58 protein-coding genes (2 of these 58 running past the window's edge) are annotated in these 54,316 nt (G+C 64.5%); 25 read left to right on the top strand and 33 right to left on the bottom strand.

From position 1 onward, the window contains the following. Both E1809_RS05965 and E1809_RS05960 read right to left on the bottom strand, forming a co-directional pair. Positions 1 to 531 carry the 5' portion of a flavin reductase family protein gene (locus E1809_RS05965; RefSeq protein WP_133203298.1) on the bottom strand. Its footprint begins 36 nt before the window's first position, so 531 of the gene's 567 nt are visible here — the first part of the coding sequence; it begins with the start codon at positions 529 to 531; the stop codon falls past the left edge of the window. A gap of 9 nt (positions 532 to 540) precedes the next feature. Beyond that, on the bottom strand, positions 541 to 1,923 hold the full coding sequence (locus tag E1809_RS05960) for an LLM class flavin-dependent oxidoreductase (protein WP_133203297.1): 1,383 nt from the start codon (positions 1,921 to 1,923) through the stop codon (positions 541 to 543). Between the two features lie 205 nt (positions 1,924 to 2,128). On the opposite strand from E1809_RS05960, the gene E1809_RS05955 reads away from it, so the two are divergent. The 3 genes from E1809_RS05955 to E1809_RS05945 all read left to right on the top strand — a co-directional run bounded on the left by E1809_RS05955 (position 2,129) and on the right by E1809_RS05945 (position 3,534). After that, entirely contained in the window at positions 2,129 to 2,950 is an 822-nt protein-coding gene (locus E1809_RS05955; protein WP_165962219.1) for an HpcH/HpaI aldolase family protein, read from the top strand. Between the two features lie 108 nt (positions 2,951 to 3,058). Next, positions 3,059 to 3,256 carry a hypothetical protein gene (locus E1809_RS05950; protein WP_133203295.1) on the top strand — a complete coding sequence of 66 codons (198 nt, stop codon included), beginning with the start codon at positions 3,059 to 3,061 and terminating at the stop codon, positions 3,254 to 3,256. A 23-nt stretch (positions 3,257 to 3,279) separates the two neighbouring features. Continuing rightward, the gene (locus E1809_RS05945; protein WP_133203294.1) at positions 3,280 to 3,534 is read left to right on the top strand and encodes a divalent metal cation transporter; all 255 of its coding nucleotides are present in this window, start codon (positions 3,280 to 3,282) and stop codon (positions 3,532 to 3,534) included. A gap of 4 nt (positions 3,535 to 3,538) precedes the next feature. On the opposite strand, the gene E1809_RS05940 is transcribed toward E1809_RS05945, so the two are convergent. The 6 genes from E1809_RS05940 to E1809_RS05915 are packed head-to-tail and all read right to left on the bottom strand — an operon-like array spanning position 3,539 to position 10,970. After that, entirely contained in the window at positions 3,539 to 5,302 is a 1,764-nt protein-coding gene (locus E1809_RS05940; protein ID WP_205754108.1) for a glycoside hydrolase family 15 protein, read from the bottom strand. After that, positions 5,299 to 6,420 (bottom strand): enolase C-terminal domain-like protein, encoded by a 1,122-nt coding sequence (locus tag E1809_RS05935; RefSeq protein WP_235835468.1) that lies wholly within the window; start codon positions 6,418 to 6,420, stop codon positions 5,299 to 5,301. Before E1809_RS05935 ends, E1809_RS05940 begins: the two co-directional genes overlap by 4 nt. Then, entirely contained in the window at positions 6,420 to 8,213 is a 1,794-nt protein-coding gene (locus E1809_RS05930) for a thiamine pyrophosphate-requiring protein (RefSeq protein WP_133203293.1), read from the bottom strand. Before E1809_RS05930 ends, E1809_RS05935 begins: the two co-directional genes overlap by 1 nt. 26 nt (positions 8,214 to 8,239) lie before the next feature. After that, a complete protein-coding gene (locus tag E1809_RS05925) occupies positions 8,240 to 9,856 on the bottom strand; it encodes a GMC family oxidoreductase (RefSeq protein ID WP_133203292.1) in 1,617 nt (538 codons plus the stop codon). Further along, positions 9,853 to 10,524, bottom strand: coding sequence for a gluconate 2-dehydrogenase subunit 3 family protein (locus tag E1809_RS05920; RefSeq protein ID WP_133203291.1), 672 nt, complete (start codon positions 10,522 to 10,524; stop codon positions 9,853 to 9,855). The genes E1809_RS05925 and E1809_RS05920 overlap by 4 nt, the downstream gene beginning before the upstream one ends. Then, positions 10,521 to 10,970: a hypothetical protein gene (locus E1809_RS05915; RefSeq protein ID WP_165962218.1), complete on the bottom strand. Its 450-nt coding sequence runs from the start codon at positions 10,968 to 10,970 to the stop codon at positions 10,521 to 10,523. The genes E1809_RS05920 and E1809_RS05915 overlap by 4 nt, the downstream gene beginning before the upstream one ends. 81 nt (positions 10,971 to 11,051) lie before the next feature. On the opposite strand from E1809_RS05915, the gene E1809_RS05910 reads away from it, so the two are divergent. After that, a complete protein-coding gene (locus tag E1809_RS05910; protein WP_133203290.1) occupies positions 11,052 to 11,528 on the top strand; it encodes a MarR family winged helix-turn-helix transcriptional regulator in 477 nt (158 codons plus the stop codon). Here E1809_RS05910 and E1809_RS05905 read toward each other — a convergent pair. Beyond that, positions 11,506 to 11,874, bottom strand: a complete 369-nt coding sequence (locus E1809_RS05905) for a hypothetical protein (protein ID WP_133203289.1) — start codon at positions 11,872 to 11,874, stop codon at positions 11,506 to 11,508. The two genes, E1809_RS05910 and E1809_RS05905, sit on opposite strands and share 23 nt — an antisense overlap. Then, complete coding sequence (locus E1809_RS05900; protein WP_133203288.1) at positions 11,871 to 12,887, bottom strand: SDR family oxidoreductase; 1,017 nt, start codon at positions 12,885 to 12,887, stop codon at positions 11,871 to 11,873. Before E1809_RS05900 ends, E1809_RS05905 begins: the two co-directional genes overlap by 4 nt. Positions 12,888 to 13,169: 282 nt before the next feature. On the opposite strand from E1809_RS05900, the gene E1809_RS05895 reads away from it, so the two are divergent. After that, complete coding sequence (locus E1809_RS05895) at positions 13,170 to 13,442, top strand: hypothetical protein (RefSeq protein WP_133203287.1); 273 nt, start codon at positions 13,170 to 13,172, stop codon at positions 13,440 to 13,442. 21 nt (positions 13,443 to 13,463) lie between these two features. Here E1809_RS05895 and E1809_RS05890 read toward each other — a convergent pair whose 3' ends face one another. Both E1809_RS05890 and E1809_RS27030 read right to left on the bottom strand, forming a co-directional pair. Further along, on the bottom strand, positions 13,464 to 13,802 hold the full coding sequence (locus tag E1809_RS05890) for a hypothetical protein (protein ID WP_133203286.1): 339 nt from the start codon (positions 13,800 to 13,802) through the stop codon (positions 13,464 to 13,466). Between the two features lie 231 nt (positions 13,803 to 14,033). After that, positions 14,034 to 14,435, bottom strand: coding sequence for a hypothetical protein (locus E1809_RS27030; RefSeq protein WP_133203285.1), 402 nt, complete (start codon positions 14,433 to 14,435; stop codon positions 14,034 to 14,036). A 117-nt stretch (positions 14,436 to 14,552) separates the two neighbouring features. Between E1809_RS27030 and E1809_RS05880 the strand changes: the two genes are divergently transcribed. The 4 genes from E1809_RS05880 to E1809_RS05865 are packed head-to-tail and all read left to right on the top strand — an operon-like array spanning position 14,553 to position 16,779. Then, complete coding sequence (locus E1809_RS05880; RefSeq protein WP_133203284.1) at positions 14,553 to 14,885, top strand: PadR family transcriptional regulator; 333 nt, start codon at positions 14,553 to 14,555, stop codon at positions 14,883 to 14,885. Position 14,886: 1 nt separating this feature from the next. Next, a complete protein-coding gene (locus E1809_RS05875; protein WP_133203283.1) occupies positions 14,887 to 15,258 on the top strand; it encodes a DUF1048 domain-containing protein in 372 nt (123 codons plus the stop codon). Beyond that, positions 15,255 to 16,007: an ABC transporter ATP-binding protein gene (locus E1809_RS05870; RefSeq protein ID WP_133203282.1), complete on the top strand. Its 753-nt coding sequence runs from the start codon at positions 15,255 to 15,257 to the stop codon at positions 16,005 to 16,007. The genes E1809_RS05875 and E1809_RS05870 overlap by 4 nt, the downstream gene beginning before the upstream one ends. 10 nt (positions 16,008 to 16,017) lie before the next feature. Then, positions 16,018 to 16,779 carry an ABC transporter permease gene (locus tag E1809_RS05865; protein ID WP_133203281.1) on the top strand — a complete coding sequence of 254 codons (762 nt, stop codon included), beginning with the start codon at positions 16,018 to 16,020 and terminating at the stop codon, positions 16,777 to 16,779. On the opposite strand, the gene E1809_RS05860 is transcribed toward E1809_RS05865, so the two are convergent. The 7 genes from E1809_RS05860 to E1809_RS05830 form a co-directional block, all read right to left on the bottom strand. Next, on the bottom strand, positions 16,780 to 18,243 hold the full coding sequence (locus E1809_RS05860) for an aldehyde dehydrogenase family protein (protein WP_133203280.1): 1,464 nt from the start codon (positions 18,241 to 18,243) through the stop codon (positions 16,780 to 16,782). Positions 18,244 to 18,268: 25 nt separating this feature from the next. Next, a complete protein-coding gene (locus tag E1809_RS05855; RefSeq protein ID WP_133203279.1) occupies positions 18,269 to 19,054 on the bottom strand; it encodes an SDR family oxidoreductase in 786 nt (261 codons plus the stop codon). Next, a complete protein-coding gene (locus E1809_RS05850) occupies positions 19,054 to 20,004 on the bottom strand; it encodes a dihydrodipicolinate synthase family protein (protein WP_374102651.1) in 951 nt (316 codons plus the stop codon). Before E1809_RS05850 ends, E1809_RS05855 begins: the two co-directional genes overlap by 1 nt. A gap of 15 nt (positions 20,005 to 20,019) precedes the next feature. Beyond that, a complete protein-coding gene (locus E1809_RS05845; RefSeq protein WP_133203278.1) occupies positions 20,020 to 20,826 on the bottom strand; it encodes an enoyl-CoA hydratase-related protein in 807 nt (268 codons plus the stop codon). Further along, positions 20,823 to 22,067, bottom strand: coding sequence for a CaiB/BaiF CoA transferase family protein (locus E1809_RS05840; RefSeq protein ID WP_133203277.1), 1,245 nt, complete (start codon positions 22,065 to 22,067; stop codon positions 20,823 to 20,825). Before E1809_RS05840 ends, E1809_RS05845 begins: the two co-directional genes overlap by 4 nt. After that, positions 22,064 to 23,446 carry an FAD-dependent oxidoreductase gene (locus E1809_RS05835; RefSeq protein WP_133203276.1) on the bottom strand — a complete coding sequence of 461 codons (1,383 nt, stop codon included), beginning with the start codon at positions 23,444 to 23,446 and terminating at the stop codon, positions 22,064 to 22,066. Before E1809_RS05835 ends, E1809_RS05840 begins: the two co-directional genes overlap by 4 nt. Positions 23,447 to 23,571: 125 nt before the next feature. Beyond that, positions 23,572 to 24,180: a helix-turn-helix domain-containing protein gene (locus E1809_RS05830; protein WP_133203275.1), complete on the bottom strand. Its 609-nt coding sequence runs from the start codon at positions 24,178 to 24,180 to the stop codon at positions 23,572 to 23,574. Positions 24,181 to 24,550: 370 nt separating this feature from the next. On the opposite strand from E1809_RS05830, the gene E1809_RS05825 reads away from it, so the two are divergent. Beyond that, entirely contained in the window at positions 24,551 to 25,855 is a 1,305-nt protein-coding gene (locus tag E1809_RS05825) for an MFS transporter (protein ID WP_133203274.1), read from the top strand. Continuing rightward, positions 25,845 to 26,312, top strand: a complete 468-nt coding sequence (locus E1809_RS05820; RefSeq protein WP_165962217.1) for a cytidine/deoxycytidylate deaminase family protein — start codon at positions 25,845 to 25,847, stop codon at positions 26,310 to 26,312. The genes E1809_RS05825 and E1809_RS05820 overlap by 11 nt, the downstream gene beginning before the upstream one ends. Positions 26,313 to 26,392: 80 nt before the next feature. On the opposite strand, the gene E1809_RS05815 is transcribed toward E1809_RS05820, so the two are convergent. Beyond that, positions 26,393 to 27,016 (bottom strand): PadR family transcriptional regulator, encoded by a 624-nt coding sequence (locus tag E1809_RS05815; RefSeq protein ID WP_133203272.1) that lies wholly within the window; start codon positions 27,014 to 27,016, stop codon positions 26,393 to 26,395. A 174-nt stretch (positions 27,017 to 27,190) separates the two neighbouring features. On the opposite strand from E1809_RS05815, the gene E1809_RS05810 reads away from it, so the two are divergent. Together E1809_RS05810 and E1809_RS05805 are read left to right on the top strand one after the other, a co-directional pair. Next, positions 27,191 to 28,915, top strand: coding sequence for a putative bifunctional diguanylate cyclase/phosphodiesterase (locus E1809_RS05810; RefSeq protein ID WP_165962216.1), 1,725 nt, complete (start codon positions 27,191 to 27,193; stop codon positions 28,913 to 28,915). Further along, positions 28,912 to 29,361, top strand: coding sequence for an SRPBCC family protein (locus E1809_RS05805; protein ID WP_133203270.1), 450 nt, complete (start codon positions 28,912 to 28,914; stop codon positions 29,359 to 29,361). The genes E1809_RS05810 and E1809_RS05805 overlap by 4 nt, the downstream gene beginning before the upstream one ends. Positions 29,362 to 29,395: 34 nt before the next feature. On the opposite strand, the gene E1809_RS05800 is transcribed toward E1809_RS05805, so the two are convergent. From E1809_RS05800 to E1809_RS05785, 4 genes are all read right to left on the bottom strand, one after another. Beyond that, positions 29,396 to 29,614 (bottom strand): hypothetical protein, encoded by a 219-nt coding sequence (locus E1809_RS05800; protein ID WP_133203269.1) that lies wholly within the window; start codon positions 29,612 to 29,614, stop codon positions 29,396 to 29,398. Positions 29,615 to 29,747: 133 nt separating this feature from the next. Further along, complete coding sequence (locus E1809_RS05795) at positions 29,748 to 30,869, bottom strand: ABC transporter substrate-binding protein (protein ID WP_205754107.1); 1,122 nt, start codon at positions 30,867 to 30,869, stop codon at positions 29,748 to 29,750. Positions 30,870 to 30,959: 90 nt separating this feature from the next. After that, positions 30,960 to 31,844: an ABC transporter permease gene (locus tag E1809_RS05790; protein WP_205754106.1), complete on the bottom strand. Its 885-nt coding sequence runs from the start codon at positions 31,842 to 31,844 to the stop codon at positions 30,960 to 30,962. Then, positions 31,841 to 32,698 (bottom strand): ABC transporter ATP-binding protein, encoded by an 858-nt coding sequence (locus E1809_RS05785; RefSeq protein WP_133203268.1) that lies wholly within the window; start codon positions 32,696 to 32,698, stop codon positions 31,841 to 31,843. Before E1809_RS05785 ends, E1809_RS05790 begins: the two co-directional genes overlap by 4 nt. Before the next feature lie 266 nt (positions 32,699 to 32,964). Between E1809_RS05785 and E1809_RS05780 the strand changes: the two genes are divergently transcribed. Both E1809_RS05780 and E1809_RS05775 read left to right on the top strand, forming a co-directional pair. Next, positions 32,965 to 34,593 carry an ATP-binding protein gene (locus tag E1809_RS05780; RefSeq protein WP_205754105.1) on the top strand — a complete coding sequence of 543 codons (1,629 nt, stop codon included), beginning with the start codon at positions 32,965 to 32,967 and terminating at the stop codon, positions 34,591 to 34,593. After that, complete coding sequence (locus E1809_RS05775) at positions 34,590 to 35,261, top strand: response regulator (RefSeq protein ID WP_133203266.1); 672 nt, start codon at positions 34,590 to 34,592, stop codon at positions 35,259 to 35,261. The genes E1809_RS05780 and E1809_RS05775 overlap by 4 nt, the downstream gene beginning before the upstream one ends. Positions 35,262 to 35,297: 36 nt before the next feature. Here E1809_RS05775 and E1809_RS05770 read toward each other — a convergent pair whose 3' ends face one another. Further along, complete coding sequence (locus E1809_RS05770) at positions 35,298 to 35,615, bottom strand: hypothetical protein (protein WP_133203265.1); 318 nt, start codon at positions 35,613 to 35,615, stop codon at positions 35,298 to 35,300. Between the two features lie 201 nt (positions 35,616 to 35,816). On the opposite strand from E1809_RS05770, the gene E1809_RS26570 reads away from it, so the two are divergent. The 3 genes from E1809_RS26570 to E1809_RS26565 all read left to right on the top strand — a co-directional run bounded on the left by E1809_RS26570 (position 35,817) and on the right by E1809_RS26565 (position 36,700). Continuing rightward, entirely contained in the window at positions 35,817 to 35,993 is a 177-nt protein-coding gene (locus E1809_RS26570) for a hypothetical protein (RefSeq protein WP_165962215.1), read from the top strand. A gap of 140 nt (positions 35,994 to 36,133) precedes the next feature. Beyond that, a complete protein-coding gene (locus tag E1809_RS05765) occupies positions 36,134 to 36,436 on the top strand; it encodes a DUF4193 domain-containing protein (protein WP_133203264.1) in 303 nt (100 codons plus the stop codon). An 87-nt stretch (positions 36,437 to 36,523) separates the two neighbouring features. Further along, complete coding sequence (locus E1809_RS26565; RefSeq protein WP_165962214.1) at positions 36,524 to 36,700, top strand: hypothetical protein; 177 nt, start codon at positions 36,524 to 36,526, stop codon at positions 36,698 to 36,700. Positions 36,701 to 36,850: 150 nt separating this feature from the next. Here the strand turns inward: E1809_RS26565 and E1809_RS05760 are convergent, their stop codons facing one another. Then, the gene (locus tag E1809_RS05760) at positions 36,851 to 38,653 is read right to left on the bottom strand and encodes an HNH endonuclease (protein ID WP_374102652.1); all 1,803 of its coding nucleotides are present in this window, start codon (positions 38,651 to 38,653) and stop codon (positions 36,851 to 36,853) included. 442 nt (positions 38,654 to 39,095) lie between these two features. Here E1809_RS05760 and E1809_RS05755 point away from each other — a divergent pair, with 442 nt between their 5' ends. After that, positions 39,096 to 39,638, top strand: a complete 543-nt coding sequence (locus E1809_RS05755) for an AMIN-like domain-containing (lipo)protein (RefSeq protein ID WP_133203263.1) — start codon at positions 39,096 to 39,098, stop codon at positions 39,636 to 39,638. A gap of 58 nt (positions 39,639 to 39,696) precedes the next feature. Here the strand turns inward: E1809_RS05755 and E1809_RS05750 are convergent, their stop codons facing one another. The 3 genes from E1809_RS05750 to E1809_RS26560 all read right to left on the bottom strand — a co-directional run bounded on the left by E1809_RS05750 (position 39,697) and on the right by E1809_RS26560 (position 42,897). Then, on the bottom strand, positions 39,697 to 41,262 hold the full coding sequence (locus E1809_RS05750) for an APC family permease (RefSeq protein ID WP_133203262.1): 1,566 nt from the start codon (positions 41,260 to 41,262) through the stop codon (positions 39,697 to 39,699). A gap of 238 nt (positions 41,263 to 41,500) precedes the next feature. Continuing rightward, positions 41,501 to 42,367, bottom strand: a complete 867-nt coding sequence (locus tag E1809_RS05745) for a flagellin N-terminal helical domain-containing protein (RefSeq protein ID WP_235835467.1) — start codon at positions 42,365 to 42,367, stop codon at positions 41,501 to 41,503. Positions 42,368 to 42,723: 356 nt separating this feature from the next. Further along, positions 42,724 to 42,897 carry a hypothetical protein gene (locus tag E1809_RS26560; protein WP_165962213.1) on the bottom strand — a complete coding sequence of 58 codons (174 nt, stop codon included), beginning with the start codon at positions 42,895 to 42,897 and terminating at the stop codon, positions 42,724 to 42,726. A gap of 348 nt (positions 42,898 to 43,245) precedes the next feature. On the opposite strand from E1809_RS26560, the gene E1809_RS26555 reads away from it, so the two are divergent. The 3 genes from E1809_RS26555 to E1809_RS05730 all read left to right on the top strand — a co-directional run bounded on the left by E1809_RS26555 (position 43,246) and on the right by E1809_RS05730 (position 47,335). Then, the gene (locus E1809_RS26555; RefSeq protein ID WP_165962212.1) at positions 43,246 to 43,704 is read left to right on the top strand and encodes a DUF6220 domain-containing protein; all 459 of its coding nucleotides are present in this window, start codon (positions 43,246 to 43,248) and stop codon (positions 43,702 to 43,704) included. Between the two features lie 19 nt (positions 43,705 to 43,723). Next, positions 43,724 to 45,652 carry a multicopper oxidase family protein gene (locus E1809_RS05735; protein WP_133203260.1) on the top strand — a complete coding sequence of 643 codons (1,929 nt, stop codon included), beginning with the start codon at positions 43,724 to 43,726 and terminating at the stop codon, positions 45,650 to 45,652. Positions 45,653 to 45,739: 87 nt separating this feature from the next. Further along, entirely contained in the window at positions 45,740 to 47,335 is a 1,596-nt protein-coding gene (locus tag E1809_RS05730) for an arylsulfotransferase family protein (protein WP_133203259.1), read from the top strand. A 22-nt stretch (positions 47,336 to 47,357) separates the two neighbouring features. Here the strand turns inward: E1809_RS05730 and E1809_RS05725 are convergent, their stop codons facing one another. Further along, the gene (locus tag E1809_RS05725) at positions 47,358 to 48,809 is read right to left on the bottom strand and encodes a purine-cytosine permease family protein (RefSeq protein ID WP_133203258.1); all 1,452 of its coding nucleotides are present in this window, start codon (positions 48,807 to 48,809) and stop codon (positions 47,358 to 47,360) included. A 187-nt stretch (positions 48,810 to 48,996) separates the two neighbouring features. Between E1809_RS05725 and E1809_RS05720 the strand changes: the two genes are divergently transcribed. Then, a complete protein-coding gene (locus E1809_RS05720) occupies positions 48,997 to 50,478 on the top strand; it encodes a purine-cytosine permease family protein (protein ID WP_133203257.1) in 1,482 nt (493 codons plus the stop codon). Here the strand turns inward: E1809_RS05720 and E1809_RS05715 are convergent. From E1809_RS05715 to E1809_RS05705, 3 genes are read right to left on the bottom strand one after another with little or no spacing between them, the layout of a single operon-like run. Beyond that, a complete protein-coding gene (locus tag E1809_RS05715; protein WP_133203256.1) occupies positions 50,475 to 51,314 on the bottom strand; it encodes an IclR family transcriptional regulator in 840 nt (279 codons plus the stop codon). The genes E1809_RS05720 and E1809_RS05715 overlap by 4 nt on opposite strands. A gap of 54 nt (positions 51,315 to 51,368) precedes the next feature. Then, entirely contained in the window at positions 51,369 to 52,265 is an 897-nt protein-coding gene (locus E1809_RS05710) for a hypothetical protein (protein WP_133203255.1), read from the bottom strand. 27 nt (positions 52,266 to 52,292) lie between these two features. Next, positions 52,293 to 53,078 (bottom strand): alpha/beta fold hydrolase, encoded by a 786-nt coding sequence (locus tag E1809_RS05705; protein ID WP_133203254.1) that lies wholly within the window; start codon positions 53,076 to 53,078, stop codon positions 52,293 to 52,295. 173 nt (positions 53,079 to 53,251) lie between these two features. Between E1809_RS05705 and E1809_RS05700 the strand changes: the two genes are divergently transcribed. Both E1809_RS05700 and E1809_RS05695 read left to right on the top strand, forming a co-directional pair. Further along, the gene (locus E1809_RS05700; RefSeq protein WP_133203253.1) at positions 53,252 to 54,061 is read left to right on the top strand and encodes a phosphatase PAP2 family protein; all 810 of its coding nucleotides are present in this window, start codon (positions 53,252 to 53,254) and stop codon (positions 54,059 to 54,061) included. Continuing rightward, positions 54,061 to 54,316, top strand: the start of a protein-coding gene (locus tag E1809_RS05695) for a DedA family protein (RefSeq protein WP_133203252.1). The gene runs 398 nt beyond the window's last position; 256 of the gene's 654 nt are visible here — the first part of the coding sequence; it begins with the start codon at positions 54,061 to 54,063; the stop codon falls past the right edge of the window. Before E1809_RS05700 ends, E1809_RS05695 begins: the two co-directional genes overlap by 1 nt.

Here is a 54,316-nt window from a genome sequence, read left to right as displayed (position 1 = left end):
AGCTGCGGCGGCCGGGGCGGGAGCCGGCCACTGGTTGAATTCGCCGAACTTGCCGCCGCGGAACAGGAGGGCTTCTCCCTCGCCGGGGACGAGTTCCTCGATGGAACCGACGATCATGTAGTGATCGCCCGCGACTACCTCGGAAAGTACTTCGCAATCCACCCACGCAGTAGCGCCGGAGATCCGGGGAGTGCCGAGGGGGCTCTGTTCGTAGTCCACGCCGGCGAACTTCTCGTCGCCCTTCCGGGACAGCGCGCGGCAAACGGGCAACTGCTCAGTGGAGAGGATATTGGCGGTGAACCGTCCCAAGGACCGGAGGGTCGGCCACGTGCTCGAGGACTTGTCGACGCAGAACGTGACAAGCGGCGGTTCGAGGGAAAGGGACTGGAAGGTGCCAACGACGAACCCGCGGGGCGTTCCGTCCTCGGTCAGGCCCGTGATTGCGGTGACGCCGGTGGGCAGGGCACCGAAGACCTGGCGCTGGATAGCGGGGTCGATCGAGGGGTTCTCGGCGGTAACGATGATGGACATGTTGGCTTCCTATGCCTGGGTGGTGCGGGTGCGGTGGTAAGCGGCGCCGGGGTGGTCGGAGGCCAACCGTGCTTGTCCGGCGCCGAAGAGGCTTTCGCGGAGGGTGTCGCCGTCGTACGCGGTGCGCATGACGCCGCGGGCCTGGAGTTCGGGGACCACGTAGGCCGCGAAGTCCTCGATGTCGCGGAACTTGACCGCGTGGGAGATGTTGAAGCCGTCGGCGCCGGTTTCCTCGATCCACGAGACCAGTTCGTCGGCCACGGTCTTAGGGCTGCCGACGATCACGGGGGAGGTGCCGCCGATGCCGTTGTATTCGGCGATGTCGCGGGGTGTCCAGCGCTTTTCGGGATCGATCTTGGTGAAGAAGTCCACCATGGTCTGTCCGGCGTTGGTCTTGACGTCCTCGAAGGGCTGGTCGGGGTCGAACTGGGCCATGTCCAGGCCGGTCCAGCCGCTGTACCGGGCCATCGCGCCGTCGTAGTCGACGTACTTGAGGTAGTCCTCGTACTTCGCTTGGGCTTCCTCGTCCGTGGGGGCGCTGATGACGGTGACCATCTGCAGGACGGTGATGTGGGACGGGTCGCGGTCGAACTCGACGGCCTTGGCGCGGAGGGCATCGATCTGCTTCTTGAGGCCCGCCTTGGTTGCGGCGTTCATGAAGACGGCCTCGGCGGTCTTCGCTGCAAGCGCGACGCCGCGCGGAGAACCGCCGGCCTGGAAGATCACCGGGCTGCGCTGCGGCGACGGTTCGCAGATGAAGATTCCGGGCACCGTGAAGTGCTTGCCCTCGTGGCCGATTTCGTGGACGCGGCTCGGGTCCACATAGGTGCCGGACGCCTTGTCGCGAACGACGGCGTCGTCATCCCAGGAGCCTTCCCACAGCTTGAGTACCACGTCCAGGAACTCTTCGGCGATTTCGTAGCGGTCATCGTGCGCCGTCTGCGTGCCGGTACCCAGGTTGCGGGCCGCGCTGTCCGAATAGGACGTGACAACGTTCCAGCCGATGCGGCCGCCGGTGACGTGGTCGAGCGTCGCGAACTTCCTGGCGAGCGTGTACGGGTGGTCGTAGGCGGTTGAGGACGTCACGCCAAAGCCCAGGTGCCGCGTTGCGGCGGCCAGGGCGGGGACCAGGAAGGCGGGGTCGTTGGCCGGCAGCTGCGCGGCGTCGCGAAGGGCGGCGTCAACAGTGCCGTTGTACTTGTCGTGGTAGCCGTTGTTGTCGGCGAAGAACATGCCGTCAAAGCCGGCCCGTTCCAGCATCTGCGCGTACTCGATCCAGCGGTGCACGTTGGTGTACTCGGTACCACCGTCCTTTTCGTGCCGCCACAGCCCGGCCGAAAGGTGCGCCGGTCCGTTGAAGTCAAAGGCAAACACCTTTATTTGCTTTGTCATGCTCGTTTTCCTTACTGAAAGCGCGAAGGCTGGATGAAGGCCTGAATTTGAATGCCTTCGTGTCCACTAGATGAACATACTATTTATCTGTTGAACACCAAGGTAGAGTGGTGCGAGACACATCGTCAAGTCCTCGACCGGCCCCAGGCTTGGCTTGGACCAAGCCGGAAGGCGTCCCCGCATGGCGCTGGAAAGGAAAAGAAACATGAAGATTCCCGGTGAAACCAGCAGGCCAAGCCCCCTCACTTCACCCGTGCTCGACCTCAACGAACGTGGCCGCCGGGGCGTCTGGATCGACCTCCCGGATCCGGCGTCCATCGAGCTCATTTGCGTAGAAGGTCCGGACTGGGTGGGCATCGATGGCCAGCACGGAAAACCCGACTTCCCGGACTTGCTCGCATTGATCGACGCCGCCAACGTCTTCGGCGTCCCGGCCATCGTCCGCGCCCAGGGTCACGACGTCGGCGGGGCCGGGCGAGTGATCGACGCCGGTGCCCAGGGCATCATTTTTCCCACCGTCGAGGACGGCGAGACGGCGTCCAAACTCGTTTCGGCGTGCAGGTTCCCGCCGCGTGGCGGGCGCAGCTACGGCCCGGTCCGGCGTTCGCCGCGCTACGCGAAGCCCACTCCGGGCGTTCCCGCGGACGACCCTTTGGCCATCCTCATGGTGGAGACCCGCGCGGGCTACGAAAACCTTGACGCGATTCTGACAGCCGATCCCGACGGCATCTTCGTGGGCCCTTACGACCTGTCGCTCAGCCTCGGCGTAGACTTCGACACCCTCGTCTCAGCCGACCCCGACGGCATCCTGCGCGACATTGCGCGCCGCTGCGCGGAAGCGGGTGTTCCCGTGGGCATCTACACGGGGTCCATCGCGCTCTCCCAAGCCCCGATCAGTTGGGGGTACAGCTTCATGCCGATCGCCTCCGACTACTCCCTGATCTCGACCGCCACGCGGAGCGTCCTCGCCGAGGCGGCGCTCTCCGAGCCCGCGGCGACACGCCGCGTTTCGAGTCATGCGACGTAAAGCGGCGATTGTGTGCTTGGGCTGACTGATAAACTGGGTCAACCGGTTGACCAGGCTATTCCGCCTTGAGGTTACCGACCAATCCGAGCACGTTTTTTATGGAGAAGTATGGAAAGCACGAACATCATGGCCCTTCTCTTGGTTGGCCAAGGGGACACGGCCAGGAGTGCGCTTCCGCACGCTCCAAGGGTGGTCGAGGAGCGGGCTCCCCGTTCCGCGGCCTGGGCGGCTTTCAAGGGAAAGCTCGCCAGCTTATTGCACCGCCTCGCGTGGGCGATTGAACCGGACGTGCGCGACACCGTCTAAATACACGAAGCTCCAGTAAGGGCGTGGGAACCATCGGCGGGGTGATCGTCAGCTTCTTCACCACCGATCCCATTGGCCTGTTGATCCTCAGCGCCGTCATCAACGGCATTGCCGCGGCGCCGTTCCTGATAGTCATCATGTTGATTGCCCGGGACAAGGACATCATGGGCAAGTACCGCAATGGCAAACTTGCCTCCACGATCGGATGGTTCACCACCGCCGTCATGATGGTGGCCGGCGTCATCGGAATCTGGACCACCGTCACGGGCACGGGCTAGGGCGTCACCCGGTCGGCGGCCCGGCGAGCCGGTGGGCCGTTTCCAGCATTGCTGCGTGCACGAACGCCTGGGGAAAGTTCCCACGGAGCTGGCGCTGGCCGACGTCGAACTCTTCCGTGAACAACCCCGGCGAGCCGCACGCCGCGCGGTTACGCTCGAAAAGCCTGAAGGCGTCCACGATGTTGCCCTCCTGGTGTTCGGTCAGCGCAAGGTTGAAACCGCACAGCAGGAAGGCGCCTTCCGCTTCGGCCAGTTGCCCGGGACCGTGCCTGAACCGGTAGACGTACCCGTCCTGGAGGAGTTCCTTCCGTACCGCTGCGGCCGTGGCGAGCGAGCGGGGGTCCCGCACGGGAAGGGCGCCGCGGATGGCGGGAAGCAGCAAGGCGGCATCGACCCTATGGTCCGACGCCGACCTCTGCCATCGTCCGCTCGGATGCACGGACGTCGCCGAGGCGTCTGCCAGGATCCTGTCGGCCAAGGACTCCCAGCGTCCGGACTGGATGGCAGGGGTGTGCCGGGCAATCGCCTTGAGGCCGGCAACACACATGAGCCGGGAATGGGTCCACAGGTCATCCTTGAGCTCCCACATGCCGGCGTCCGGCAAGGTCCACTTCGCTTCGATCGCCCGCACGGCGACTTCGACGTCGGGCCAGTCCGCCTTGTCGAGGCGGTCGCGGTCGGCTGCTGCCGAGAACAGCAACAGCGCTTCACCGAAGATGTCCAACTGGAATTGTCCGTTGACCCAATTGCCAACGGTGTCAGTTCCGCCCGGATAACCGGCAAAATCGAGGCGTTCCTCGTCCGGCACCTGTCCGCCGGTGACAGTGTATGCGGGCTGGAGTTCGGGGCCGTCGGCCAGCAAGCGCCCCCCGACGAAACGGACTGAACTGTCCAGGAGGTCCGTCGCTCCGCTGGCGTCCGCGGCCAGGCCGGCAAAGCACTGGTCCCTGATCCAGGCGTAGCGGTAGTCGTAGTTTTGTTTTCCCGCTTCGCGTTCCGGCAGCCCCATGGTGGCGGCGGCAACCATGGCCCCGGTGGAACTCGTCAACCCGCGCAGGACGGCGTGGGCGAGACGGGCATCCTCCGGGGCGACCGAACCGTTCATCCGAGGGGCGGACGCCGCCCAGGCGTCTGCGGTATCGGCCCAGAGGAGGGCGGAATCCGGAAGCCGTGCCGGCAACGCCTTGCTGGAAAGTTCGAACACCAAGTGGTGCTCATCCCCGGGAAGCAAGTCGATGTCCTGCCGCAGCATGTCGTCCATCACATGAGCCCTCCCCAGCCCGCTGAGTCGGGCCGACAAGCCGCCACCCACTCCGGACCACGTACCGTCGTCGTTCCTTGAAAGATCCAGGTTGTCCCGGCCGAAACCGGGCTTGGCCTGGAACAGGATGCGGACGGGCGCCGTTCCGGAAATGACCCGGATAGTGCGCAGCAGCACCGCCGTCGATGGGTCGCCCGGCATCGCCAGGGCTTCGCGGCACTCGACGATTCCCTCGGTGGTGACCCAGCGGCTGTTCCAGATGAGCGTTCCGTCGTCGTAATGGCCTTCCCAGACGTATCGCGGATTGATCGGCGTGACGGCGAACGCGCCGGGTCCGTCGATGAGCGAGGAGAACACAGCAGGATCGTGCCATTGCGGCGCGCACATCCAGATGACATCGCCGCGCGGCCCGATCACCGCGCCCCGCTCGCCGTCGCCGAGCAAGGCGTAGTCGCGCAGGACGTGGGCCGGGAAGAGTACGTCGATGCCGGATAAGTCTGCAGTCACGTGGGCCCCACCCGGTATTTTTCGACGTCGGGCTCCTTGAGCGTGAGTCCGTTGCCGGGCCGGTCGTCGAATGGCCGGACGCTGCCCCCGTGCGGATCGAGGGTGCCGTCGAAGAACATTTGCTCGATCCGCACGTGGTCGTGGAACCATTCGAGATGGCGGAAATTCGGTGTGCTGGCGGCTGCGGCAACCGAGAGGCCCGGGGCGCAGTGCCCCGAGACCTCCAGGCCGTGGGCCGCGGCGACTGCCGCCACGCGGATCCACCCTGTGATCCCTCCGCAGCGGCTCACATCCACCTGTAGGCAATCGACCGCGCCGGCCGCGCACATCCGCTGGAAATAAAACAAGTCCGTGCCGTATTCGCCCGCGGTGACGTCGGCAGTGATCGCGTGGCGGACTTGGCGGAGCCCGTCCAGGTGGTCGCTGGACACAGGTTCCTCGAACCAAGCGAGGTCCTGGCCGGCCGCCGCTTCGGCGAGCCGGATCGCTTGCTTGGCCGTGTAGGCGCCGTTGGCGTCGACAAAGAGCTGTGCGCTGCTCCCTATCGTTTCCCTCGCCTGGCCGATCCGTTCGAGGTCCCGTGTGGTGTTGGTGCCGCGGTCCTGGCCGATCTTGATCTTCACCCGCGGTATCTGCTGCTCACCGGCCCAGTGTTCCAGTTGGCTGCGCAACCGGGACTCGTCGTAGGTGGTGAAGCCGCCGCTCCCGTACACATCCACTTCCTTCCGGACCGCGCCGAGGAGGCGGTGCAGCGGGAGGTTGAGGACACGCGCCTTGAGGTCCCACAGGGCGCAGTCGACGGCGGAAATCGCGTACGCGACGAGCCCCGTACGCGAGGCGTTGCGCACTTTTTGCGCCATGGATTGCGCCGCTGCGGGCACGTCGAAGACTTCGAGCCCGGAAACGGCGGGCTCCAGGACGTCCTTCACGATCCCCGCACACGCTGCGGGCGCGTAGGTCCAGCCGATTCCCATCCACTCACCGGCGGTCGCTTGCACGAGGATCATGGTGGTGCTGTCCCAGGCGAATGTGCCGTCACCTTCCGGTGAGCTGGCGGGAACCGTGAATGCCGAGACCCGGAGGGAATCGATCCCCAGGCTTGTTTCATCTGCGGCCACTAGTCGTCACCGTGGGGAAGGAACTCCTGGGCTTTGACCTTGACCCCGGCCTTGACGAAGCCGGCGGCGCGGTCGTCTCCCTTCAGGACGGCCTTCGCGCCGTTGAGCGCTTGCTCGAACGTCGCGTGCGGCGGGATCGGCGGAATGTCCGGATCCGTGCGAACGTCCAGGACTGTCGGCCTGCCTGCTGCCAACGCCTTCTCCCACGCGGGGCCGAGTTCGTCGGGGCTGGCCACGCTGATGCCCTGCAGGCCCAAGCTCGAAGCGAAAGCCGCGTAGTCGACGTCGGGCAATGCTTGTGACTCGAGGAAAGCGGGAACGCCGCCCATCGCGCGCATCTCCCACGTCACCTGGTTCAGGTCGTCATTGTGCAAGATCGCGACGATGAGCCTCGAATCGCTCCATTCGTGCCAGTACCGCTGGATGGTGATGAGTTCGGCCATGCCGTTCATTTGCATGGCACCGTCACCCGCGAAGGCGATGACGGGCCGGTCCGGGTGCGCGAACTTCGCCCCGATCGCATAAGGCACCCCGGGTCCCATGGTTGCCAGGTTTCCGGAGAGGGAGCCGCGGACATTGCCGTGGAACTTCAATTGCCGCGCGTACCAGTTGGCGGATGATCCGGAGTCCGCCGTGATGATCGCGTCCTCCGGCAGCCGGTCGGAGAGTTCGCTGAACAGCCGCATCGGGTTGATGGGCTTTGCCTCCACCATTGCCTCGGCGCGCATAGTGCTCCACCAGCGCGTGACGTTGCTTTCGATGCCCTCGCGCCAGGACCGGTCCTCTTTCCGCTCGAGGTGCGGCATCAGGGCGCGCAACGCCGTGGCGGCATCGGCCACGATGTTGAACTCGTAGGGGTACCTTAAGCCGATCATGCGCGGATCGACGTCGATCTGGACCCCGCGGGCCTTGCCCGCTTCGGGCATGAACTGCGTGTAGGGGAAGCTCGAACCGATCGTCAACAGGGTGTCGCAATCGCGCATCAACTCGTAGCTGGGCCGGGTACCGAGCAAGCCGATCGAGCCCGTGACGTAAGGCAAGTCGTCGGGCAGCGAGTCCTTGCCGAGCAAGGCCTTGGCGACGCCCGCTCCCAGAAGGTTGGCCACCTCTCGGACTTCGGCTGCCGCATTTCGGGCGCCGTGGCCGATGAGCATGGCGACTTTGCTGCCGCTGTTGAGGACTTCGGCCGCGCCCCGGATCGCTGCGTCGTCCGCTTGAATAGCAGGCCAGTTGATGCCGAGGCTCGACGGAACCATCTTGAACGCGTGGGTGGGTGGCGTGTACTCCAACTCCTGGACGTCGGACGGGATGATGATGGCCGTCGGGGCGCTCTCCGCTATGGCGACGCGGATGGCCCGGTCCAGGACGTTGGGCAATTGTTCGGGAACGGTCACCATCTGGACGTAGTCGGATGCCACGTCCTTGTAGAGGCTCAGCAAGTCGACTTCCTGCTGGTACGCCCCGCCCATGGCGCTGCGAGCAGTCTGACCCACGATCGCTACGACCGGGACGTGGTCCAGTTTCGCGTCGTAGAGACCGTTAAGGAGGTGGATCGCGCCCGGACCGGACGTCGCCATGCAGACGCCGAGCTTGCCGGAGAACTTGGCGTAGCCCACAGCCTGGAAGGCACTCATCTCCTCGTGGCGGGCCTGGATGAATTTCGGTTCGTTGTCCGCTTTTCCGAAGGCGGCGAGGATCCCGTTGATGCCGTCGCCAGGGAATGCAAAGATTTTCTCCACATCCCATTCGCGAAGCCGGGCGAGCAAATAGTCAGCGACTGTTTGTGATGCCATAGTCAATCATTCCTTCCTGGGATGAATCATTTGGCGAGTCGTTCAGCTGCGCGTGCCGCCACCGCCATGATGGTCAGCGCCGGGTTCGCGCTGCCTTGCGTCGGCAGGACGCTGCCGTCAGTGATGTACAGGTTCGGGACGGCGAAGGTGCGGCATGACCCATCCACCACGCCGTGCTTTTCGTCGGTGGCCATCCGGGCCCCGCCCACCAAGTGGGCGTAGCGCTTGATGGTGATGACTTCGTCCGCGCCGGCGGCTTTCAGGATCTTCTCCATCACGGACTGGGCGGCTTCGAGCAGCTGGCGGTCGTTGTCGCACTGGCTGTAGCTGAACCTGGCAACGGGTATCCCGTGCCGGTCCTTTTCTTCCGCGAGCGTCACGCGGTTTCCTTCCAAGGGAAGGAATTCGCACAGCGCACCGAGGCACGCCCAGTGCGCGTAGTCGCTCATGTACCGGCGGAAGTCGGCACCCCAATACCCTTGGGCGGCCACGTGTTCGGCCCATGTAATAGGCAAGGGCGAAACGGTCTGGACGGAGAAACCGCGCTTGTACGGTTTGCTTGGGTCCGTTTCGTAGAACTCCTCGGTGCTGACTTCCGGCGGCGGGGCCTTCCACATGCGCACTTCGGCGTCGAAACGGCCCGCCGTCTGCGGCGCGCCTTGCACCATGAGGTACCGGCCCACTTGGTCGAAATCGTTGCACATTCCGTCCGGGAAACGGGCCGACGTCGAGTTCAGCAGCAACCGCGGCGTCTCGATCGAATACCCGGCAATGGCCACAATCCGCGCCCGCTGGAACCGTTCGCGGCCTCCCTGGACGTAGTGGACGCCGGTGGCCCTGCCGGTCTGTTCGTCGAAGTCGATGCGCGTGACCATCGAGTCCGCCCGGATTTCCGCGCCGTGCGCCAGCGCGTCCGGAACATGGGTGATGAGGGGCGAGGCTTTCGCATTGACCTTGCAGCCTTGGAGGCAGAATCCCCGGTAGATGCAGTGCGGCCTGTTTCCGAAGCGGCCATTGGAGATGGCCACGGGTCCTACCTTGGCCTGAATTCCGCACGCGTAGGCGCCGCGCAGGAAGAGTTCGCCGTTGCCCGAGACCGGATGGGGCCGGTGCGGATAGCTGTGCGGGTCACCCCAGGGCCACGTGTCCCCGGCAACCGGGAGTTCTTCTTCGATCGCCTCGTAGTAGGGCTTCAGGTCCTCGTATTCGATGGGCCAGTCCGCGCCGACGCCGTCCGCCGTGAAAGTACGGAAATCGCTGGGGTGGAAGCGCGGCGTGTATCCAGCGTAGTGCACCATGGAACCGCCCACCCCGCGCCCGGAGTTGTTAGACCCCAGCGGCACGGGGTTGTCGCCCGCGATCACCCGCGGCTCGTTCCAATACAGATGGTGCGAACCGGCCTCGTCGCTCACCCAGTCCTGTTCCGGATCCCAGAATGGGCCGGCGTCGAAACCCACGGCCCGCCAGCCGGCGCGCGCAAGGCGTTGGAGCACCGTTGACCCGCCCGCGCCACAGCCGACGACGGCGATATCCACCTCGTCCGCGTCGTCGAACCGTCGCATCCGCTCACGCAACTTGTGGTTGCCCCCGGGACCCGGCGGAAGCAGCCAAGCGGATTCGTTCCGGCTCCGGACCCCGCTCATGCGTTCTTCCGATCCGTTTGGGACAAAGCCGCCGGGCCAGCCTCCAAGGGATCCTCGCCCGGGCTCGCATCCGCTACTTCGAAGGACTCCCGGCGATCGATCCCGAGGTTCTTATACCCGCGTGGGTAGGCCGGACCGCCGAAGCCGATCTCGTCCCACGCCCACGGATGCGAATAGAACGCGGTGGCTGCGTACCGCGTCCATAAGCCCCACACGCGGCTGGCCCGCATGCCTTGCCACGTGCTGTTCCCGAGGTCCTGGATGGACTGCAGCAGGGCGGCCTGCTCTGATTCCGGGCATTCCGCGAAGGGTTGGAAATAGAGCTCCTCCGCCGAATGATCCAGCGCGGCCAGCGTTTTCCGCCACGCCTCGCCGTCTTCAGGCAGGTCCTCGTAGCGCCAGCCGTCCGTCTGTTTTTCCGCCAGGCGCGAGTCGACAAAATTGACAACGGGCACCCGGGGCTCGGCGTGCTGGCCGAGCAGTTGGTCAAGGAGTGCCGCCGCCCCCGCTTCCTCCTGCGGGGTGAAGAAGCGGATTTCCGGAGGAGGCCCGATCCGGCCCAACACAACGCCCGCCGTGGCCTGATCCCAGGAATGGGCCTGCGCAAGGGTGCTGAACCCTGGGTAGCGCCCGCCGCCGTCGTTCTTGTCCAAAGGGAGCATGCTCATCGCTCGCGCCTCAGCACGGAAGCAAGCAATCCCATGCCGCCCACCAGCGTGACCAGCAGCGGCGCCAGGAGGGGCGGTCCCATTTCGATGTTGTAGCGCAGGTTATTCAACCCGCCGGGTTTCTGGATGATGCCACGGACATGCAAATAGGTTCCCTGCAGGCCGTTCGCCACAATGGCGGCACTTGCGAGCGGCAGCGCTGTCTTCGCCATCTTTCGGCTGAAGACGCCTGCGACGCCGGCGGCAGCCCCTACGGGACCGAGCGCCACCGGCACCCACATCCATTTGTTGCCGAAGCTGGCTTTGTCATGTTCGAAGTAGATTTCGGCCGCCGTCACCAAGGCGCCGACCGCCGTCAGCCCGGAAAGCGAGCGTTCGAACCGTCCCGTCTTGACGTTGCGCACCCAGTAATCAACGAGGTGGACGGCTTCGCTTTCGTGTTTCACGGTATGCCTCCTCAATTCGGCGAAATATGTGCGATCGGAGAAGTATTGCTGCTCCGCAAATAACCGGGTGATACTTGGGGAGTGGAGAAAACAGCGAGCGATGCCCAAGTGGATGCGGTCCTTCGGGCCGGGAACGTCTTGCTGCGGGTCGTGGCGCAGTCCGTGGTCGAGGTGGAGGACATTGTGACGAGCCCCCAATTGCGGGTGCTGGTCCTCATTGCCAGCCATGGGCCGCAGAGCTCCGGGGCCATCGCCGCCGAGTTGGGAGTGCACCCCTCGAACGCCACCCGGACGTGCGACCGCTTGGTTAACAGCGGGCTGATTGTCCGGAAGGACGTGCCCGCGGACCGCCGGTACGTGGCCCTCGCCTTGACGTCGAAAGGTGCTTCCTTGGTAAACGGCGTGCTCGAGCACCGCCGAAATGCCATCGCCTCCGTGATCGAGCGGATGCCCGAGGATTTGCGCCGTGCGGTGGCGGAGGGCATGGACGCCTTTGCCGCGGCCGACGGCGGTGGAGGAGCCGAGGACGGCCGGTTCACGGTAGACCTTGAAAGCTAGCGGTTTTGAACTCGGCAGCGGCAAAGAGCAAGGCGACCGACGCGCTCGCCATCGCGGGAGCCCGCCGTCGACCGTTCACGGCCGCAAGCAGCACCATGCTCGCGGCGTGAAGCAGGTCCACGCTGCCGCCCGTGCGCGAACTGATGACAGCACGGTTGGTGAGGATCGCCTGGAGCATGTGGCGGGTACCCAGGGTGCGGATCGCTGCACGCGTCCGGCGGTCCGGAGACTCGTGGAACAAACACGCGAACGTCCCGTCCGCCGCAAGTAGCTCCCAAAGGCCCCAGGCCATCCGGAACGCTTCGATTGCGTCCCGGCTGCGGGCTGCTGCCCTCGCGTTTTTCACCGGCTCGCGTTTCGTGAGAGTGCGACGGCGGCAATCGCCGCCGCGAAAAGGCTCGCCACTGCGGTTCCTACCGCGCCGGGATGGTGCGAGGCGCGCTGCTGGATGCTCTGCTTTGCTGACCGGCGATCAAAGATGCCGTGCGTCCCGAAGTCCTTGCCGGCGTCGGCGGGCTCCCACAAGTTGACGGGCTGGTCCGGCTTGCGGGGTTCCTGTGTCTGCTGCGACTTGAACCCGGTTTTCGCCAGGTACCTGTCCAGGAGCCCTGGCACGACGGCGTTGGCGATGAGCGTGGCCACGGTGCTGCCGCCTACCCAGTACTCGCGGCGACGGGGGTGGTCGGCTGCATACATGACTGCCCTCGCCGCGACCTCCGGTTGGTAGATCGGCGGCACGGGTTGGGCCTGGTGGGGGAGCCGTGAGAGGACCCAGGAGAACTGTGGTGTATTGACTGCCGGCATTTGGACCATGGTGGTGTGGATGCCGCTGGAACTGTGCAGCAATTCGCACCGCAGTGATTCGTTGAATCCCTGGATTGCGTGCTTGGCGCCGCAATACGCGCTCTGCAAGGGAATGCCGCGGTAAGCGAGGGCGGAGCCCACTTGCACAATGACACCGCGGTTGCGTGGGCGCATGCGCTTCAAAGCCGCCATGGTCGCGTAGACATAGCCGAGGTAGCTGACTTCGGTGACGCGCTTGAATTCCTCGGGAGCGATCTCGGAAAACGGGGCAAAGACCGAAGTGAAGGCGACGTTGACCCAAACGTCGATCGGGCCAAGCTCGCTTTCGATCCGTGCGGCAGCGGCATCAACGGAGTCGGCGTCGGCAACATCCACGCTGAGGGTCCACGCCCGGCCTCCTGCTGCCTCGACCTCGCGGGCGGCTCCGGCCAGGCCCGCCTCGCCGCGGGCGAGCAGGGCAACGGTGGCGCCTTGGCGGGCGAATTCGATGGCTGTGGCCCGCCCGATTCCGCCGCTGGATCCAGTGACGACGATGATGTGCCCGGTTCTGTCCATGGGTGGTGACTCCTTGACATGCCAGCAGTTTCGTCAGCATCCCGGCCTGTCAGCCGGCAGCTGAACCTGGTCCCAATAGACTTTCAATCTATCGGGATCCATTGCGCATACGCAATGGTATGTATGCTTAGAAAATACTGGACAGCGTCATGGCAATCGCTGGTGGGGGCGAAGAGTGCTAAGTATACTTACCTTATCGGCCTGAGGCATTACTCGTCTGGGGCGCCGCGCCAAGGCCGGAACTTTCCTGCATGCAGGAAAGTGCAAAGGAGGCGGCGTGACATGGGACTCAAGGAAATCTGGGCCCGGCTTGATTCGGAAATCAAGGAATGGCTGGTCCACAACTCGGGATGCGTGTCGGTGCCTTCCCGCATCGCCGGCAGGATGGCCGCGGATGCGGAGGGGCACGTCGAATGGGATGCCCATGGCGGAATCGTCCTGACCCCCGGGGACCGCGCATTCCTGCGGGACCGCGCAGAGGCAGCCGGAACCATCCATTGTTCGCGGACCATGAGCGAACTGGGCCGGCGGTTCTTCAACTCGGAAGGCTCTTAGCCCGCTTAGCTTGCCGCCCGCTTAGTTCGCCAGGAGCGACTTCCGCGCCTCGGCGCCGTCCCAGCCGCTGAAGCTGCGGAGTTCGTCCCAGCACCCCTCTGTGTGGACGATGTAGTCGCGGGCCGCCGGACCAGTCATTCTGAGTCCGATGTAGGACTTGTGATGGTTGTGCCGGACGCCGTGGAAGCCCAGGAGCTTGAGGGCCCGGCCAAGCGAGGCCTCTGAATCGAGCGTCAAATGGTTCAGCCGGCACCAGCTGATGTACAGGCCATACAGTGACTCGAAGTCCAAACCGTCTTCGGTGTCGTCGTCAAAGACGAGGCACTCGCGGAAGAACAGGGTGAAATCGTCAATTGTCATGGCAGGCTCCAGCGGAATGACCTAGGCCGCCGGTCTGCATCAGCGAGGACTGTTTCTACTATACGCGGGCAATAGTTGCTTGGGGGAGGGCGAGCTATTCGCCGTGTTCCTGGTGTTCGGCTTCTTCGGCTTCTTCGGCTTCCTTGAGTTGTTCGTCGAGTTTCCGCTCGGCGTCCACCCTCCTGCGCGCGATGTCGCGGGTGCAAGCGCGCGGCTAGATGGTAAGTACACTTATCTTCGGGGGATCCGACGCAGAGGCGGGAGGTTGTTCGTGAGTAACTGGCTATGGATGTTTGTTCTGCTTGTGCCGTCATTGGCGTTCGTTGTGTACCTGGTAGTGGTCAATATCCGTTTCGCGCGCAGGCGGAAGGCGGATGAACGCTTGCCGTAGGGCGTGGAGCTAGGCGGGGCCTTTCGAGCCCTTCCGGCGGAGCTGTGAATGTTTTCGGACTGCGAAGTGGCATTGTGCAGGCCGAAAACCGTGACTATGTCATTGTCCTTCGCCTCTATCTCTAGCCGCATCATGTCCCCTTCCCGTTCGTAATTGCGCACCTCGAATGCGTCGCCGCCGATCTCGATGATGTCGCCGGTACGGATTTTCTTCAGGGGTGTCATAAGGGTGGATGTGGCCATAGGGAAATGATAAGTGAGCTTACTAATTCTTGGAAGGCTGACACTCTTGCGCGACCACTATTTAGCGTTACTATGTACTGGTAGTCAATAACACTGAGTAGTGACAGGAGGAACTCCGTGGGCAAGCAAATGACGGAGATGCTCAAAGGCACTTTGGAAGGCATCGTTCTCGCCATCCTGGCCGCGCGGTCGGCTTATGGGTACGAGATCACGGCGCGGCTGCGGGATGAAGGATTCTCCGATATCGCCGAAGGAACCGTGTATGCCCTCCTGGTGAGGATCGAGCAAAAAGGTTTTGTCGACGTCGAAAAGGTCCCGTCCGAGAAGGGGCCGCCGCGCAAGGTCTATACCCTCAACGCCCAAGGGCGGGAATTTCTCGAAGAGTTCTGGACAACGTGGAGCTTCCTCGCCGATCGGATCGGCCAGCTCCGTGAAGATGGAGGCAAGTGAAATGGCAGCAAAATGGATCGAGCTGGTCACGGGATCGCTCGAACAGAAGAAACAGTACAGGCAGTACAAGTCGCGCATCGATGCCCTTCCGGAGCCTCACGGCGCCGCGGCGAAGGCCTTGCAGCGGTACCTCATGTACTTCGGCGGCATGGCGACGGACGGCGAGACCACGCTCAAGATGTTTGCCGACTTCGCCGATCTCTGGGAACAGGCCGCAGCGGATGGCACTCCGGTGCGCGCAATTGTCGGCGAGGATCCTGTCGAGTTCGCGGAAACATTCGCCCAGGCCTACGGCGGCACTCGCTGGATCGACAAGGAGCGCGCCCGCCTGAACAAGGCGATCGAGGACGCTGAGCGAGGCGGACAGCAATGAACGCCGCGGCGATCCAGGTGAAGGGACTGGAGAAGTCGTACAAGAACCTTGAGGTGTTGCGCGGCGTTGACTTCGACGTCGCGGCCGGCAGCATCTTCGCCCTGCTCGGTTCGAACGGGGCCGGCAAGACCACGGTGGTCAAGATCCTGGCCACCCTGCTGAAGGCGGACGCGGGGACGGCGAAGGTCAACGGCTTCGACGTCGCCACGCAGCCCGCGGAGGTCCGGGAGTCCATCAGCCTCACCGGCCAGTTCGCCGCCGTCGACGAAATCCTCAGCGGCCGGGAAAACCTCGTGTTGCTCGCCCGCTTGCGGCACCTCAAAGATCCCGGCTCCGTGGCCAATGGCCTGCTGGAGCGGTTCTCGTTGGCTGACGCTGCCGCGCGGAAGGTCGCGACCTACTCGGGCGGCATGCGCCGACGGCTCGATATCGCGATGAGCCTCATCGGAAACCCGCCGGTTATTTTCCTCGACGAGCCGACCACAGGGCTCGACCCGCAAGCCCGCCTCGAGGTTTGGGACGCCGTCAGGGAACTCGCCGCGCAGGGCACCACCGTGCTGCTCACCACGCAGTACCTCGACGAAGCCGAACAGCTCGCCGACCGCATCGCGATCCTCCACGGCGGACGGATCATCGTCAACGGCACCCTCGCCGAACTCAAGCAGATGCTCCCGCCCGCCGAAGTCGAATATGTCGAGAAACAGCCCACCCTCGAGGACGTCTTCCTCGCCGTCGTCGGACACCAATAAGGAGGAACCGATGACCACGCACTTCTTCAGCGACACAGCCGTCCTGCTCGGGCGCTCGCTGCGCCACATCGCGCGCAGCCTGGACACGATCATCACGACGGCGATCATGCCGATCGGCTTCATGCTCCTGTTCGTTTACGTGTTCGGCGGCGCGATCAACTCCGGCTCGGATTCCTACGTCAGCTACCTGCTGCCCGGGATCCTGATCATCACGATCGCCTCGGGTATTTCCTACACGGCATACCGGCTCTTCCTCGACATGAAAAGCGGTATTTTCGAGCGGTTCCAGTCCATGCCGATCGCGCGCTCATCCGTGCTGTGGGCCCACGTTTTGACCTCGCTGGTCGCCAACCTGGTCTCGCTCGCCGTCGTCGTCCTCGTCGCGTTACTGATGGGCTTCCGGAGTGGCGCCGGACCGGCGGCGTGGCTCGCCGTCGTCGGAATCCTGGTCCTGTTCACCCTCGCGCTGACGTGGATCGCCGTGATCCCGGGCCTCACCGCGAAGTCGGTGGACGGCGCGAGCGCGTTTTCCTACCCGCTCATTTTCCTGCCGTTCATCAGCTCGGCTTTCGTGCCGACCGCCACGATGCCAGGCCCCGTGCGTGCCTTCGCCGAACACCAGCCGGTGACGTCGATCGTCAATGCGATCCGCGACCTGTTCTCCGACCAGCCCGTGGGTGCCGACATTTGGACCGCGCTCGCCTGGTGCGTCGGAATCCTCGTGGTCGCGTACGTTTTCGCGGTGGCAACCTACCGCCGCAAGATCGCCTAACTAGATGCCCGTGTAGACGGTTTTGCCCCACGTGAAGAAGTCCAGTGCCGACCGTCCCTGTTCGCGGAAGGTGTTGGTGGAGGAGTCCTTTACGCCGCCGAAGGGCACGTTCAAGTCCAGGCCCGCCGTCGGACGGTTGACCTTGACGACTCCGGCCTGGGCGCGCGCCGCGAAGTCCGTTGCCCGAGCCAAGGAGTCGGTGCAGATTCCGGCCGTGAGTCCGTAGCGGGAATCGTTGATCGCCGCGAGGCCCGCCTCATAGTCGGCGACCTCAAGGACAGCGACCACCGGGCCGAAGATCTCTTCGGTGACCGCCGCGTCGTCGGGCGCGATGTCGGTGAGCACAGCGGCCGGGAACAGCAGGGCGCCGGAGGGGTCGCCGTCGTACTCGCCGTGAAGCAGCGTGGCACCGCGTTCGACGGCGGAGCGCACCGCCGCCTGGTCCTGCTCGAACTGTTGGCGGCTCACCACAGCCCCCATCGGGGCGTCGCCCGCGGTGTACTGTGCGGCCTCGGCCACGAGGGCTTCAAGGAAAGCGTCGCGGATGCCCGGTGTGACATAGACGCGGGACGTGGCGGTGCAGGCCTGTCCGGTCAGACCGAATGCGCCGGCGGCGACGACGGCAGCGGCCTTGCGAGGATCGGCGTCGTCGAGGACCAGCACACCGTTCTTGCCGCCCATTTCCAGCTGGACGCGGGCGCGCCGGGCATTAAGGATTTCCTGCAGTGCGAGTCCGACGTTCGTGGACCCCGTGAAGGACAACCCGGCGATGCGCGGATCGCGCGCGAGGGCGTCGCCCACCACACGGCCCTTGCCGTGAACCACGTTGAACACCCCGGCCGGAAGCCCGGCGTCCTGCAAGGCGCGCGCGAGGTGGGTCGCCGATAGGGGAGTCAGTTCAGCAGGCTTGATAACGACGGCGTTGCCGCTGATGAGCGCGGGGGCGGCCTTCCATGCCGGGATGGCGATGGGGAAGTTCCACGGGGTGATGAGTCCGACGACGCCGAGGGGCTCGCGGCGCGTGGTGATGGTGGTGTCCGGCAGCCCGCTGGGGAGGACTTCGCCGGTGGCGGACCATCCGAGGGAGCCGAAGAAGCGCAGTACGTCGGAGGCCCGCTTGACCTCGCCTTTGGCCTCGGCAAGCGTCTTCCCTTCCTCACGGACGAGGTCTTCGGCGATCGCGGCCTGGCGTTCCAGCAGGAGGTTTCCCGCGGTGATCAGGATGGCGCCGCGGGACGGGGCGGGGAGCGCGGCCCACGCCGGCTGCGCCGCGGTGGCCGCCGTGATCGCGGCGTCTACGTCCTCGGCCGTGCCGCTGGGCGAGAGCGCTGCGAGTTCCCCGGGCTTGGCCGGGTTCATGCGCTGCGTTACCGCTTCTCCGGACCATTCGCCGTTGATGAGGTGATGGGCCGTGATGAGCTCGCGGGCTGTGGAGGAGGTGATGTCTGTTGCTGTGGAAGTCATGGTGTTCCTTCTGAAGGGTGGAAGCCTAGAGGCTGCGGATCAGGCCGCCGTCGCACCGCAGTGCGACCCCGGTGATGTACGACGCCGGTGCGCTGCACAGGAACGCGGCGGCGGCGCCGAATTCCTCGGGTTCGCCGTAGCGGCGGGCCGGTATGGTCTTGCGGGATTCGAGCTGGATTTCCTCGGGAGTGGTACCGCGGCGTTTCGCGGCCGCTTGGTCCAGTTCCGCGACGCGATCGGTGGCGATGCGTCCCGGCAGGAGCATGTTGACGGTGACGGCGTCCAGGGCCACTTCGGCAGCGAGCGTCTTGAGGTAGCCAGCCAACGCCGCCCGGCCCGTGTTGGAGACCGCCAGGTTGGGCAGCGGGGACACCACGCCGCTGGAACCGACGGCGAGGATCCGTCCCCAATGCCGCTCCCGCATGCCGGGCAGGATCCGCGAAACAAGCGCATGGTGCGGCTTGACCAACTGTTCGAACGCGGCGGCGATGTCGTCGGAGCCGAGGGCGCTCGCGGCGCCGGGCTTGGGACCCGGGCCATTCAGCACCAGGATCTCGACAGGACCTAGCAACTCCTCCGTGCGTTCGACGGCGGCCGCCACCCCGTCGGGTTTGCTGAGGTCCGCTTCGATCGCCACGACGCTGTGGCCGTCGGCCTCCAGCTCCGCCGCGATCTTTTCGGCGCGCTCGCGGCGCCGTCCGGTGATTGCCACGCGCGCGCCCTCGGCGGCGAGGGAACGCGCGACGGCGAGTCCCAGGCCACCGGTGGAAGCGGCGACGAAGGCGGTTTTGCCTTGGATTCCGAGGTCCATTAGAGCCAGCCTTGCAATGAGGTGCTTGAGTTCAGTGCGAGCGCCGCCTCGCCGAGATGCGTCAGCATGTTTTTCCGGAGCGCGTCCGGGAAGGACGCCGCGGGAGGCCGAACGCCCGCGTCTTTGATGAGGTTCCGTTCCCGGAAACACTCCTTGCGGATGGCGAGGGCGATCTTCGCCTGCTGTTCGAAATTGATCAGCGGCAAGTAGGGGAGGAGCTCATCCTTGGCGGCGTCGTACCCGTTGGCCTGCCAGGCCCGGACGCACGCTACGAGCGCTTCCGGGTACGAGAACCCGGTCATGGCGCCGGCGGCACCGGCTACCAGCTCATCGAGCAAGCCCTGGCCTCCGAGTCCGCCGAACACCGACACATCCACGGCGTCCGTGAGCTGGGCGATGGCGACGCTCGTGGGCGGGGCCTCGGCCTTGACCGCCACAACGAACGCACATGCCTGGACGATGTAGATGAGCGATTCCGTGCTGATGCTGACGCCGCTCGCCAGAGGGTAGTCCTGGAGGACCACCTTGGCGCCGGTGGATTGGTGGATCGCGTTCAAATGCGCGATCACCACGTCGGCCCGGGCCGAATTGGCCTGGACCATCACCGCGGCGAGCCGGTCGCCCACCGCCGCTTGTGCCGCCCGGATTTCGTCGACGGCGGTGCCCGTGTAGAGCGAGGTCACGCCCACCACGAGCGGGAGCTGCGTTTCCTCGACGACGGTTTCCAGGACGAGGTTCCGTTCGGGGGCGGTCAGGGCGGCTGCCTCGCCGAACACGCCCAGGACCGTCAGACCGGTGGCACCGATGGATTCGTAGTGTTCCGCGAGCAGGGCGAGGCTGTCCGTGTCGACGTCGAGGGTGCTGCCTTGGAACGGGGTGGGGACGACGCCCCACACGCCGGGGGCCAGTGATTCCCGCATCGGCTTCTCCTTTGGTTCGTACTTCAACATGTCGTGTTCCTGCTTCTAGCGGCCCGGCCAGACGGGCGGCCGCTTTTCCTGGAAGGCACGCACGCCTTCCGCCGAATCGTCGCTGTCCAACGCCGCCATGAGCGCGGGAAGCCGGAGGCCGCGGGCTTCGGCGGCCGTGAGGTGGGCGGTCCTGGTGACCATCTGCTTGACGGCCCGGACCGAGGTGGGGGCACAGCTGAGGATCTGGTCAACCCAACGCTGCACCGCGTCGTCGAGCTCGTCCGCCGGAACAACCTCGTTGACGAGGCCCATGGACTGCATCTCCGACGCTTCGGCCTTGCGCCCGGTGAGGAGCATGCTCATCGCTTGGGTGTAAGGGACGCGTCGCACGAGCTGGTGGATGCCGCCGTCGAGCGCCAAACGGCCCACGCGCGGTTCGGTGAGGCCGAAGCGTGCCGTGTCCGCGGCCACCACGATGTCCGCGCCCAGCACGATCTCCATGCCGCCGCCCAACGCGTAGCCGTTGACCCTGGCAATGACTGGAACGTCGAGGGTTGTCCGAAGGCTCAGTCCGCCGAAACCGTTGGGGTCGAGCTCGGCCCAGTACTGCAGGCCGGTCTTGTCCACGGCAGCAGCGGACATGTCCGCCCCGACGCAGAAAGCCCGCGTCCCGGCCCCAGTGATAACGACGGCGCGCACGTCAGGATCCGCTTCGATCCGGTCCCAGATTTCGTTGAGCCGCGCCTGGGCGGTTCCGTCGACGGCGTTGAGCACGTGCTGGCGGTCGATCACCACCGCGGCCACATGGTTCTCGATGCTGAGTGTGACCTGATCAACCTTCTCTTCTGCTGAAACTGTCACCGGAGCACCCCCAGTTCCTGCAGGCGTTCGATGGTCTCGGCATCGAAACCGTTCTCCAACAGGACCTCCACGTTGTGCTCGCCTAGCCGCGGCGCCACGCGTCGGATGCTGGGCGGGGTGGCCGAGAGCCGGATGGGTGCGTTGAGCATCTTTACCGTGCCGACGCCCGGATGCTCGGCCTCCACGATCATGCCGTTGGCCTCGGTCTGGGCATCTGCCAGGGCTTGTTCCAGGGTGTGCACGGGGGCATTGAGCAGGCCCTGGCTCTCCAATTGGCCGGTCCAGTACTCGGTGGTGTTGGTGGCGATGCGCTCGCGGAAGATCGCCTGCAAGGCCGGCTTGTTCTTGAACTGCTGCTCGAGGTTGGCGAACTCGGGACGCTGGGTCAGGTCCTCGTCCAGGCCGAGGGCGTCGGAAATCCGTGCGAGCGGGTCGGGCGTGAAGCCACCCACCATGCAGACGGCGCCGTCGGTGGTTTCGAACACGCCGCTCAGCGGCATGGCCCCCCAGTTGACTTCGTAGCCGCGGTTGAGCTGCATGCACGCTTCCTGCATCTGGAGGTGCAGCATGGAGTCGTACATTGTCACCTCCACTTTCTGCCCGACGCCGGAGGCCTCGCGGGTGCGGAGGGCCAGCAGGATGCCCTGCATGAGGTGCATGCCGGTGATGTAGTCGCACAGCGTGGTGGGGTAGATGGACGGTTTGACCTCGTCCGAGTCGCGGCGCCACATGACGCCTGAGTACGCCTGGGCAATGGCGTCTTGCCCGCCTTTGTGCGAGTACGGTCCCACTGGGCCGAAGCCCGTGCCGGAAGCCCAGATGATGCCCGGGTTGGCGGCCCTGAGTTCGTCATAGCCGAAGCCCATCCGCTCCATGACGCCCGAACGGAAATTGCTCACCACCACGTCCGCGTCCGCGATGACGCGCTTGAGGACGTCGCGGCCTTCCTCGGTGCGGGTATCTACCGAAACGCTGCGCTTGTTGCGGTTGATGGACAGGAAGATCGGGTTGTCCTGCCCGTCCTTGTCCGGGAACGAGTTGCGTGAGATGTCCCCGGCGCCCGGACGTTCCACCTTGATGATGTCCGCGCCGTAGTCGCCCAGGAGCTGCGTGCAGGACGGCCCCATGAAAACCTGGGTGAAGTCCACGATCTTGATGCCATAGAGGGGGAGCGGAGCACCGGTGGCGACTGCCGCCGTCGTCGGCTCTTGTTGCGCGCGTTCGGCGGTTGCGGTGCTCATGCTCCCACCACCGCTTCGGAATCGACGGTAGCGTTCGACGACGGGACGTCGCCGGGGTCCGCGCCGTGCCGGCGCATGCCCTGCTGGATGTCCAGCGCGGAGACTTCGCGCACGGTCACGCCGTTTTGGACGGCGAGGGCGGCGGCGACGCCGACTGCCTGGCCCATGGCCATGCATGGCGGGATCTCGCGGGACATCTTTTGGGCGTCCGGAGTGGCGGAGTAGTGGCGGCCCGCGACGAGCAACTGGTCCACTTCCTTGGGCAGCAGCGAGCGGTAGGGGTAGTAGTAGTCCCTGCCACGGGCAACGGTGTCCGCGAAGTGGCGGCGGGAGGTGACGTCGTCCTTGGTCATGACGTACTCGCCCTCCAGCAGGCGGGTCTGGCGGACGCCCATTTGGGACGCGACGTCCAGCATGTAGCAGTTCTCGAAGCCCGGCAGGTGGGCGCGGACGTGCTCGACGGCCTCGGCGATCCTGTCCCGTGCGGCGAACTCGGCTGCTGTCATGTCCGCTGGGTCCACGCCGTCGAAGCCTGTCATGTGGGGAGCGTTGCACCACACGACGCCGTCGATCGGGGTCTTGAGCCACCACAGTTCCCAGGCGCCGCCGAGGAGGCGCTTGATGGTGCGGTTGATGGCGCGCGCTTCCTTCGGGTTGGCCTGTTCGAAAGCCTCCGCAGCGGCGGTGTCGACGTTGCCCAGGCGGAAGACAAGGGTGGTGAGGTAACTGTCCTTGATGTGGCTCGCACCTGCCCGGGACGCGACGTCGATGTCGCCTGTGGTGTCGATGACGACGTCGGCCATGAAAGCCTGCGGGCCGGACTTCGTCTCGCAGATGACGCCCTTGATCACGCCGTTGTCCACGATGGGACGCGAGAACCAGGAGTGCAGCCGGAGGTTGACGCCGGCTTCGCGGACGAGGTCGTTGGAGACGCGCTTCCAGCCGTCGGGATCGAATGCGGCGGCGTAGCAGATGGGCTTGGGGTTGGTGTGGGAATGGAAATCGAAGGTGCCGAAGCGGCCCCACTTGTTCCAGAGTTCTTCCGAGGTCTTGCGGTCGTCGGCGGGAGGGACGATCGCGAGGCCGAGTTTCTGCAGGCGTTCAACGTATTCCGAAACGATGCCGGTGACGGTGATTTCCTGGCCGTTGATCATGTCGTCAAGCACCAGGACCATGCCGCCGGAGGCGAGGCCGCCGAGCGAGGAATAGCGCTCCAACAAGGTGACGGACGCGCCGGACCGGGCGGCAGTGACGGCTGCGGACACGCCTGCGGGCCCACCGCCGACCACGAGGACATCGGAACGGGAGATCACCGGTGCGGTGAGGTCCGCCGTCGTGGTACTGAGTTCCAAAGACGACGTTGTGGCATGGGAGTTCATGGTGGAGATCCTTACTTTCCGGCGGGCATGCCAAAGGCACGGCTGCCGGGGCGTAGAAAAATAGGGATTACTGAAGAAGCCATGTGGAGGCATGGCGTGGAGAGGTGGCGGCTAAGGCCGACTGGTCACCAAACGTGGGGGGCGTTGACCCAGATCGCTACGCATTCCTCTTCGTAGCTGTTCTTGTACCAATGGGGGGTATCGGACGAGAACGTGATGGAATCGCCGGCCTCGAGGCTGTAGCACTCGCCGTCGAGGTAGATGTCTTTCTTTCCCGAGAGGATGATGCCGAATTCCTCGCCGCTGTGGCGGAATGGCGTGGCGCTGGTGTCGTGGCCTGGCGGAGTCACGATCCATTGGGCCTCCAAGGCGCCGTTGAGGTCCGGCGTCAGCAGCTCATAGACAGCTTCTCCGACGGACTTCTTGGTAACGCCTTTGAGGTTTCGCCGCTCGGCCTTGCGGACAACAGGCGACCTGGTTTCTTCCTGTCCGAGGAAGAACTTCCCCACGGGAATATCCAGGCCGTGGGCCAATTGGGCCAAGGTGGTGAAAGACGGATTGGCCAGTCCGCGTTCGATCTGGCTGACGATCGCCGGGCTGAGGCCCGTGATTTCCGAGAGCTTGGAAAGGGTCATTCCCTTGTCCTTGCGCATTGTGCGGACCTTGTTGCCCACAGTTGCAAGAAGCGCTGTGGTGCCGACGGGGGCAGATGCCGCAATACTCTCGTTGCTCATGATCAAGCCTTCTCCTCGGTGAGCTGACTCACATAACTATAGTGAAAAAATTTAGCGAATCAAGCATTGACTCGATGAAAATCTTCAATATAGTTATGTGAGTCGCATCACGTGGGGATGTTGCAGCACAATCCAAGGACGTGGGCACCGATCCTCTGGCGGGAGGTCCTTCCCGTCCACCGTCTTCATTCAAGCGCTACGAAGAGGCATGCGTAGCTATCTGGGCAAACTCGCTTCCCTTAAAGGCGAGCTGGAATGGCCTAGCCGGACCAGGCCAAAATGATAGTTCCGATCACCGGCCGCCCATGGGCGAGTCAAAGGTGATCCGTACCCTCACGCACCGCGAAAGGTGCGGAGGAAGGAAAGAATCATGACTGACATTGTCGTCAAGAATGGCTCCGAGAGTGCCCGGAAGTCCCGGCTCTCTCCTGAAATCCGCCGGGGACTGCTAGGGCTCGGGCTTGGGAACACTCTCGAGTGGTATGACTGGATGGTCTTCGGACTGCTCTCAGCCTTCATCGGACCGAAATTCTTCCCGTCCCAGGATCCCACCGCCGCAACCCTCAATGCCTTGGCGGTGTTCGCCGTCGGGTTTGCGTTCCGTCCGCTCGGCGGAGTCCTGCTGGGCACTTTCGCGGACAGGATCGGCCGCCGAAAAGTCATGCTGTGGTCGATCATGATGATGGCCATCACCACCCTGGTCATCGCATTTTCCCCGACGTACCAGCAGATTGGCGGCGCGGCCGGCATGATCCTCCTGGTCTGCCGCGTCATCCAGGGCATCTCCACCGGCGTCGAGGCGCCGCTATCCACTTCCCACGCTGTTGAGCTGGTCCCCGAGGGCCGCGAGGGATTCGTCGCGGGCATCATCTCCTTCTTCGTCAACTTCGGCATTCTGTTCGCCTCGCTGGTCAGCTACCTGACCAGCCTGGTGTTGAGCGGGGCCGTCATGGCCGACTGGGGATGGCGCGTTCCGTTCGTAGTCGGAGCAATCTTCGGCTTTGTAGTGGTCTACCTTCGCCGTACCCTTCCGGAAACGATGAAGCCGGAGGAACTTGCGCAAAGCACGTCGAAATCCGTGTGGAGCGGCGTGGGCAAGCACTGGTTGAGCGTCCTGGCAATCACTTTCGTTGTTGGCGCCGCGCAAGCGTACAACTACGCGTGGAACACCGGACTTCCCACCGCGGCCCGGAGCGGCTTCAAGGAAGACGCCACCGCTGTTTTCGCGCTCACCACTATCCTTGGCGTCGTGTTGGTTATCGGCAGCCTGGTGGTTGGACGGCTTTCCGATGGCAAGTCGATCTCCAAGTGGTTCCTCATTACCCGCGCGCTGGCGATACCTTCCGTCTTCCTGATGCTGATGTACGTCCGTCCGGGCATCGCCGGATTCGCGGCGGTCCTCCTCGGTGGCTCCGTGGTGCTGGTCTTGAACATGACCCTCTACAACGTGGTCACCAGTTCCCTCATGCCGAAGTCCTGCCGTGGTGCCGGAACCGCCCTCGGCTACGGAATCGGCGTCGCCCTCTTCGGCGGCACGGCCTCGTACCTGCTGGTTTGGCTCCAGTCCCTGCACATGTCCTGGATGTTCCCGGTGTACGTCGCCGTCCTGTCCCTCCTAAGCATCCTGTTCTATGTGCTGGCACGCCGGAAGAACGGCATCTTCATTGGAAAATAGGACCATCTCTTTTGAACTTGGCGAGTCCGAGGTGGAGCTGTACCGGACAGCGCGTGAGCTGCTCCTCGAAGCCCATCACCCCGAGAACCACCGTGTGGCAGTTGCCATGCGGGGCGGTTCGGGGGCCGTCTACCTCGGCCTCCACGTGGGCTCGAAGCGAATCAACGTGTGTGCCGAATCGAGTGCCCTCGCCAATGCACGGATCGCGGGGGAATCGTCGATCCATTCGGTGGTCGCCGTCAGCATGGACGAACACGGTGAACCGCAAGTGACCAATCCGTGCGGGGTGTGCCGCGAACTTCTCCGCAACTACGGCACTGAGACCATCGTCCTTGTGGACGCTGAGGGCGAAGTGGGAATGGTTCCGCTCCTGGAGCTGCTGCCGTTCCCTTGGATGCGGGCTGCCGAAACGGAATGGAGCACGCTCCCGCCGTCGGTATCGGCAGCTGCGCACTAGCTTGGCCTCCCGAGTTTGTGTACAGATCGGCACCCTTTAGAGAGCTCTTAGGGGGTGGGATCTGTACACAAACTCCGGCGTTAGTCGGCAAGGATGTGGTACAGCGCCCGGCGGGTTTCGTCGATCTTTTCCATCGCGGCGGCACGCTGTTCCTCGGTGGCGGCGAAACGGTATTGGTGGATGACACCCATGAGCTTTGCCACGCTCTGGTGGAACGCCGCTCCGGTGCCTTCCTGGTCCATGTTCCACGCGTTCTCGAGTTCCTCGGCGTGCTCGGCAACGTAGGCCTTCCCGGCGTCGGTGAGCGTGAACTCGGTCCGCCGGCCTTCACCGACGGGCGTGATGAGCTCTTCGTCGACCAGTTGCTGCAGGGTGGGGTACACGGAGCCCGGGCTGGGACGCCATGCTCCGGAGGTCTTCTCGGCGATTGTCTTGATCAATCCGTATCCGTTTGACGGCGACTCGGCCAGGAGCGAGAGGATCGCGAAGCGAACATCGCCTCTGTTGGCGCGGCGGGGACCGCCGGGGCCGAAGCCTGGTCCGAATCCCGGTCCAAAACCAGGCCCGAATCCGCGGCCCGGTCCGAACCCGCGGCCTGGCCCGAATCCGCCGTGGCCGTGGGGTCCGCGATGGCTCCGTCCCCGGCCGAAGGGACCCATGCCGGGTCCACCGTCACTGAACTTGTTTTCGTGAATGCCTTTCATAGCGGCATCTTCCTTTCGGTGTTTTTGTGGGTGTTGTGTTGCCCAATTAGCTCGCAGATCATTTCTGCGATACTTAACGATATATCGGTAACTGTCGTTAAGCAAGGGTCGTTTCCAAACGCGACATGTCCGGGTGGTATGAAGAAGGACGTGTGTCCTGATGTAGGTGGCAGCGTGCCTTCCCTGTTGCGTCCACTTCCCACGCGCCTCGGGGATCTGGGGGTGCGCGCCGTCGTCCGCTCCGGCAATTCACCGGCAGCCGAAATCGATGCCTTGTTCCGGGGCGACCGCACTTTGCGGGCCGTCGCGATCGATCACGGTGGAACCCTGGCGCTCCTGACCCGGGAGCAGTTGGAGTTCAAACTGACCGGAAGGCTTGGCTACGGCAGGGCCCTCAACTCGAGAAGGAAAACCTCCGAGCTGCTGCCGACCTCTGCATCGTCAATGCCAGCCGCGATGGACCTTCAGTCGGCGGCCCAAGCCGTCCTTGAACGGCCGGAGGAACAGCGCTACCAGGACCTCCTGGTGCTTGACGAGGGCGGTCCCCGCATCGTCACGGTGTCCGATATCTTCGCCGGGGCTTCCGCGCAGTTCCGCCACGCTTCGCTCCACGACCCGCTGACCGGGCTTCCGAACCGGCGGATGCTGGAAGAACGCTGCCCGCGGATCGGAGCGGATTCGGGACTTCCCGGCGTCGGGATCCTGTTCATCGACCTGGACGACTTCAAAGTTGTCAATGACACTTTCGGCCACCGGGTTGGCGATGCCGTCCTCGTCGAATTCGCGCGCCGCCTCGCCGGAAGCGTGCGGCCCCACGACTCCCTGGTGCGGCTTGGCGGCGACGAGTTCGCGGTGCTGCTCAACGACGTCGACGGCGACTCCGCGTCATCGGTGGCGACGGCCATTTTGGCGAGCCTCGACGAACCCTTCATGTACCACGGCGTCACGCTGCAGGTCAGCGCCACGATCGGCATGGCGCTCGGCGTCGACGTCGTTGCCGAAGACACGCTCGGCGGAATGGAGGTTCTCCTGCGGCACGCCGACGGGGCGATGCTTCGCGCCAAGCAGGAAGGCAAGAGCCGCATCGGACACGTCGGGGCGTGCCCCGAAAAGGCGCCGTTCGCGCGGCAAGCCCACATCCGGCGTCGGATCCCGACGGCGGTAGGCGACTCCGCGCTCAGCCTTCAGTACCAGCCGGTACTGGACTTGGCGACCGGGGAGGATGCCGGCGTCGAGGCCCTTGTCCGCTGGGTGGACCGCGAAATCGGACCGGTAGCACCGGGGGAGTTCATTCCCGTCGCCGAACAGACCGGCGAGATCCTCCGCATCGGGGCGTGGGTCCTGGACCGGGCCTGTGCCCAATCCCGTGCTTGGATCGACGCCGGGACGCCGCGGAAAATTGCCGTCAACGTCTCGCCCGTCCAGCTCGCGTCGGGTACCCTTCCCGCGGTGGTGCGGGCCGCCCTGGACCGCCACGGCGTCCCGCCGCGCATGCTCGAACTGGAGATCACGGAGGGGACGGCGATCGCCGACGTTCGTTCTGCGGCATCCCAGCTTCGCGGGCTCATCGACCTGGGGCTTGGCGTGGCACTCGACGACTACGGGAGCGCCTATTCTTCGCTCGCGATGCTCCGGGTCCTGCCGTTGACTACGCTGAAGATCGACAAGGCCTTCATCAAGGACATCGACGTCGAACCGCACAGCGCTGCGATTGTCCAAGGGCTGATCCAAACGCTCAATGGAATGGGCGTCCGCGTCACCGCCGAGGGAGTGGAACGGGAATCGCAATTGGATACCCTGCGCCACTTGGGCTGTGACACGGCCCAAGGGTATTGGATCTCCCCGCCGATGGCGCCTTCTGATCTTGACCGTGTGCACAAACTGGAGAACACTCTGTGAACGAACAACTCACCACCATTGAAGTCGAACTCTTCCTGCCGCATGCCACTGAGACGGTGTGGCGGGCCCTCACGGAACCGGAACTGATCTCCCGGTGGCTGATGGAAAACGACTTCGAACCCGAGATCGGCCATCAATTCCAGATGCGCGGAATCCCCGTGCCCGCCGTGGGATTCAGCGGCATCGTGGCCAGCGAAGTCCTCGAACTGGAGGACCGGAAGCGCCTCCGGATTTCGTGGCGCGATGCGAACTCCGGGAACGACCTCAGCAGCACGGTGACCTGGTCGATCGCTCCGGAAGGCACCGGAACCCGGTTCCTCCTGGTCCACGAAGGATTCAATCCCGCCGATCCCACGCATGTTGCGTCCCACCGGATCCTGAGCGGCGGCTGGCGAAACCAGGTGCTTCCGCGGCTTGGGGAAACCCTGGCTGAACTCGACGGTTAGGGCAAGACTGCGGGATTCTTGCGGGAGGGGGAGCTTACGATTCCGGGTGGCTCTTTTCATGGATCGTTCCGCACGGGACGGAAGGATCTATCTCGAGGCTGTAGTTGCTGGCGTCGTGTTGAGTGACAAGAATTCCGTACCTGCGCTCCAGGGCCGCAGGTATAAGTCGGTTAACAGCATCGGTCAGCAGCTCGTCCCTGATTTGGGCCTGGCTGATGGCGATGTCGAGGCGGAACGTGGTGATCTCGTTCACTGTGGTGTCCTTTGCGTGGGGAGAGCTCTTCGGGGAAATGGATCGATCGGCCTGCGTGGGGGACACGCAGGCCGATCGATCCATTGCTCGCCCGGGCGCTGTGGCGCCTAAGGTCCGCTGGGCGGGGATCAGATTATCCGTCGGCCCCGGCCGGGGTCGACACCGCGGTGTAGCCCTCGAGCTTGAGCGCTGCCTCGGCGTACTTCTGGGTGAACGTGTCGGCGATGTTGACCTTCGAGGTGTCAACGCCGATCGTCTTCTCCTCGTCGAAGATCACCTTGGGGCCGCCCGCAGGCATGATGCCGTCCGGCAGGAACTGCGCCTTGTCCTGGTTCAGCCCAGCGACGTACTGGTCCTTCGTGATGGTGCTGTTCTGGACGAAGTCGGCCGGGAGCTTGTCCGCGATCTCAGCCGCCGAGTGGGTGCTGATCCAGTGCATGGTGTCAACGAGGGCGTTGACCACCTTCTGCGCCGCGTCCTCGTGGGACTTTACCCAGTCTGCTTGGGCGAGGAGGCCTGCCGACGGCAGGGTGCCGCCGAGGGCCGCCTTGGCGCCGTCCGACGTCGCGAGGTCGATGGCGGGGACGGCGAGGTTCTTGCTCTCGAGGGCACCGACAGTAGGCTGCGTGGTCATCACGCAGTCCGCGGAACCGCGCTGAATGGCGGCGATGGCGGTTGCACCGGCTCCGACGGCGATGGTGTGGTAGTCGTTCTTCGAAATGCCGGCCTTCGCGGCGATGAACTGGGTGAGCTCATCAGTACCGGAGCCAAGGTCGGTGACGCCGACGGTCTTGCCCTTTAGATCCGCGCCGGAGTGCACGTTGGCCTTGGGGCTGCACATGATTCGTTCGCCCGGGGCTCCGGAGAGCTGCACGAGGTTGATGACGTTCTTGCCCTTGGACTGGAAGTCCACGGTGTGGACGTACCATGCGCCGGCCATGTCGACCTGGCCCGAGGCCATGGCGTCTTCGGCGCCGACGCCGCCTTGCTGCTCCGTGGAGAGCTCGACCTTGACTCCGTACTTCTGGTAGTAGCCGAGCTGCTGCGCGAGCTGGTACGGCAGGTAGATCTGCTTGTCGATGCCGCCCACCATCATTTTGACGGTGGGCATTGAGCTGGTGTCGGCGGCAGCCGTACCGCTCGCGGACCCGCCATTGGCAGCAGGAGCCGCGTTGTTGCTGCCGCCGCAGGCCGTGAGGCTGAGTGCTACGGCTCCAACAGCGGCAGCGGCGAAGATAGTGCGCTTCATCATCATTGTTTTACGCATCCTTTGTTGATCCCCAGTGGAATTTCGGGTTGTTGTGGGGGTTTTGGGTATTTGTTCGGTTGGAAAACAGTTGCCGGCTCAGATCGACTGGGCCTCCGAGCGGTTCGGTGGACGCCACTTGAGGAGCTTGTGCTCAAGCAGGCTGATGAGGGATTCCGCAAGGAGCGTGACGATGGCGATGATCACCATGCAGGCGAATACCGTGTTCGGATCGAAGGTTCCCTGTGCCTGGCTGATGATGAGGCCGATGCCCTGCTGGGCACCAAGGACCTCGGCCACGAGGGCGCCGATGATGGCGAAGCCGAAGGCCGTGTGGAGGCTCGCGATGATCCAGGTCATGGCGGAAGGAATCGTCACGTGCATCGCTACCTGGAAGGGCGAAGCGCCGAGCACCCGTACGTTTGCCACGAGGTTCTGGTCCACTTCGCGCACGCCTTGGAATGCGTTGAAGAACACGACGAAGAAGACGAGCACGGCCGCGAGCAGGATCTTCGGGAAGACGCCCAGGCCGAAAGCCACGATGAAGATCGAGCCAAGGACAATACGGGGAATCGAGTTGACGATCCGGATGTAGGGGCCTACCACTGCCGAGAGGTACTTGTTGGAACCCAGCAGAATGCCAAGCACGACGCCTACCAGCGTCCCGAGCAGGAAGCCGAGGAACGCCTCCTGGGCCGTGACCCAGAGGTTCTCCCAAATTGTGCCGAAGGCGGTGCCTACTGTGAACAGCTTGATGAGGCTGTTCCAGATTTCCGATGGCTGGCCGAAGAAGAACTTGTCCACCCAGCCTTCTTCGGTGAACCACTGCCAGCCGCCAACCACCATGACCGCGAGCACCACACGGCCAATCCAGATCGATGCTGTGCGGCGCCGGGCTTTGCTCCGGCCGGCGTTCTTGGCTGCTGTGTCGGTTTCCATTGGTTTCTCGCTCTTGCGCGTTTCACTATGGGTGAGGGTTGTCATGCTGCTGCTCCTGATGTGCGCGCATAGGCGCGGGTAACTTCGTCCTTCAAGGACTCCCAAATGTGCCCTTGGAGCTCGAGGAAACGTTCCTCATGGCGGATCTCCTGGACGTTTCCGCGCGGCCTCGGCAGATCAATGTCGAAGACATCCTTGACCGACCCCGGGCTGCTCGTCATGATGACCACGCGGTCTGAGAGTGCAACCGCCTCGTCGAGGTCGTGGGTGATGAAGAGGACCGAAGGCCGCAGTTCCTCCCAGAGCTTCAGCAGCTCGTTCTGCATGATGGCCTTGGTCTGGACATCCAGTGCTCCGAAGGGCTCGTCCATCAGGAGGATCCGCGGATTGTTGATGAGGGCGGCAGCCATGGCCACGCGCTTGCGCATGCCTCCGGACAACTGGTGCGGGTAGCGGTCCTCGAAGCCGGCCAGGCCAACCCGGCGCAACCAGTCCATGGCGAGGGCGGTAGCTTCGCGCTTGGGCGTGCCGAGCAGTGTGGGGCCCATCATCACGTTGCCGAGCACGCTCTTCCACGGGAAAAGCGCATCGGCCTGGAACATGTAGCTCACGCCGTTCGTTATGCCTTCAACGGTCTGGCCGCCTACCTTGACGGAGCCCACGCTCGGCTTTTCCAAGCCCGAGACCTGCGCGAGCGTCGTCGACTTGCCACAGCCAGTCGGTCCGACAATTGAGCAAAACTGGCCGGGTTCCACTTTGAGCGTGACGTCGCGGATAGCAGTGAACGTCTCGCCCTTGGGGGTGAGGTAGCGCTTGCTCAGCCCGACAATGTCGATACCCGCCGCGTCTTCGGCCCTCTCAAGGGACCCGGGCGGCCGATGGTGGTTCTTGGCATCCATGTGAAGACCTCTCTGTCTTTCGGTTCGTCAGTGCGTGATGCGGATCACGGGAACTGAGTAAGAGCCTAGGAAGCGAAAGGTCCGACTAGAAGCCTTCAGTAAGTTGTGGGGATTAACAGCAAAAGTGCACGTTTTGAGCCTTTATGCACGTGGCCAGATCGCGCGCAAGGGACTCCCTGTTGCATAGTTGCTGTGAACTATGTCACCTAAGCTGGCTAGTAGGAGTTGAGGAAGAGAATGGCGGAAAACACGGAGTTGGCTTACTCGTGAAAGCCCTGATTGCGCGCTGGAAGGCCCGGCCCCTCGCCTCCCAGATCCTCGTGTGGCTGCTTTGCATCATCCTTGTCACCGTCACCCTCGGCGCGCTCATCTATACCCAGATCAGCAACCAAACGCTCGAAGACCAGTACCGCCTCCGGGCGCTCGGAATTGCCACCACCGTGGCGCAAATGCCCGAAATCGTCACCTCGCTCGGCAACGGCGACCCCCAGCGGACCATCCAGGCGATCGCCTCCAAAGTCCAGGAAGAAGCGCAACCCGCATACGTCGTCGTAAGCGACCGCGCCGGAAAGCGCTACTCGCATCCCAACCCCGACCTCATCGGCCAAAAACTCGAAGAACCCGTGGCGGTCCTCGACGGGCAAACCCATGTGGGCATCGACAAAGGCAGCCTCGGCGACTCCGTCAACGCAAAGGCGCCGGTCCGCGCCGCGGACGGGTCCGTCATCGGGCAGGTCTCAGTGGGCATCCTGGTGACCAAAGAAAGTAGCGAACTCGACCGCCAGGCGTGGCTGATCGCCGGCTACTCGGCTGTGGTCCTGGTGATCGCCGCCATGGGGTCCGCGCTGCTCGCGCGCCGGATCAAACGGGTCACCTTCGACCTCGAACCGGTAGAGATTGCGTCGCTCCTGCAAGAGCGCGAGGCGCTGCTGCATGGAATCAAGGAAGCGATGATAGGGCTCGACGACGACGGCCGGGTCACCGTGATCAACTCCGAAGCGCGCAAACTGCTGAATTTTGAATCGAACGTCCTAGGTGAACGACTTGAGGAACACTTGCCCGAAGGGCGGTTGCGGTCTATCCTGACCGGCCAGATCGCCGGAACCGACCAGGTGGTGATCACCGAGGACGCGCTGCTGGTAGTGAACCGGATGGCCGTGGAGTTGAGCGGGCGGAGCATCGGTTCGGTGGTCACGCTCCGCGACCGGACCGAGGTGGAGGGCCTCGTGCGTGACCTTCGCTCCGTCGAGGGGCTGATGGAGGCGTTGCGCGCCCAAGAGCACGAATACGCCAACCGCCTCCACGTGGTGGATGGACTCCTGGAACTCGGGGACGTGGAACAGGCGAGGAAGTTCGTCTCGCGGATTTCGGACACGTCGCGTTCGCTCGGCGAAGGGCTGCGCTCGCGGATCGAGCCGCCGGAACTCGCGGCATTGATCCTCGCCAAGGTCACTGTCGCCGACGAACAAGACGTGCACATCGCAGTGACGGACGACTCACAACTGCGGCAGCCGTTCCTGGAAACCCAAGCGCTCCTGACGATCGTCGGCAACTTGCTGGACAACGCCGTCGAGATCCTCTCGGAGCAGCCCGAACCGCGCGAGGTGACCATCCAACTGGACGATTCCTCCGGCATCTTCATTTGCGTGACGGACAATGGCCCCGGTGTTCCCGCCGAATTGGTGGACACGATTACCGCCGACGGGTTCACCACCAAGGAAGCTCGGCCCGGGATGCGTCGAGGAATAGGCTTGGCGCTTGTGAGCAGGATTGTCCACCGCGCAGGAGGAACCATGGACGTCTTCCCGGGACCGGGCGGACGCTTCGAAATCTGGCTGCCCGAACCGTCGACCGGAACGGAAAGCCACGTGATGACAGGAAGATCAATCGAATGATCCGCACTTTGGTAGTCGACGACGACTTCCGCGTAGCGCGCATCCATGCCAGCCGCGTGGCCAAGATCGAGGGGTACGAGTGCGTGGGGGAGGCCCACACCGCCGCCGAAGCTCGCGAGGCCGTCCGGCGCCTCAAGCCCGACCTGCTGTTGCTGGACGTCTACCTCCCCGACGAAGACGGCATCAGCCTGCTGCGCTCCCTGCAGGGCGCGGGCGAAAAGCTCGACGCCGTCATGATCACCGCCGCGCGGGACCTGGAGACCGTGCGGGCCGCCATGCGCGGGGGAGCGGTGTACTACCTCGTGAAGCCGTTCGGTTTCGAGCAACTCCAAACCCAGCTTGAGGCGTATCGTCGGTGGCGTCGGGAAGCCGAGTCCCGCACCATCGCCGACCAAGCCACCGTGGATCAACTGTTCAACCTGCGCCGCACCTCGGCGCCCGCCCAGAGCGCACGCCGCCTGCCGCCCACGATGCAAAAGGTGCTTGACCTCGTCGTCCAAGCCTCCGAGCCACTTGGTGCGTCGGAGATCGCGAGCGGCGTCGGTATCAGCCGGCCGACCGCGCAACGCTACCTCAGCGAACTTGAGCGCAAGGGACTAGTGGAGCTGCATTTGGCGTATGGAACCACCGGGCGCCCCGTGAACACGTATTTGCCGCGGAGGGGTTGAGTTCCTACTGGCTCGCGCGGTTACTGGCTCGCGCGGCTACTGGCTCGCGCGGCGGTTCCGAGCCTGGTGGGCCAACTGGATGAAGCCGTAGATGAAGGCGGCCTCGATAAGCGCCATGAGCGCAAGGAACAGCACTTCGCCCCGGCTGATGAAGACGGCGGCACCGGTCACTACGAGCACGGTGCCGAGGGCCAGGGCATAGACGGCGAAGCCGAACGCCACCCGTGCGCTGCGAACGCCGGTCCGGAAACCGAAACCTTGTGGCTCGCCGCCGGGGATGCCCTCGACGCGATCACGTCCCGCGGGCTTGAGCTTGTCGAACTCATCCCAAGGATCCAGATCTTGATTGGCCATATTCCATTATCCCGCGGATTGGTCGGGTTGCGGGGAGGCGGGCGTTGAGTACGACGGCGGGCTGACGCGGCGGCGGCGGGCTTGCGCGGCGGCGGCGGTCGCCTCAGATCGGTGGGCGCCGAGACCGTGCTATCGAATTAATTAACACAACCGTGACGGTCCGGAAACGGTGACTGCGCAGCGCGCCGATAGCGTGGCCGCATGATCCTATCCATCATGCCCAAGGTCAGCGCCTGGATTGAGGCTGCCTACTTTTACGATGCGGCGGATCTCGGTGCGTCCGGTGCCACCGAAACCACTCGGTACGGGTGGCTGCCAGCCCTCAGCGGCGTTGCGATCGCTGAGGCCAGGGCACGGAAAATCCGCGACACAGATTAAGGAAATGAGCGGAATTCCGGGGGTTTTGAGGGGCGAAATGTCTTGTTGGACACACTATTCGTTGATGGCATGTAGTATGCCCTAAACTGCTTCACTGAGGTGCCTGAAAGGCACTATGCAGCAACGAAAGTGAACCCACTATGGCTACCGATTACGACGCCCCACGCAAGACCGAAGAAGAGTCTTCCTCCGAGTCGCTCGAGGCCCTTCAGGCGTCGCGCGGCACCGGTGCCCAGACTGCTGTCATCGACGTCGACGAGAACGATACCGCAGAGGGCATCGACCTCCCGGGTGCAGATCTCTCTGGCGAAGAACTGACCGTCATTGTCGTTCCGGAGCAGTCCGATGAATTCACCTGTTCATCCTGTTTCCTGGTCCGTCACCGGTCCCAGATCGCACTGGAAAAGAACGGCCTCAAATACTGCCGCGAGTGCGAAGGCTAAATCCCACAAACACATCGACCCCGCCGGGCTGGAAGACAGTCCGGCGGGGCTTTTTTGTTTATTGGGTGAGGGTTGCGCGGAATCAGCATGTTTTTCCAATTGGGCGGCAACTGTTTAGGCAAGGAAATTTCTGCTGAAGAAGTCCTAGCGATGATGGCCGCCGAAGACGTTGTCGAACCAGAGGACATCTTCGTTGAGGCGACTCTCGAACGACTCTTGACCCGTCTCAACCTGCCCCTTCCTCCTTGGTTAATCGCTCAATAATCAGATACTGGGTTTTCTGCGTGGCCGTTTCAATTCGACGACATCGTCCCCAAGCACGTCAGTTTTGGCGAGTCATGCCAGCCCAAGGACTTTTCCGGCATTGCCGTTTTGTAGGTGCCGGCTGGCCGTGTTTGGGCGTGCTGATTCCTTTTAGGCGGGTTTGCGGAGTTGTGGTTGGTGGTTTGGGTTGTGTTGGTGGTTCCAGTCGTCCCAGTTGTAGAGGGCGGCGGTTTCGAAGGGTGAGATTTGGACGTCCGGGTCCGGGGTGTGGGGTGTGCCGGGCAGGGGCGGGGCTGTTGATTGGTAGCTGTGCCCTGTGGGGGTAACGAGTTCGAAGGCATGCCTGCGGCCGGGGTGTGGTTTGTGGGTGCGGGTTGACCAGCCGGGGAGTTCTTTGGTGTGGTTGCACGCTTCGCACAGTCCTGCGCCGTTGTTTTGGTTGGTGGTTCCGCCCAGGTGCCAGGCGAGGATGTGGTCCAGGTGCCTGATGGGCGCGTCGCAGTACGGGGTGCGGCAGGTGTTGTCCCGGACCTGGATGAGGCGCCTAAGCCCGGGCGGGAAGAGCCTGGCCTTCGAATCGGCGGCGACGAGTTCCCCGCTGCCGGGCGCGGTGAACAGCCGCCGCAACCAGACCCTGAACTCTGGTTCCCCGGACCGGGAATCCTCCGGTCCGGGGCGCCGCGCACCGACGACCGCGGAGCGCATGGCTTCCGCGTCGCGTTGCCGGCTGCGTCTGGTCTGGCGGGCCTGACCGTCTTTGCCGGTTCCGGATCGGCTTCTCCGTCCGGGACTGGGTTTCTGTCCGGTCTGGCGCGTTTCCTCACCGGATTCTTGCCCGTCTCCGGTTTCGCCGTTGTGTCTGGTTTCGGGGTGGTGTTCGGTGGGTCCGGGGTTGGTGGTGAGGAGGGTTCTGGCCCAGGTGGCGGGGACGATGCCGTAGCCGGGGATCCTTGCCGGTTCGCTGTGGCCTTGCAGGAGGGTGCGGTCGGTCATGACGAGTTGGAGGTCGATGCCGGTGATCCCCGCCCGGGTGCCGGTGGTGCGTTCGACCAGGGTGTCGGCCATGACCTGTCCGCGGGAGCGGGCCTCCCCGCCGGAGCGGAGGGTGTCTGCGTGGCGGGACAGGGCGGCGTGCACGGCCACGCCCTGGGCCACGGGCAGCAGCGCGGTCAAATACGTCATGGTGTCCGGGGCCGGGCGCAGGCTGACGTGCCTCTCGGTCACGGCGCGGGCGGCGCGGCGGGTGACCGAGCCCGGGTCACGTCGGTACGCGGCCGCCCGGGCGGCGGCGATGACGGCACGGTCTCCGGCACCGTGAAGGGTTCCGGTGTCGGGGGCCAGTTCGGCGTCGACACCGGCCCGGTCCACGGCAGTGAGGCAGGCGGTTTCCTTCACCAGCAGCGTCGCGCGCCATTCGTTGAGCTGCCCGGTCTCCAGGGCGGCCAGGGTCCGGGGCATCTCCACCGCCAGAGCCCTGGCGAGACCCAGGAGGCGGGAGCCTTTGGCCGGGGATTCCCGCCTCGCCAAGGCCACCTGCGCGGCGACGCCTTTGCCCCGCTCGGCGGCAGGAACACCCAGGTTGGCGTGGGCGCGGCGCCGGGCGGTGTCGAACGCGACGGTGATCCTGGCCTGCGCCCCGGCGATCGCGGACTTCAAATCCTCCAACAGGCGCAACTGAGCAATCAACTCCCCACCCACCCCCGCGATATCGGTGGTACCGGTGATATCTGGGTCACTAGTGCCGGTGCCGGGGCGGAACGCAACCACCGCCGCGATCGCCGCCTCGATCAACGCGAACGGATCTGCACCAGGAGCAGGACGGGGATCAGTCCCGGGAAGAGCGGCGATCGGCGACCCGGCACCACGAACGGCAGCATCACGCGGACCATCACCCGAAGGCATGTCCGCCCGAAGCTGCCGCGTCTGCAAAACCGATCCCCCAATCCCGTCCATACCCAAAGCCTTCCACGGACCCCCGACAAAATAAGCCCCGCCCGACCCCGCGCGGTTCTTGTTTGAAAAACCGGCTCTCGTTTTTAAAAACCGGCGCTTCAAGCGACGGCACTGTGGCGGGCGTCGTCGACTTGCCCGCTCGGACCATCACCTGAAGGCGCTCCCGTGCTGCGCGTCGGCAAAGTCCGTTCCTTCAATCTCGTCGACCATCTCGCTTTCTAGGCTTTGAAGCCTGTTATGTGCAATAACGAACCGGGGCGCGAACCGGCGCAATAGCCCAGGAACTGCGCGTACAAGAGGCCGATTGATGGTGTCTCCGTGACCCTGCGCAGGCGGTATTAACGGTTGGGGACCGAAGCGGAAACAGCCGCGTTGAAAGGGCCCGGCCACTCCTACCCTTGGATTATCAATTCGCTCAAGCGCTTAGAGGGAGTGGGTAAAAATGGGGAAGTTCAATGCGTGGTTCGCAGCCCTGCTGCTCGCCGTCGGACTCGGATTCGTAGGTCCCGGAGCGGCCTCGGCTGTTCCGTATTGCGGCATCACCTGGGGATCGTTGGCGAAGTCCAGCCCAGGGTTGACGCAGGCCCAAGTGGTGAACGTCAGGACAGGCCAGCAGCCCTGCTTCGACAGGCTGGTGGTTGACCTGAACGGCAGTGTCGCAGGCTACTCCGTGAAGTATGTTCCGCAAGTGTTCCATGATGGATCAGGACTTCCGGTGGAGCTGAGGGGCAACGCATTCCTGCAAATCACTGTCAATGCTCCGGCGTACTCCGATGGCCAGTCGACGTACAACCCGGGCGATCGGTCTGAGCTCGCCAACGTCGCCGGCTATTCCGCGTTCCGACAGCTCGCCTTCGCGGGAAGCTTCGAGGGCTACACGAGCCTTGGACTGGGAGTACGCGGCCGCTTGCCCTTCCGGGTCTTCACGCTGGCCGGACCGGGAGAGGGAACGCGCCTGGTAGTGGACGTTGCGCACCGGTGGTGAGCAACGCAGAAGCCCTGCCCCGGGAACTCCCGGAACAGGGCTTCTGTCGTTTTGAGGCCTACTCCGGCACTACAAGCGCCGGGGTGTCCTTGCGGAGGGTTTCGCCGCGGAAGAATCCGGGGCGGACCCGCGCCATGATCAGCATGAACACAGCGCCGAGGACCAGGATGCCGACGCCGATGATGAACACCAGCCCGACGCCGAAGACTTCGGATCCGCTGCCGAAGGAAGGGGACCAGCTGTCCACGGCGGTCTGGATGAAGACCAGGGTAAGGACCACGCCGCCGATCACCGGGAAGAGCAAGCGCATGAAGAAGTTACGGACGCTGCTGAATACGCTGTGCCGGAAGTACCAGGCGCAAGCGAAGGCGGTCAAGGCGTAGTAGAAGCAGATCATCAGGCCGAGCGCCAGGATGGTGTCGTTCAGGACGTTTTCGCTGACGACCTTCATGATGGCGTAGAAGCCGCCCGAGATTGCTCCGGCCATGATGGTGGCGAAGCCCGGGGAGCCGTAGCGCTTGCTGACCGTGGAGAAGCGGTGCGGCAAGGCGCCGTAGTGGCCCATCGCGAGGAGGCTGCGGGCGGGGGAGGCCATGGTGGACTGCAGGGACGAGGCGGTTCCCGCGAGCACGGCGAGCGACATGAGGATGGCCAGCGGCCCCATGACCGGCGAAGCCAGCGCGGCGAACACGTTGGACTGGTTGTCCGGGTTGTTCAGGCCGATGCCTTCGCCGCCGATGCCGGCAACCATCATGGTTGCCACGATCACGGCGATGTAGAGACCCAGGACGGCGATGGCGGTAGTGGTTCCAGCCTTGCCGGCAGTGCCTTTGCCGCCCTTGGTTTCCTCGTTGACAGTCAGGCAGACGTCCCAGCCCCAGTAGACGAAGACGGCGAGGGACATGCCCGCTGCGAACTGCTCGAAGCTGCTGATCTTGCCAGGGTTGAACCAATCCCAGCTGAAGGCGATCGCCGTCGAAGTGTCTCCCGAGGCTGCATGGGTGAGGGACATGACGATGAAGACGCCCAGCACCACAACCTGGAATCCCACCATGGCGTACTGCACGAGCTTGGTAGCGTGCAGGCCCCGGTAGCTGACCCAGACGGCCAATGCCACGAACGTCAGGCAGGTGGCGATGTTCAGGGGCTTGTTGGAGGTGAGGTCCGCAAGTCCGGGATTGCCGAATACTTGCGCGAGGAAGAGGTAGAAGAAGTCCACGGCGACGCCGGCGAGGTTGGACAAGACGATGATGTTTGCTGCCAGCAGGCCCCATCCGCCCATCCATCCGATGAACGGGCCGAAGGCCTTGGTGGTCCAGGTGAAGCTGGTTCCGCTGTCCGGCGAGTCGGCGTTGAGCTCGCGGTAGGCGAAGGCCACCAGGATCATCGGGATGAACGCGACGATGAAGATGGCGGGCAATTGCAGGCCGACGGCATTGACGGCCGGGCCCAGTGAGCTGGTCAGGCTATAGGCGGGTGCCACGGAGGAAATACCAAGGACGACGACGGCGAGGAGCCCCAACTGCCCCGTCTTGAGTCCTTTGCCGGTAATGCCGTGCTCGGAGCCGGCGGGATCGTGCGCCTCTACTGCTTTCCTGGCACTTGGGCGGATTGTTTGAGTCATGTATTTGGCTCTTTCTAGATGGCCGGGGGTTGTTGCGGGGTGGTGCTGGCTTCGGGGCATGTCCGGGCCTTCCCTCCCAGGGGGTCATCAACGAGACGGGAGTCACTAAATGAATGACGTTCATTTAGTATGGACGCCGAGCGGCCACGGCGCAAGGGGTTTCCGGAATTCGACCAAAATTGTTTGGGCACGCGAAAGGGCAGGGCCAATACCGGCCCTGCCCTTGAAAGGTTTCCTCCTACAGCGTTTTCGCGGTAACCGCGAGGGCCACCTGGTAGTTGGTTTCCTGCAGCTTCAAGTCCAGGACCACCTTTCCTATGTCCGCGTCTTCGATGCCGGAGCGCTGCGCGTCCAGCGTGAGCTTCATGCCGTCGTTCGTGTCCTGCGCACTCAGGATCTTCGCCTGGCGCGCGCCTACTTCCGTCCGGCCCGCGATCACAGTGTTGATCCTGTCCGCGATCGCCGGTAAGCGGGCGCTCACGTTCGCGCCTGAGCGGATGTCCGCGACGACGTTGCTCACCAGCGCGAAAACGGAGCCGGCGCCGTCACCGAAGATCGCGCCGCCGTCGGCGTCTACCCGCACTGTCTGGTTGGCGTCGATCCTGCGCTCCACGGTACTCCCGGGCGTTCCGTTGAAGACCGGGGGAGTCGCGTTGTTGAACGCGCCGGAGGTATCGGAGCTTCCGGCGAAGATATTCCGCCCCAGGTATTGCGTGTTCGCTTGGGACAGCAGGTCCTTGTTGAGGCCTTCGAGTTCGACGGCGATCGCCTCCTTTGCGGGGTCGGTGAGGGAACCGTTCGCGGCCTGAATCGTGAGGTCCCGCACCCGATTGAGGATATTGGTGGTGGCTGGTTTGTTCGCGAACGCGTTGCAAGCGGCCGCGGCTTCGGAGATTGCGCCTCCCGTGCCGCCGGAAGCCCGCGCGAGCAAGGAGACCGCACCGGCGAGTTTTCCGCCGTCGAGCGGTACCGCGACGCCGGGCCGGTCCGCCCATTCCAACTGGACCGGGCCTCCGCCCGCGCCCATTGTCGGCTGGCCGGCCAAGGCGAGATCACGGTGCGACGTTCCGGACACGAGCGCATTGCCGCCAATGAAGACATCCACGGGGCCGTCGGCGTTGTCCCCGACGGTCCCGCCACCCAGCGAAGCGTGGTGCCGGCCTGGAGGAGGATACTGGCGGAAGCTGCCTCGCCCGGGTGGTTGGAGACTCCCTGCCCCGATGACCAAAAGCCGTGGAGCGCCGTCGAAATCCCGGCCGGTCCGGGCTCGCCGAGGGGTGTCTTGATCCTCTGCAGTTCAGTGGAGCGGAGGCCGGCGTAACCGGATTGGGCGCCCGTTGAACGCACGCCGGCATCCAGGAAGCTGTTGCCGAGCCGGGGGATTCCAGGCAAACGCCCGCATTATCACTACCTCGGGCGAGGTGCTCCAGGAGCTGAGCAACCTCAAGAGCTAGGGGAGCGCTACTTGTCCTGTGCTTCGGCGGTTTCCTGCTCGAAGTACAGGCCTTCCCACGGAGCGCAGCTCATCGTCGATGAACGGTGGCCGGGGTCCACGCTGACCGGTCGCGGCGCGTGGACCCGGGCGGCGGGCTTGCGGAAAACAAAGGGGGCGGAGATACGGTGCACGATGGCCATGATGGCTTCCTCTCTGAAGCTGGCAATCCAGTGATTACTACTCAAACCTAAATCAAAACTTGAACGTCATGTTCATTTTGTGAACGTACTCAAAGTATGGCATGAGTCACAAACCTTGGCAAGGCGCGTGCTTAGGCGCTCCCGTAGGAGCGCTTGCGGCGCGCCGATGCTTGCCGCAATACCAGGCTCGGGCTTAACTTTGGGCGTATATCCTGCATTACCGTTGCGGCGCGCCTTCCCCAACGCCCGCTTCGGCTCGCCGTTCCGGCCCGCAATGCACTGGGGGGTGCAGGCCGAGGTCATCACCCGCTCAAAACAGCACCCGCACCCCGCCCCCAAGGAGTGACAATGCGCAAAACGTTGCTCATCGTCAGCATGCTCTTGTTCCTCGACACCATCGTCCAGATCTACCTCGCCGCGTTCGGAGCCTTCAGTGAGAGGCTCATCGGCGAGGAATCATTCACTCCGCACATGCTCAATGGCCAAATCGTCATGCGGTCCCTCGCACTGCTGGCCATCCTGTTCGCCGCCCTCGCCCGCTCCGGGAAGTCGACCATCTGGCTCACGGTCGGCATCTTCCTCCTGACGTGGGTCCAGCTGCTCGTCTTCATCGTGGGCGGCATCCTCACGGGAGCGAGCGCGGAGAATCCCAGCATCCCGGGAGCCTGGACAGTATCCATCCACGCAGTCACCGGCCTGTTGATCATCTTCTCGGCGTACTGGCTCATGCTCCGCGCCCGTCGGCTCGACCGCACGGGAAGCGCCGTCATGGCCAGGACGCAGGAGCCGCTCGCGGCCTCCTCCTGATCGCAAGGCTAAGAAGCCCGTGCCCGCTTCGGCGGTCCTCGGCGTCGACCTGATCCTCGCCGCGTTGTGCGCGGCCTCCTGGATCAGCGCACTCGCCGCGTCCGTGATGCGGGCGCGGGCAACCATCCCTTCCTGGCTTCCGGCCTGGGCGGTTTCCGCGTGCGCAGGACTCAGCCTTTTGTTCGCGGTCGTGCGCGTCGTCGTCCTCCTTACGGGACGCGGCGAACTCGTGGGCGACCGGGTCGTGGGCTGCCTCGTCTTCACCATCCCGGGCGCGTTGATCGGAACCGCCACATTGACGCTCGCACGGCGCGCCGCCGTCGTCGTCCTTCCCGGACTCATCGCGGCTGCGGCCCTGACGACGGCGGGACTCCTCGCGGTGCTGACGCTCGGCACCCCGTCGGGCTGGCTCGCGCTCGCCGTCCTCGCCGTACTGGCGGTCCTCGCAAGCGCCGCCGGAAGCCTCGGGGTACGGCGTGGGTGGCGGAACCGCGCGAGCGTCGCCACGGGCTCGTTGGGAGTGGTGGTGCTCGTGGGTGCGCTCGCGGTTTCGTGGATGGACAGCAGGGCCGCACCGCCGTCGTCGTTCAGCGCCACCCACCATGCCGGAACAGGGGCCGCTCCGGGCGCCAAGCGCAGCGTGGACACGCTTCGCGCTCCGGCCGGAACCGCCCGCGTCCGTGAGTTCACCCTCCACGCACGCAGCGAACGCGTCACGCTCGACGACGGCACCCGGGTTGACGCCCTCACGTTCGGCTCCCTGCCCGGTCCGGAACTACGCGCGACCCAAGGTGAAACGGTCAAAGTCACGCTCGTGAACGACGACGTACCGGACGGAGTGACGCTCCACTGGCACGGCTACGACGTCCCGAATGCGATGGACGGCGTGCCGGGAGTGACGCAGGACGCCGTCATGCCGGGCGGAAGTTTCACCTACGAATTCCCCGCCGCGCAGACCGGGACGTATTGGTACCACACGCACCAAAACGCGGCTGCCAACGTGCCGAAAGGCCTCTACGGAGCGCTCATTGTCGACCCTCCAGCGGGGCCCGCTCCCGGGGTCCTTGACTTGTCCGTCCCGGTGCACTCCCTCGGCGGCGCGACGCTCTTTGGGAGCCACTCAGCCACATGGACGCAGGACGCGGCGCCTGGAACACGGGTGCGGCTCCGGATCATCAACACCGACCAAACGACGCAGCGGTTCAGTGTTGCCGGGGTGTCCTTCCGGCTCGCAGCGGTCGACGGCGGCGAACTCGGTACCGCCGACGGCGCACTCGGCGCGGTGAACGGCGGCGAGTTGAGCGGCACTGCATTGCCGCTGGCCGCGGGCGGACGCTACGACGTCGAACTCACCATGCCCGGGCACGCTGTGCAGCTCGCGCTTGAAGGCGCCCGCGCGGGTGGCCTCTCGCTCGTTCCGCCCGGCTCGGCAGCGGTCCCGGCGGCCCGGTTCGTGTCCGGCCCCGAACTGGACCTCGCGACGTACGGGCCGCCCGCGGCGAATCCCGCGCCAACCGCGAACACTTCCGCCACCTACGTCCTGGACCACCTGATCCGTTTCGTCGACGGCGTCCCGCGCTTCGCGTTCACCGTCAATGGAGCCGTGTACCCCAACATCACCCCGCTTGTGGTGGAAGAGGGCGACAAGGTCCAGGTCACCATCGTCAACCGCAGCGACGACGTGCATCCGATGCATCCGCACGGCCACCACGTGCGCGTACTTTCGATCGATGGCCGGGCTGTCTCGGCGGACCTGCGGATGGACAGCCTCGAGGTGCGGCCGGGCCAGGTGTGGACTGTGTTGTTGACGGCGGACAATCCGGGCATCTGGATGGACCACTGCCACAACCTCTCCCATGCGCGGGACGGCATGATGTTCCACCTCGCGTACGGCGGCATCTCCTCGCCGTACAACCACGACGGCGGTTCGCGGAACCACCCGGAGTAAGCGGTGCGGCGAGCATGTGGTGCGCACCCAGTAAACTCGCAGCCTTCGTCCGGCTACCCCTCGGTCTTCCGGTTCTATTCTGAGAAGGTGGAACAGCGTCCGGCAGTAGAGAATCATGACAGCGAAACTGGGGATCGCCCCGAGGCCCGATGGAGGCTGAGCCGGCGCAAGTTGCTCTCCGGGGCAGGGGTGGCTGGCGCGGGTATCCTCGTCGGCGTCGGCATCGCGAGGACGGGGCTGCTGCCCGGTGCGGGCGCAGCCGCCGGTTCGGCTCCCGTTCCCGTTGGGGGAGCAACGCCGATACCATCGCCGTCGTCGTCACCCACAGGTTCGGCGGCTCCGCAGCCGGCCGTCTCCTTTGTTTCCACCGCCTTGACGGCACCCCGCGTTGCCAGTTGGACCACCGGCCCTACCGGCTCGGGACTGTTGTTCGTGGGCCCGATGGGCAACGGGTCCAACGGCCTCATCATGGACAATCGGGGTGAACCCGTGTGGATGGAACCCACTGGTTCCGGTGTCACCGACCTTCGCGTGCAGACGTTCGAAGGCAAACCCGTCCTGACCTACTGGACCGGGATTGGAAAGGGAGGACACGGCGAAGGAAAGGGCATCATCAAGGACGCCAGCTACCGCACCATCGCCGAGGTCAATGCCGGCAACGGACAGCAGGCCGATCTCCACGAGTTCACCATCACTTCGGCCGGAACCGCCTTGATGATCTCCTACCCGACCGTCCAGCATGACTTGACCTCCGTGGGCGGACCGGCCCAGGGGTACATGTTCGATTGCCACGTCCAGGAGATCGCCATACGCTCCGGCGCTGTCCTTTTCGACTGGACCGCTTCCGAGCACATCGACATCACGGAGAGCTACCTGCGCGCCTCGGACAACGCCAACGCGAACGGCTCCGACGCATCCAAGGCCTACGATCCGTTCCACCTCAATTCCGTGGACGAGAGCGGCGCCGACCTCCTGGTGTCGTCCCGGCACACCCACACGGCCTACCTCGTGGGGCGTCCGGACGGGAAAATCCAATGGCGACTCGGCGGAAAGCGAAGCGACTTCACAATGCCGGCGAACGCTGTCTTCGCGTGGCAGCACGATGTCCGCCGGCGGCCCAACGGCATCATCAGCATGTTCGACAACCACTACAACCAAGGCAACACCGGCACGTCCCGCGGACTGTTGCTGGCCGTCGACGAGAAGGCGCGGACCGCCGTCGTGCACCAGGAATTCAGCAGGGGCGGCCACCGGGGCGATGCCGAAGGGAACGTGCAATTCCTGGACAACGGGCACGTCCTCGTCGGCTGGGGCGCAGATCCCGCGGTCACCGAGTTCACGCCCGACGGCAATGCAGTGTTCGAGGCCACGGGCCTCGGCAACGCTTCCTACCGGTCGTACCGCTCCGCGTGGACGGGCCGGCCGGACACGCTCCCGGACATCGCCGCGGTCCCGGGCAACGGATCCACCATGCAGCTTTACGCGAGTTGGAATGGAGCCACCGAGGTCGCCAAATGGAGGTTCCTGACGGAGAGCGCACCAGAGGCGATGGCCGAAGCGGTGACGGTTCCGCACCGTGGATTCGAGACCTCGACGGCGGTTGCTGTGTCTTCGCGGGCGGCCGTGGAGGCCTTGGACAAGTCCGGCAACGTCCTGGCACGGTCGGTGGTCATCGCCACCTGAGGGGCCTTGGCCGCGCGGCGCGCTACGGCAGGATGTGTTCGTGCGCCGCGGCCTCGAGCGCTTCGGCCTCGGCTTTGGCCAGCCGGGTCTCGCCCTCCACATCGATTCGCCTGGTGAGCAGCCAGTAGAGCACGGCCGAGACCGGCAATCCGACGAACAAGGAGATGTCCGTGCCCTGCATGGCCTGCGCAATGAACCCGACGAAGAGCTTGCCCGCAGAGAAGAACGGGATCATCACCGCGAAGCCCACGAGGTAGGCGATGATTCCGGGCCAACCCCACCGTCCATAAATGCCGTCGGGTTTGAAGATCTCCGCGATGGCGTAGTGGCCCTTGCGGACAATGAAGTAGTCGGTGAGGTTGACCGCGGTCCAGGGAATGAAGAAGTACAGGACCAGCAGCAGGAAGTCATTGAAGTTGGTCAGGAAATCCGATGACGCAAGGTTGGCCAGGACCACGGAAATGAGGGCCGTGATGCCGATCGTGATGATCCGGAGCCGCAACGTGGGCCGGATCTGGCGAAGGCTATCGATGGACGAGATCAGCGTGAGCGAACCGCCGTACATGTTCAGGGCGGTCACGGACAACAAGCCCAGGGCCGCGATGAACAAGGCGATGGCGCCGAACCCGCCGAAGAGTTGGTCCGCGGTGGATTTGATGGAGCCGATGGTCTCGAAGTTCTCGCCCGCGGCCGCGCCGATGTACGAACCGAGGAACATCACCCAGATACCGCCGAGGGCGCTGCCCCAGAACGTCCACCGGAAGGTTCCGCGTCCGCTGGACGGCGGAAGGTAACGGGAGTAGTCCGAGACGTAGATGGCCCAGGAGATCTGGTAACCGGCGGCAACTCCCAATTGGCCGAGGAACGGGACGAGGTGGAAGTCGGCCAGGTTGTAGGCACCGGCGGGGATGGCGAGTTTGAAGGCTGCCACCGTGAGCAATGCGAGCATGGCGATGGTCAAGTAGGTCAGGTAGCGCTCGAAGGCGTGGATGAGGTCGTAACCGAAGAGCGCCACAACCACGGCAATGATGGTGATCACCCAGAGCCAGAGGGTCTCCGAGCCGACGTTGATCGATTCGTTCACTGCCTGGCTCGCGAGGATGGTGTTGAAGATGTTGAATCCGGCGTATTGCAGATAGGCGAACAGCCACACCAGCAGGGCGCCGATGTAGCCGAATTGCGGGCGGGACTGGATCATCTGCGGCAAGCCGAGCGTGGGACCCTGCGATGAGTGGGCTGCCATGAACAGCGTGCCGACCAGGACCCCGATGGCTATCGCGAGCAAGGACCAGATGAGGTTGCCACCAGTGGTGATGCTGATGAGTCCCACGGCGAGGGTGGCGATCTGGGCGTTGCTGACGAACCATAGCGGTCCGATGTGCGAAACCTTGCCGTGCCGCTCGTTCAGCGGTACGTAGTCGATCGACCGGACCTCCAGTCCGCGGCCCGATCCCTTGTCCGTCATCGCGCTCATGGTGCATCTCCTTAGACGCCGCAATGCATCCTTGCTCTGGTTTAGCACAACGGGAGTAGGCCGGCGTCTATCGTCCGGTATATCGGACAAGAAAACAGCGCTTTCCGGTGATCACGGTCACATCGCATGCTCTGATTGATTCTCAGTTGGGGACATCGGAATTTGGTTGCCAAAGTGAGGATCAGGCATGCAAGCCACAGGAAAAGCGGGAACAAGCGGAGCGCGCGTAGAGCGCCGCTCCATTGACTTTGTCCCGGAAAATGAACGGCACGGCTCTCCGGCCCAGCAGTTCACGCTCTGGTTCGGAGCGAACATGCAGATCACGGCCATTGTCGATGGCGCCTTGGCCGTGCTGTTCGGCGCCGACGCCTTGTGGGCGATCATCGGCCTCCTCCTCGGGAACCTCCTGGGCGGTGCGGTCATGGCGCTCCACGCAGCCCAGGGACCGAAGCTCGGCCTGCCGCAAATGATCTCCAGCCGCGCGCAGTTCGGGATTTTCGGGGCCGTGATTCCCTTGGTGCTGGTGGTTGTCATGTACCTCGGATTCGCCGCCACCGGGACCGTGCTCGCGGGCCAGGCCGTGGACCAGATCCTGCAGACCGGCACTCCCGCCGTCGGCATGGTCCTCTTCGGCGCGCTGACAGTGCTCGTGGCCACCCTCGGCTACAAATACATCCACATGCTCGGCCGGATCGCCACCATTGTCGGCGTCCTCGGCTTCACCTACCTTGGCATCAAGCTGCTCGCCAGCCAGGACGTCGGCGCGCTGCTGGCCCCGGGCACCTTCGAGTTCCCCACCTTCCTGCTGGCCATTTCGCTGGGCGCCGGATGGCAATTGACCTACGGCCCGTATGTTGCCGACTACTCCCGGTACCTGCCCGCCAGCACCCCGGCGCGCAAGACGTTCATGTCGGCCTACCTGGGGACCGTGCTCGGTTCCCAGTGGTCCATGACGCTTGGCGCATTGTTTGCCGCCTTGGCCTTGCCCAAGGGATCCCGCTTCCTGGACGGACAGGTCGCCTTCCTTGGAAACCTGAGCGGCGGCGGAGTGATCGCGGTGGTCATCTACCTGGTCATCGTGACTGGAAAGCTGACCGTCAACACCCTCAACGCCTACGGCGGCTACATGACCATGCTGACCTCGGTCACGGCGTTCACGCGCAAGTCAGTGGTCGCTTCCTGGACTCGCTTCGCCTATGTCATTGGTTTCATTGGACTCTCCGTGCTCATCGCCGTGCTGGCGTCGCCCGATTTCATCGCGAACTTCAAGAACTTCGTCCTGCTCCTGCTCATGGTGTTCATCCCCTGGAGCTCCATCAACCTGGTGGACTACTACCTCATTTCCAAGGAAAAGGTGGACATCCCGGCCCTCTACAACGTCAACGGACGCTATGGCCGCTGGAACAAGACCGCCCTGTTCAGCTACGGGATCGGCATCGTTGCCCAGATTCCGTTCCTCGCCCAGACCCTCTACACCGGCCCCATGACCGACTTGCTGGGCGGTGCCGATATTTCCTGGCTCGTGGGACTCGTGGTCACGGCGCTGGTGTTCTACCCCTTGGCGAAGCGGAATTCCACGGCGCCGTCGCACATGATCTACCCGACGGAACTCGGCTCGGACGCAAACGATTCCCTCGAGGGCTCCGTGGCCGACACCGCGACAGCCTAGGCCTGGGTGCCGAGCCTTCGGGAAATTTCCCTGGCGCACCTCGTGACTTCCGGAACCCATTCGCGCGCAAGGTCTTCGATGCGGATTGCCCGTTCTTCGGCGGTCTCGGAGTCCTGGTCTCGGCGCCGTGTGCCGCCGGGAAAGGCACGGTTCGACACCGTCAGCGTCACGCTGGCCACGGGATAGCGCTGCCGGTCGAGGACAGCGACGGCGACGGAGGAAAACCCTTCGGTGACCTCGTCCTGCTCCCATGCGTATCCGAGTGACCGGGCCCGCGCCAACAGGTCCTGCAATGCGGGCAAGGACTGCGGACCGTTGCTGTGGCGTTCTGCGAAGGCCTCCGGGCCGGGAAAGAGCGCTGCCACTTGGGAGGGGTCCATTTGGGCCATCATCGCCCGACCGCTGGCGGTCAGGTGGGCAGGGAGCCGGACGCCCGTGTCCGTGACCAGGGGCCGTTGGCGTGGTGCACGTTCCTCAATGACGTACACCACGTCACGGCCGTGCATCACGGCCAAATGAGCGGTCCGCCGGGTCCGGGCGACGAGCCGGGAGAGCGGGTGGCGTGCGATTCGCTGGATCGGAGCTTGCCGCGAATACCCTGTCCCGAGCTCATGGGCGGTCACTCCGAGGGCATACTTGCGTTCCTCGGGCAGGTGGACCAGGAACCCATCGTCGATCAGCGAAGCAATGAGTTGGTAGGTGGTGGAGCGGGGGAGGCCAACATCGCGGGCAATGATGGACGCGCTGACCGGCCCGGCCTGTCCCGCGACGTACCTCAGAACCGCCAACACTTGCGTCGCGGCGGGCGACTTCGGCCGCAAGGCATGACTGTTCATCGTCCCAGAATACGCCGCCAATTGTCCGGTATATCGGACTGGTGCCGCATCCGCCTACAGCAATCCCTCAAGCCGTCTTCGCGCGGTTTCCGCGGTCCGGCGTTCCTGGCTGGCCAGACGGGCCGCCACCCTACGGTTCCGCTCGGCCATCGTCACAGCCCACTCCGTCGACGCGAGCTCTTGCTGCAGCGCGGCAAGCCTGTCCTTGGCGGCCTTGACGTCAGCGGCAAGCCGTTCGCCGCGGCGCATCGCCTCGTCCTTTTCCCGCTCCGCTTTGGCGAGTTCGACGTCGGCCTCCTCCGCAGTCCTTTCGGCTTCCGCAAGTGCCGCCCGCGCTTTTTCGCGCTCGCGTTCGCGTTCCGCACGGACGCGCTCCGGCCCGCCGTCGTCGGGCGCTTCCACCGGGCTAGGGACGCTCGGAACCGGCAGCGGTTCCATCAAGGAATCCGGCACCGCGACGGCGTCAGTGAGGTCCACGGCCTCGATCCCGTCCGTCGACAACGCCCGCACCAACCGCCCACTGCGGACCGCGCCCGCCGCGCCGGGATCGGACATGGCAGCCCGCAGGGTCGCCTCGACTTCCATCGCGGCAGCGCCGCTCACCTTGACGCCCTGTCCTTCGGCCGCGTTCCTGGCCTGCTCGACGGCGGCAGCCAGCACCCGCGGGCGCTGCTGGCCGAGTGCACGCAGGCGCTCGGCGTCTTGTTGCTCGGTCGCCGCCACGAGCGCGGTCCCGAGTTCCAAGACCCCGGCGAACTCCTTGGCACGGTTCCGCACCAGCAGGTTGACGGCCCACGCCGACGTCGAGGGCTTGGGCAGGCGCGTGATCTGTTGCGCCAGTTCCTTGTCCCCGGACGATTTGGCGTCCTTGGCACGGGCGCTCCTGGCCGCCGTGAACGCGGACGGAACCAAGGTATAGAGCTCGACGGCGATCCCTGCCAGGTCCTCCACGCTCAGCCCACCAGCCCGCTCGGCGTCCTACTCGGCGAAGAATTCAGCCAGAGCGCCCGCCATGACTTTCGGTTCCCAACTGTGGTTTGCGCCGGGAATGGTCTTCTTGGCGGCTCCCGGGATGTTGGCCGTGATTGCGTCGGCCGCTTCCGTCATGATCGTTTGCGTTTGTTCGCCGAGGAGGACCAAGGTGGGCTGCTTGACGCCGGACCAAAGCTCGGCGCGCGGCGCGGATTGGGTCCAAGCGAGGGATTCGGAATCCGCTGAGAGGCTGGGGCCGATTTCCATCATGATCGGCCAACCCGGGCTGTTCTTGGCGCCCGCCAGCCATTCCGGCGGCATGTCCTTCATGAAGTACTCGATGGTGCCGGCTTTGTCTCCGGAACCGATGCGCTCGCGAAGGCCGGCGAGGAACTCTGCGCCGTCGGTGCCCAGCTCGGCCCGTAGCGGCACTTCCCAGAGGGCCAGCTTCGTGACGGGAAGTCCGGCCGCTGCCGCCGCCAAGGAGATGGCGCCGCCGGACGAGCTTCCGTAGAGCGCGGCTTCGCCTCCGGCGACCTCGATGAGTGCGGAGAGGTCGTCGAGTTCGTCCTGCAAGGTGAATGAGCTGGTCTCGGCGCTTTCGCCCCGGCCGCGCCGGTCATAGTTCAAGACAGTGAAGCCTTGTGCGGCGAGCTGCTTTCCCATTTCCACCGTGGTGGGATCGAACCCCCGGAACTGCATGGCTCCCCCCACCAGGATGACTGCCGGTCCGTCGCCGTGCCGCTCGTAAGCGATGCGGGTTCCGTCTTTCGAGTTCGCAAATTCGGACATTCCAAAATCCTTTGAATCAGCCGACAATAGTTCCTCAACTCTCGTGCCGCCTCCGCACGGGGTCAAGGGGAAGCTCTTGCAGCCCGCCTGGAAGTTCTTAAGAGCTTCTTAAACGGCTGGGGGGAAGCTGGAAACAGGCCGCCAACGGCCGCGACCCCGAGCTGGAGAATCTCATGCCACTACCCGTCAACCGGAACGCTTCCCCGGAAGGCCGCGCTTCCGCCGTCGTCCGCGAAAGGGTGCCGCTGCTGCCGCAGCCTAAATACTGGCTCTTGTGGGCGATTGTGCTCTCAGCGTTGGTCCTCGCCATCGGCTTCACTGTGAAAACGATGCCGGGCGTGACCACCAGCGAGCTCGGCGTGGACCAGGACCTGAGCCTGCACCACATCGCGGCGCTGACGGCGGTGGCGATGACCATCAATACGCTCTTCGGGCCTGTTGGCGGAGCTTGCGTTATCTTCGTGATCGCGTTGTATCTTTTCGCGGTCCGCAAATCCTTGGTCCGGACAACCATGTTCGTGCTGGTCGCATGCTCGGGCTGGGCGGCCAGCGAAGTGTTCAAACTCATCGTTGCCCGCCACCGGCCGAATCCCGCCCTGCTGTTTGACCCCCTTGCCCCTGAAACGGGTTCCAACAGCTTTCCGAGCGGACACACGAGCTTCGCCGTAGCGCTCGCGTTCGCCGTGTACTTCCTGGTCCGGGGAACGCGCTGGGCCACGTTCACCGCGTGGGCCGGGGCCATCGTCGCGGTGGTTGTCGCCTGGTCCAGGCTCTATATCGGGGTCCACTATCCCAGTGATGTGATCGCGTCCTTCTTCGCCGCCACTGCCGCCGTCGTCGCTTTGGCCGGGCTCTGGAACCGGTACGCCCCACGAATCCTGGAACGGCGTCTGCTGGGATCAACGGAGGGCGAAGCCGCAGCGCGGGGTGCTACGCCGGGGCTCGCGATTGCCGACGGCACGCCGGAAGGCAGGGGAGCCTGATGTTTGATCCTACGACTCTCCTCCAGGGCCTCGGGCCCGCAGCCTTGGGCATCGTCGCTCTCATTGTGTTCATCGAGTCCGGGCTGCTCTTCCCTTTCCTGCCGGGTGACTCCTTGTTGTTCACCGCGGGACTGCTGCACCAGCAACTGCAGGTCGGCTTGCCGGTGTTGATCGCCATCGTCTCGGTGGCCGCCGTCGCGGGGGACCAGGTCGGCTACTTGCTGGGCCGCAGGTTCGGCAGGCGCTGGTTCAAGG

Source organism: Arthrobacter terricola (assembly GCF_004354015.1).
Taxonomy (GTDB): Bacteria; Actinomycetota; Actinomycetes; order Actinomycetales; family Micrococcaceae; genus Arthrobacter; species Arthrobacter terricola.
This window is presented reverse-complemented; position numbering and strand designations above follow the sequence as displayed.

What these genes read in the sequence shown, in the direction of transcription:
- E1809_RS05960 (WP_133203297.1), bottom strand. Translation starts at nt 1,923, where the DNA reads ATGACAAAGCAAATAAAGGTGTTTGCCTTTGACTTCAACGGACCGGCG.
- E1809_RS05955 (WP_165962219.1), top strand. Translation starts at nt 2,129, where the DNA reads ATGAAGATTCCCGGTGAAACCAGCAGGCCAAGCCCCCTCACTTCACCC.
- E1809_RS05950 (WP_133203295.1), top strand. Translation starts at nt 3,059, where the DNA reads ATGGAAAGCACGAACATCATGGCCCTTCTCTTGGTTGGCCAAGGGGAC.
- E1809_RS05930 (WP_133203293.1), bottom strand. Translation starts at nt 8,213, where the DNA reads ATGGCATCACAAACAGTCGCTGACTATTTGCTCGCCCGGCTTCGCGAA.
- E1809_RS05925 (WP_133203292.1), bottom strand. Translation starts at nt 9,856, where the DNA reads ATGAGCGGGGTCCGGAGCCGGAACGAATCCGCTTGGCTGCTTCCGCCG.
- E1809_RS05920 (WP_133203291.1), bottom strand. Translation starts at nt 10,524, where the DNA reads ATGAGCATGCTCCCTTTGGACAAGAACGACGGCGGCGGGCGCTACCCA.
- E1809_RS05900 (WP_133203288.1), bottom strand. Translation starts at nt 12,887, where the DNA reads ATGGACAGAACCGGGCACATCATCGTCGTCACTGGATCCAGCGGCGGA.
- E1809_RS05895 (WP_133203287.1), top strand. Translation starts at nt 13,170, where the DNA reads ATGGGACTCAAGGAAATCTGGGCCCGGCTTGATTCGGAAATCAAGGAA.
- E1809_RS05890 (WP_133203286.1), bottom strand. Translation starts at nt 13,802, where the DNA reads ATGACAATTGACGATTTCACCCTGTTCTTCCGCGAGTGCCTCGTCTTT.
- E1809_RS27030 (WP_133203285.1), bottom strand. Translation starts at nt 14,435, where the DNA reads ATGGCCACATCCACCCTTATGACACCCCTGAAGAAAATCCGTACCGGC.
- E1809_RS05875 (WP_133203283.1), top strand. Translation starts at nt 14,887, where the DNA reads ATGGCAGCAAAATGGATCGAGCTGGTCACGGGATCGCTCGAACAGAAG.
- E1809_RS05870 (WP_133203282.1), top strand. Translation starts at nt 15,255, where the DNA reads ATGAACGCCGCGGCGATCCAGGTGAAGGGACTGGAGAAGTCGTACAAG.
- E1809_RS05865 (WP_133203281.1), top strand. Translation starts at nt 16,018, where the DNA reads ATGACCACGCACTTCTTCAGCGACACAGCCGTCCTGCTCGGGCGCTCG.
- E1809_RS05860 (WP_133203280.1), bottom strand. Translation starts at nt 18,243, where the DNA reads ATGACTTCCACAGCAACAGACATCACCTCCTCCACAGCCCGCGAGCTC.
- E1809_RS05855 (WP_133203279.1), bottom strand. Translation starts at nt 19,054, where the DNA reads ATGGACCTCGGAATCCAAGGCAAAACCGCCTTCGTCGCCGCTTCCACC.
- E1809_RS05850 (WP_374102651.1), bottom strand. Translation starts at nt 20,004, where the DNA reads ATGTTGAAGTACGAACCAAAGGAGAAGCCGATGCGGGAATCACTGGCC.
- E1809_RS05840 (WP_133203277.1), bottom strand. Translation starts at nt 22,067, where the DNA reads ATGAGCACCGCAACCGCCGAACGCGCGCAACAAGAGCCGACGACGGCG.
- E1809_RS05835 (WP_133203276.1), bottom strand. Translation starts at nt 23,446, where the DNA reads ATGAACTCCCATGCCACAACGTCGTCTTTGGAACTCAGTACCACGACG.
- E1809_RS05830 (WP_133203275.1), bottom strand. Translation starts at nt 24,180, where the DNA reads ATGAGCAACGAGAGTATTGCGGCATCTGCCCCCGTCGGCACCACAGCG.
- E1809_RS05825 (WP_133203274.1), top strand. Translation starts at nt 24,551, where the DNA reads ATGACTGACATTGTCGTCAAGAATGGCTCCGAGAGTGCCCGGAAGTCC.
- E1809_RS05815 (WP_133203272.1), bottom strand. Translation starts at nt 27,016, where the DNA reads ATGAAAGGCATTCACGAAAACAAGTTCAGTGACGGTGGACCCGGCATG.
- E1809_RS05795 (WP_205754107.1), bottom strand. Translation starts at nt 30,869, where the DNA reads ATGATGATGAAGCGCACTATCTTCGCCGCTGCCGCTGTTGGAGCCGTA.
- E1809_RS05790 (WP_205754106.1), bottom strand. Translation starts at nt 31,844, where the DNA reads ATGACAACCCTCACCCATAGTGAAACGCGCAAGAGCGAGAAACCAATG.
- E1809_RS05785 (WP_133203268.1), bottom strand. Translation starts at nt 32,698, where the DNA reads ATGGATGCCAAGAACCACCATCGGCCGCCCGGGTCCCTTGAGAGGGCC.
- E1809_RS05775 (WP_133203266.1), top strand. Translation starts at nt 34,590, where the DNA reads ATGATCCGCACTTTGGTAGTCGACGACGACTTCCGCGTAGCGCGCATC.
- E1809_RS05770 (WP_133203265.1), bottom strand. Translation starts at nt 35,615, where the DNA reads ATGGCCAATCAAGATCTGGATCCTTGGGATGAGTTCGACAAGCTCAAG.
- E1809_RS26570 (WP_165962215.1), top strand. Translation starts at nt 35,817, where the DNA reads ATGATCCTATCCATCATGCCCAAGGTCAGCGCCTGGATTGAGGCTGCC.
- E1809_RS05765 (WP_133203264.1), top strand. Translation starts at nt 36,134, where the DNA reads ATGGCTACCGATTACGACGCCCCACGCAAGACCGAAGAAGAGTCTTCC.
- E1809_RS26565 (WP_165962214.1), top strand. Translation starts at nt 36,524, where the DNA reads ATGTTTTTCCAATTGGGCGGCAACTGTTTAGGCAAGGAAATTTCTGCT.
- E1809_RS05760 (WP_374102652.1), bottom strand. Translation starts at nt 38,653, where the DNA reads ATGGACGGGATTGGGGGATCGGTTTTGCAGACGCGGCAGCTTCGGGCG.
- E1809_RS05755 (WP_133203263.1), top strand. Translation starts at nt 39,096, where the DNA reads ATGGGGAAGTTCAATGCGTGGTTCGCAGCCCTGCTGCTCGCCGTCGGA.
- E1809_RS05750 (WP_133203262.1), bottom strand. Translation starts at nt 41,262, where the DNA reads ATGACTCAAACAATCCGCCCAAGTGCCAGGAAAGCAGTAGAGGCGCAC.
- E1809_RS26560 (WP_165962213.1), bottom strand. Translation starts at nt 42,897, where the DNA reads ATGGCCATCGTGCACCGTATCTCCGCCCCCTTTGTTTTCCGCAAGCCC.
- E1809_RS26555 (WP_165962212.1), top strand. Translation starts at nt 43,246, where the DNA reads ATGCGCAAAACGTTGCTCATCGTCAGCATGCTCTTGTTCCTCGACACC.
- E1809_RS05725 (WP_133203258.1), bottom strand. Translation starts at nt 48,809, where the DNA reads ATGAGCGCGATGACGGACAAGGGATCGGGCCGCGGACTGGAGGTCCGG.
- E1809_RS05720 (WP_133203257.1), top strand. Translation starts at nt 48,997, where the DNA reads ATGCAAGCCACAGGAAAAGCGGGAACAAGCGGAGCGCGCGTAGAGCGC.
- E1809_RS05715 (WP_133203256.1), bottom strand. Translation starts at nt 51,314, where the DNA reads ATGAACAGTCATGCCTTGCGGCCGAAGTCGCCCGCCGCGACGCAAGTG.
- E1809_RS05705 (WP_133203254.1), bottom strand. Translation starts at nt 53,078, where the DNA reads ATGTCCGAATTTGCGAACTCGAAAGACGGAACCCGCATCGCTTACGAG.
- E1809_RS05700 (WP_133203253.1), top strand. Translation starts at nt 53,252, where the DNA reads ATGCCACTACCCGTCAACCGGAACGCTTCCCCGGAAGGCCGCGCTTCC.